At 56.1% G+C, this 57,671-nt stretch carries 49 protein-coding genes (1 of these 49 running past the window's edge); 24 read left to right on the forward strand and 25 right to left on the reverse strand.

Features of this window, described 5'->3' with window-relative positions; all coding sequences use genetic code 11:
• The first annotated feature begins 32 nt into the window (after positions 1–32).
• Entirely contained in the window at positions 33–470 is a 438-nt protein-coding gene (locus tag VHE34_RS25080; RefSeq protein ID WP_325593093.1) for a hypothetical protein, read from the forward strand.
• A gap of 32 nt (positions 471–502) precedes the next feature.
• Here VHE34_RS25080 and VHE34_RS25085 read toward each other — a convergent pair whose 3' ends face one another.
• On the reverse strand, positions 503–2,893 hold the full coding sequence (locus VHE34_RS25085; RefSeq protein WP_325593095.1) for a M1 family metallopeptidase: 2,391 nt from the start codon (positions 2,891–2,893) through the stop codon (positions 503–505).
• A 56-nt stretch (positions 2,894–2,949) separates the two neighbouring features.
• Entirely contained in the window at positions 2,950–3,531 is a 582-nt protein-coding gene (locus VHE34_RS25090) for a HupE/UreJ family protein (protein ID WP_325593096.1), read from the reverse strand.
• 95 nt (positions 3,532–3,626) lie between these two features.
• Between VHE34_RS25090 and VHE34_RS25095 the strand changes: the two genes are divergently transcribed.
• Positions 3,627–4,136, forward strand: coding sequence for a DUF6702 family protein (locus VHE34_RS25095; RefSeq protein ID WP_325593097.1), 510 nt, complete (start codon positions 3,627–3,629; stop codon positions 4,134–4,136).
• Positions 4,137–4,153: 17 nt separating this feature from the next.
• Here the strand turns inward: VHE34_RS25095 and VHE34_RS25100 are convergent, their stop codons facing one another.
• Both VHE34_RS25100 and VHE34_RS25105 read right to left on the reverse strand, forming a co-directional pair.
• Positions 4,154–5,467: a hemolysin family protein gene (locus VHE34_RS25100; protein ID WP_325593099.1), complete on the reverse strand. Its 1,314-nt coding sequence runs from the start codon at positions 5,465–5,467 to the stop codon at positions 4,154–4,156.
• Complete coding sequence (locus tag VHE34_RS25105) at positions 5,460–6,092, reverse strand: phosphatase PAP2 family protein (protein WP_325593100.1); 633 nt, start codon at positions 6,090–6,092, stop codon at positions 5,460–5,462. The genes VHE34_RS25100 and VHE34_RS25105 overlap by 8 nt, the downstream gene beginning before the upstream one ends.
• A 136-nt stretch (positions 6,093–6,228) precedes the next feature.
• Between VHE34_RS25105 and VHE34_RS25110 the strand changes: the two genes are divergently transcribed.
• Positions 6,229–8,322, forward strand: coding sequence for an LTA synthase family protein (locus VHE34_RS25110; RefSeq protein ID WP_325593102.1), 2,094 nt, complete (start codon positions 6,229–6,231; stop codon positions 8,320–8,322).
• Here the strand turns inward: VHE34_RS25110 and VHE34_RS25115 are convergent.
• Complete coding sequence (locus tag VHE34_RS25115; RefSeq protein WP_325593104.1) at positions 8,319–9,095, reverse strand: SAM-dependent methyltransferase; 777 nt, start codon at positions 9,093–9,095, stop codon at positions 8,319–8,321. The genes VHE34_RS25110 and VHE34_RS25115 overlap by 4 nt on opposite strands.
• A 52-nt stretch (positions 9,096–9,147) precedes the next feature.
• Between VHE34_RS25115 and glmM the strand changes: the two genes are divergently transcribed.
• The 3 genes from glmM to VHE34_RS25130 all read left to right on the forward strand — a co-directional run bounded on the left by glmM (position 9,148) and on the right by VHE34_RS25130 (position 13,267).
• Positions 9,148–10,533: a phosphoglucosamine mutase gene (glmM, locus tag VHE34_RS25120; RefSeq protein ID WP_325593106.1), complete on the forward strand. Its 1,386-nt coding sequence runs from the start codon at positions 9,148–9,150 to the stop codon at positions 10,531–10,533.
• Positions 10,534–10,624: 91 nt separating this feature from the next.
• Positions 10,625–11,752 (forward strand): cysteine desulfurase family protein, encoded by a 1,128-nt coding sequence (locus VHE34_RS25125; RefSeq protein ID WP_325593108.1) that lies wholly within the window; start codon positions 10,625–10,627, stop codon positions 11,750–11,752.
• Positions 11,753–11,761: 9 nt separating this feature from the next.
• Positions 11,762–13,267 (forward strand): gluconokinase, encoded by a 1,506-nt coding sequence (locus tag VHE34_RS25130; protein ID WP_325593110.1) that lies wholly within the window; start codon positions 11,762–11,764, stop codon positions 13,265–13,267.
• Between the two features lie 143 nt (positions 13,268–13,410).
• On the opposite strand, the gene VHE34_RS25135 is transcribed toward VHE34_RS25130, so the two are convergent.
• The 4 genes from VHE34_RS25135 to VHE34_RS25150 all read right to left on the reverse strand — a co-directional run bounded on the left by VHE34_RS25135 (position 13,411) and on the right by VHE34_RS25150 (position 18,991).
• Positions 13,411–14,391: a helix-turn-helix transcriptional regulator gene (locus VHE34_RS25135; protein WP_325593112.1), complete on the reverse strand. Its 981-nt coding sequence runs from the start codon at positions 14,389–14,391 to the stop codon at positions 13,411–13,413.
• Between the two features lie 279 nt (positions 14,392–14,670).
• A complete protein-coding gene (locus tag VHE34_RS25140; protein ID WP_325593114.1) occupies positions 14,671–15,600 on the reverse strand; it encodes a helix-turn-helix transcriptional regulator in 930 nt (309 codons plus the stop codon).
• Positions 15,601–15,708: 108 nt separating this feature from the next.
• Complete coding sequence (gene mutS / locus VHE34_RS25145) at positions 15,709–18,327, reverse strand: DNA mismatch repair protein MutS (RefSeq protein ID WP_325593116.1); 2,619 nt, start codon at positions 18,325–18,327, stop codon at positions 15,709–15,711.
• A gap of 100 nt (positions 18,328–18,427) precedes the next feature.
• Positions 18,428–18,991, reverse strand: a complete 564-nt coding sequence (locus VHE34_RS25150) for a M28 family peptidase (RefSeq protein WP_325593118.1) — start codon at positions 18,989–18,991, stop codon at positions 18,428–18,430.
• A 667-nt stretch (positions 18,992–19,658) separates the two neighbouring features.
• Here VHE34_RS25150 and VHE34_RS25155 point away from each other — a divergent pair.
• Genes VHE34_RS25155 through def form a run of 6 tightly spaced genes read left to right on the forward strand, consistent with a single transcriptional unit; the run spans position 19,659 to position 22,800 of the window.
• Positions 19,659–20,186 carry an RNA methyltransferase gene (locus tag VHE34_RS25155; RefSeq protein WP_325593120.1) on the forward strand — a complete coding sequence of 176 codons (528 nt, stop codon included), beginning with the start codon at positions 19,659–19,661 and terminating at the stop codon, positions 20,184–20,186.
• 1 nt (position 20,187) lies between these two features.
• Positions 20,188–21,069, forward strand: coding sequence for a UbiA-like polyprenyltransferase (locus VHE34_RS25160; protein ID WP_325593122.1), 882 nt, complete (start codon positions 20,188–20,190; stop codon positions 21,067–21,069).
• Between the two features lie 31 nt (positions 21,070–21,100).
• Positions 21,101–21,343, forward strand: a complete 243-nt coding sequence (locus VHE34_RS25165; RefSeq protein WP_325593124.1) for a DUF6364 family protein — start codon at positions 21,101–21,103, stop codon at positions 21,341–21,343.
• Entirely contained in the window at positions 21,333–21,752 is a 420-nt protein-coding gene (locus VHE34_RS25170) for a PIN domain-containing protein (RefSeq protein ID WP_325593125.1), read from the forward strand. The genes VHE34_RS25165 and VHE34_RS25170 overlap by 11 nt, the downstream gene beginning before the upstream one ends.
• A complete protein-coding gene (gene ruvX / locus VHE34_RS25175; RefSeq protein ID WP_325593127.1) occupies positions 21,752–22,165 on the forward strand; it encodes a Holliday junction resolvase RuvX in 414 nt (137 codons plus the stop codon). Before VHE34_RS25170 ends, ruvX begins: the two co-directional genes overlap by 1 nt.
• A 56-nt stretch (positions 22,166–22,221) precedes the next feature.
• A complete protein-coding gene (gene def / locus VHE34_RS25180; RefSeq protein WP_325593129.1) occupies positions 22,222–22,800 on the forward strand; it encodes a peptide deformylase in 579 nt (192 codons plus the stop codon).
• Here the strand turns inward: def and VHE34_RS25185 are convergent.
• Genes VHE34_RS25185 through VHE34_RS25195 form a run of 3 tightly spaced genes read right to left on the reverse strand, consistent with a single transcriptional unit; the run spans position 22,797 to position 25,280 of the window.
• The gene (locus VHE34_RS25185) at positions 22,797–23,879 is read right to left on the reverse strand and encodes a glycosyl hydrolase (protein WP_325593130.1); all 1,083 of its coding nucleotides are present in this window, start codon (positions 23,877–23,879) and stop codon (positions 22,797–22,799) included. The two genes, def and VHE34_RS25185, sit on opposite strands and share 4 nt — an antisense overlap.
• Before the next feature lie 50 nt (positions 23,880–23,929).
• A complete protein-coding gene (locus VHE34_RS25190) occupies positions 23,930–24,154 on the reverse strand; it encodes a MoaD/ThiS family protein (protein WP_325593131.1) in 225 nt (74 codons plus the stop codon).
• Between the two features lie 52 nt (positions 24,155–24,206).
• Positions 24,207–25,280 (reverse strand): RluA family pseudouridine synthase, encoded by a 1,074-nt coding sequence (locus VHE34_RS25195; protein WP_325593133.1) that lies wholly within the window; start codon positions 25,278–25,280, stop codon positions 24,207–24,209.
• Between the two features lie 56 nt (positions 25,281–25,336).
• Between VHE34_RS25195 and lipB the strand changes: the two genes are divergently transcribed.
• Positions 25,337–26,032 (forward strand): lipoyl(octanoyl) transferase LipB, encoded by a 696-nt coding sequence (lipB, locus tag VHE34_RS25200; protein ID WP_325593135.1) that lies wholly within the window; start codon positions 25,337–25,339, stop codon positions 26,030–26,032.
• A 13-nt stretch (positions 26,033–26,045) separates the two neighbouring features.
• Here the strand turns inward: lipB and VHE34_RS25205 are convergent, their stop codons facing one another.
• Positions 26,046–26,981, reverse strand: coding sequence for a hypothetical protein (locus tag VHE34_RS25205; protein ID WP_325593137.1), 936 nt, complete (start codon positions 26,979–26,981; stop codon positions 26,046–26,048).
• 28 nt (positions 26,982–27,009) lie between these two features.
• A complete protein-coding gene (locus tag VHE34_RS25210; RefSeq protein WP_325593139.1) occupies positions 27,010–27,876 on the reverse strand; it encodes a 1-aminocyclopropane-1-carboxylate deaminase in 867 nt (288 codons plus the stop codon).
• Between the two features lie 41 nt (positions 27,877–27,917).
• On the opposite strand from VHE34_RS25210, the gene VHE34_RS25215 reads away from it, so the two are divergent.
• Positions 27,918–28,817, forward strand: a complete 900-nt coding sequence (locus VHE34_RS25215) for a sugar phosphate nucleotidyltransferase (RefSeq protein WP_325593141.1) — start codon at positions 27,918–27,920, stop codon at positions 28,815–28,817.
• Between the two features lie 35 nt (positions 28,818–28,852).
• On the opposite strand, the gene VHE34_RS25220 is transcribed toward VHE34_RS25215, so the two are convergent.
• Together VHE34_RS25220 and VHE34_RS25225 are read right to left on the reverse strand one after the other, a co-directional pair.
• The gene (locus tag VHE34_RS25220; protein ID WP_325593143.1) at positions 28,853–29,956 is read right to left on the reverse strand and encodes a serine protease; all 1,104 of its coding nucleotides are present in this window, start codon (positions 29,954–29,956) and stop codon (positions 28,853–28,855) included.
• Between the two features lie 15 nt (positions 29,957–29,971).
• Complete coding sequence (locus VHE34_RS25225) at positions 29,972–30,538, reverse strand: sigma-70 family RNA polymerase sigma factor (RefSeq protein ID WP_325593145.1); 567 nt, start codon at positions 30,536–30,538, stop codon at positions 29,972–29,974.
• A gap of 208 nt (positions 30,539–30,746) precedes the next feature.
• On the opposite strand from VHE34_RS25225, the gene VHE34_RS25230 reads away from it, so the two are divergent.
• Positions 30,747–30,950, forward strand: coding sequence for a hypothetical protein (locus tag VHE34_RS25230; RefSeq protein ID WP_325593147.1), 204 nt, complete (start codon positions 30,747–30,749; stop codon positions 30,948–30,950).
• A gap of 88 nt (positions 30,951–31,038) precedes the next feature.
• On the opposite strand, the gene VHE34_RS25235 is transcribed toward VHE34_RS25230, so the two are convergent.
• Genes VHE34_RS25235 through VHE34_RS25245 form a run of 3 tightly spaced genes read right to left on the reverse strand, consistent with a single transcriptional unit; the run spans position 31,039 to position 33,441 of the window.
• Positions 31,039–32,292: an MFS transporter gene (locus tag VHE34_RS25235; RefSeq protein WP_325593149.1), complete on the reverse strand. Its 1,254-nt coding sequence runs from the start codon at positions 32,290–32,292 to the stop codon at positions 31,039–31,041.
• A gap of 10 nt (positions 32,293–32,302) precedes the next feature.
• Positions 32,303–32,965, reverse strand: a complete 663-nt coding sequence (locus VHE34_RS25240) for a FadR/GntR family transcriptional regulator (protein ID WP_325593151.1) — start codon at positions 32,963–32,965, stop codon at positions 32,303–32,305.
• Between the two features lie 35 nt (positions 32,966–33,000).
• Positions 33,001–33,441, reverse strand: coding sequence for a hypothetical protein (locus VHE34_RS25245; RefSeq protein ID WP_325593152.1), 441 nt, complete (start codon positions 33,439–33,441; stop codon positions 33,001–33,003).
• A gap of 79 nt (positions 33,442–33,520) precedes the next feature.
• On the opposite strand from VHE34_RS25245, the gene VHE34_RS25250 reads away from it, so the two are divergent.
• Both VHE34_RS25250 and VHE34_RS25255 read left to right on the forward strand, forming a co-directional pair.
• Positions 33,521–34,510 (forward strand): type I glyceraldehyde-3-phosphate dehydrogenase, encoded by a 990-nt coding sequence (locus VHE34_RS25250; RefSeq protein ID WP_325593154.1) that lies wholly within the window; start codon positions 33,521–33,523, stop codon positions 34,508–34,510.
• Positions 34,507–35,691 carry a DUF5009 domain-containing protein gene (locus VHE34_RS25255; RefSeq protein WP_325593156.1) on the forward strand — a complete coding sequence of 395 codons (1,185 nt, stop codon included), beginning with the start codon at positions 34,507–34,509 and terminating at the stop codon, positions 35,689–35,691. The genes VHE34_RS25250 and VHE34_RS25255 overlap by 4 nt, the downstream gene beginning before the upstream one ends.
• Before the next feature lie 15 nt (positions 35,692–35,706).
• Here VHE34_RS25255 and VHE34_RS25260 read toward each other — a convergent pair whose 3' ends face one another.
• The 6 genes from VHE34_RS25260 to VHE34_RS25285 all read right to left on the reverse strand — a co-directional run bounded on the left by VHE34_RS25260 (position 35,707) and on the right by VHE34_RS25285 (position 46,612).
• The gene (locus VHE34_RS25260; RefSeq protein ID WP_325593158.1) at positions 35,707–37,860 is read right to left on the reverse strand and encodes a glycoside hydrolase family 3 N-terminal domain-containing protein; all 2,154 of its coding nucleotides are present in this window, start codon (positions 37,858–37,860) and stop codon (positions 35,707–35,709) included.
• Positions 37,861–37,870: 10 nt separating this feature from the next.
• Complete coding sequence (locus VHE34_RS25265) at positions 37,871–39,742, reverse strand: M1 family metallopeptidase (protein WP_325593160.1); 1,872 nt, start codon at positions 39,740–39,742, stop codon at positions 37,871–37,873.
• Between the two features lie 185 nt (positions 39,743–39,927).
• Positions 39,928–42,714: a glycosyl hydrolase 115 family protein gene (locus VHE34_RS25270; RefSeq protein WP_325593162.1), complete on the reverse strand. Its 2,787-nt coding sequence runs from the start codon at positions 42,712–42,714 to the stop codon at positions 39,928–39,930.
• Between the two features lie 10 nt (positions 42,715–42,724).
• Positions 42,725–43,489: an SDR family oxidoreductase gene (locus tag VHE34_RS25275; protein WP_325593164.1), complete on the reverse strand. Its 765-nt coding sequence runs from the start codon at positions 43,487–43,489 to the stop codon at positions 42,725–42,727.
• A complete protein-coding gene (locus tag VHE34_RS25280) occupies positions 43,467–45,575 on the reverse strand; it encodes an alpha-glucuronidase family glycosyl hydrolase (RefSeq protein WP_325593166.1) in 2,109 nt (702 codons plus the stop codon). The genes VHE34_RS25275 and VHE34_RS25280 overlap by 23 nt, the downstream gene beginning before the upstream one ends.
• Positions 45,575–46,612: a LacI family DNA-binding transcriptional regulator gene (locus VHE34_RS25285; RefSeq protein WP_325593168.1), complete on the reverse strand. Its 1,038-nt coding sequence runs from the start codon at positions 46,610–46,612 to the stop codon at positions 45,575–45,577. The genes VHE34_RS25280 and VHE34_RS25285 overlap by 1 nt, the downstream gene beginning before the upstream one ends.
• Before the next feature lie 23 nt (positions 46,613–46,635).
• On the opposite strand from VHE34_RS25285, the gene VHE34_RS25290 reads away from it, so the two are divergent.
• The 7 genes from VHE34_RS25290 to VHE34_RS25320 form a co-directional block, all read left to right on the forward strand.
• Complete coding sequence (locus VHE34_RS25290; protein ID WP_325593170.1) at positions 46,636–46,962, forward strand: RagB/SusD family nutrient uptake outer membrane protein; 327 nt, start codon at positions 46,636–46,638, stop codon at positions 46,960–46,962.
• A 36-nt stretch (positions 46,963–46,998) separates the two neighbouring features.
• Positions 46,999–48,951: a sialate O-acetylesterase gene (locus tag VHE34_RS25295; RefSeq protein WP_325593172.1), complete on the forward strand. Its 1,953-nt coding sequence runs from the start codon at positions 46,999–47,001 to the stop codon at positions 48,949–48,951.
• The gene (locus VHE34_RS25300; protein WP_325593174.1) at positions 48,948–50,336 is read left to right on the forward strand and encodes a hypothetical protein; all 1,389 of its coding nucleotides are present in this window, start codon (positions 48,948–48,950) and stop codon (positions 50,334–50,336) included. The genes VHE34_RS25295 and VHE34_RS25300 overlap by 4 nt, the downstream gene beginning before the upstream one ends.
• A gap of 35 nt (positions 50,337–50,371) precedes the next feature.
• Entirely contained in the window at positions 50,372–51,844 is a 1,473-nt protein-coding gene (locus tag VHE34_RS25305; RefSeq protein WP_325593175.1) for a sialate O-acetylesterase, read from the forward strand.
• Between the two features lie 62 nt (positions 51,845–51,906).
• Positions 51,907–54,090 (forward strand): glycoside hydrolase family 3 C-terminal domain-containing protein, encoded by a 2,184-nt coding sequence (locus VHE34_RS25310; protein ID WP_325593177.1) that lies wholly within the window; start codon positions 51,907–51,909, stop codon positions 54,088–54,090.
• Between the two features lie 7 nt (positions 54,091–54,097).
• Positions 54,098–55,270: a mannonate dehydratase gene (uxuA, locus tag VHE34_RS25315; protein ID WP_325593178.1), complete on the forward strand. Its 1,173-nt coding sequence runs from the start codon at positions 54,098–54,100 to the stop codon at positions 55,268–55,270.
• A 61-nt stretch (positions 55,271–55,331) separates the two neighbouring features.
• Positions 55,332–57,671 carry the 5' portion of an ABC transporter permease gene (locus VHE34_RS25320; RefSeq protein ID WP_325593179.1) on the forward strand. It continues 138 nt past the right edge of the window, so the window shows 2,340 of its 2,478 coding nt (coding positions 1–2,340); the start codon lies at positions 55,332–55,334; its stop codon lies beyond the right edge, outside the window.

A 57,671-nucleotide genomic window follows, 5' to 3' on the forward strand; every position in this document is an offset into this window, starting at 1 on the left:
AAATCAATTTGTTCAGTATTAAATTTTGTCTTATGGGAATGGTATATGCAGAAGTAGAGTTAATCAACAGCATAGATCAGGGACTGGCCAAAAGGCATGTCATCGATGAGGAAGAGATACGCAGCATGCGTGTAAATATGCAGGTAGACAGCGGCGCCTGGATGATGCGTATCAACGAGAATGTCCAGTCTGTGCTGCAGCTGCCCTTTATCGAGCAGCGGACTTATCGGATGGCGACCGGAGTAACTGCAACACATGATGCGGTTGGTCCTGTTGAAGTGAAATTCGCCAACCGGAGGGCAATGTGCAGTGCGTTGGTGCTGCCGGGGGATAGCGAGCCGTTATTAGGGGCCATCCCGCTGGAGGAAATGGATGTGCTGATACATCCCGAACGGCAGGAACTTGTCGTGAATCCGAAACATCCGGAGCATGCAGTATTGCGATTGGGCGGTTTGCGGCCATTGAGATGAAAAAGTAAAACGGGGGCATCGCCCCCGTTTTTTTAGAATGCTTTTTTATCTTTCTGCGTCTGCTGCATGGGATTATTCGTTTGCGGAATGCTCCTCAGCAATTGCTGTTTGGCTTTGAAGACCTGGAATTTGCTTTCCGTTGTGACGGTGGGCCAGCTATTGTTGGATTCGTCGATATCGGCTGTCTCCCGGTTGGGATCTAATTTAATGCTCTCCACTTCCTTGTCCTTGATAAAGAGCTTTGTCAGGTGGTTCTCATTCTTGCGCCATACCTGGGCGGGGATGCGTTCGATCTCTTTGGTGCCATCCTTATAGGTCCATTCCAGGATGATGGGCATTACCAGTCCGCCTTTGTTGCTGAACTGCAGCTCATAGAATTGTTTCGAGCTAAGCTTTGCCCTGGCGGAATCATCCAGGGGCTGGTCATATTGAACGATATGCTGCGCATATTTTGCCGTATCGTAAGGGATGAGACCCCGGGAATATTTCCAATAGAAATCATGGAGGGAGGTATCGGCGTCAACGGCGAATTTTATATTCTTATCGTCACGGTTCCTTTCCTTGGAGACATCCGTAGGGAATTTTCCATCCGGCATGGGTTTGTCGATACTCTTCATGATGGTGGTATCTACCTTGGCTACGGGGTGCGCCAGGTCGGGTGTGAAATGTTTGACGCTGTCGATGGAGATGTCCACGGGGTCGGTGCCATAGAACCAGCCGCGCCAGAACCAGTCGAGGTTCTCCGCGCTGGCGTCATTCATGGTGCGGAAGAGGTCGGCCGGGGTGGGATGTTTGAAGGCCCAGCGTCTTGCATATTCCTTGAATGCATAGTCGAACAGTTCGCGACCCATGACGGTCTCGCGGAGGATGTTGAGGGCGGTAGCGGGTTTGGAATAGGCGTTAGGCCCGAAATTGACGATGTTCTCCGAATTGGTCATGATCGGTTCGAGCTGATCCTTGGGGAGCTTCATATAATCCACGATCGCCCAGCCCGGACCCTTGCCGCGGACGGGGAAATGGTTGTCCCAGCGCTCTTCGGTGAGGTATTCCACGAAGGAGTTGAGGCCTTCGTCCATCCAGGTCCACTGGCGCTCGTCGCTGTTGATGATCATGGGGAAGAAGTTGTGACCTACCTCGTGGATCACGACGCCCAGCATACCGTATTTGGTCGCTTCGCTATAGGTGCCGTCCTTTTCGCAGCGGCCGTAGTTGAAGCAGATCATCGGGTATTCCATCCCATTGGCTGCTTCGACGCTTTGTGCGACGGGGTAGGGGAAGGGAATGGTGAAATGGGAGTAGGTCTTGATGGTATGGGCGACGGCTTTTGTGGAAAAGCGCCGATACAGGTTGTAGGCCTCCTTGCCGTAGTAGCTCATGCACATCACTTTCTTTCCTTCGACATAGGCGGGCATGGCATCCATCACGAATTTGCGGGAAGAGCCCCAGGCGAAGTCGCGGACGTTGTCGGCTTTGAAGATCCAGGTCTTCTTTGCCTTGTTCTTCTTTACTTCGGATGCTTTTGCCTCGGCCAGGGTAACGATCTCAACCGGTTCTTTTGCGGTCTGCGCCTGCTGCCAGCGGCCAAATTGTGCGGGAGAGAGCACTTGCTGGTAGTTCTGACATTCGCCGGTGGCGCCGATGATATGATCGGCGGGGACGGTCATCTGCACCTTGAAATTACCGAAGGTGAGGGCAAATTCGCCGCGGCTGGTGAACTGGTTGTTCTGCCAGCCCTGGAAGTCGCTGTATACGCAGAGGCGGGGATACCATTGGGTCATGGTAAAGAGATAGTTGCCGTCTTCGGGGAAGTATTCGTAACCGCCGCGGCCGCCGGACTTCATGCGATCGGAGATATGATAGTTCCAGTCGATCTTGAAGATGAACTTTTGCCCGGGCTTCAGAACTTCGGGCAGCTCGATCCGCATCATGGTCTTGTTGATCATGTAATGCAGGGGCTTGTTCAGTGCGTCGGTGATCTTGACGATATTGTCGCCGTAGTCATTGGCGTCTTTTGCCGTCGCCAGGCGTCCGAGCATCTGGTCGCTGACGATCTTCGGCATGCTGCTGCCGTCCTGGTAGTTGGCATTGTTCTTCGAGCTGTGCTCGTTCTCGTCCAGCTGCAACCAGAGATAGGTGAGTTCGTTGGGGGAGTTGTTGAAATAGGTGATGGTTTCCGAGCCGGTGAGCCATTGCTTGTCCTCGTCGAGGGAGCAGGTGATGTCGTAGTCGGCCCGTTGCTGCCAGTATTTCGGTCCGGGCGCCCCGCTGGCCGTCCGGTATTCGTTTGGCGTCGGGAGGATGGTCCCCAGCGCTTCGAATTTATTGCCGTGGTTGGAAGTGGGATTGTTGTGGATATCCTGCGCCTGGACCGTTACGGCGGTGCAGAACCCAATCCCCAACATAATAAGCAGTTTGTTCTTCATGTGTGTATGTGTTTTTAGTTACATGCTTCCTTGTCGGACCGCTTCGCCCGCCGATCTCAGGGCCAGCGATCGACGGCCATTTTCAGGGAGGCGAGCAGCACCAATGCCGATACCCCCCTTACCCACCAAATCCTGTGCATCTTCATCGCCTGCACGAAAATAAAGGAAATCAGCAGGATCGCAGCGACAACCACCAGTTGGGCGGCTTCGATGCCCAGGTTGAAGGCCAGCAGGGGCAGGACCAGGTCGTCTTTTCCAACGAGGCTGACCAGGGTGCTGGCGAAGGCCAGGCCGTGGATGAGCCCGAAGAAAAGAGCGAAGAAATAGATCAGGGGCAAAGGGGACGGGTGTTCGACGCGGTCTTTCCGTTGCACCAGGTTGTTGAGGGCGGTTGCGACGATGGTCAGCGGGATCAGGAACTCGATCCAGCGGGTGGCGAAGTGGACGAGTCCCAGGGCGCTAAGGGCCAGGGTGACGGAGTGCCCGATAGTAAAGGCGGTGACGAGGACGATCACTTTTCTCCAGTCCTTCATGAGATAGCGGAGGCAGAGGGCTGCTACGAACAGGATATGGTCCAGCGCTTCCGGGTTGAGGATGTGCTCGATGCCGATCTGGAAGTAGAGTTTGAAGTCTTGCATCTTAATTCTGGCCTTCGGCCGAAGGGCCTCCGGCCCTTTGTGCTGGAAATTGTAAAATTATTCAGACTTTTGTACCAGCGAAATTTACTTTTTGAATGGTAACAACATTATATAAATGGTTTAGTCTGGCATTACTGGGGGTATTTTTGACTGGGGCGGCCAGACCGCATCCCCTGTATATCAGCGTCACGGAGCTGAAACATAACCCCAAGGATAAAATACTGGAGGTCAGCTGCAAGATGTTCACGAATGACCTGGAAACTGCGTTGGAGAAGATGGCGAAGACGCATGTCGATCTGTCTGCGGCGAAGGACAAGGCGGCTTCGGACAAGCTGATCGAGGAGTATGTGGAGCGTCATTTGCGGCTGAGGTTGGACGGAAAGCCTGCCGTGCTGCATTTTGTTGGCAGCGAAAAGGAGAATGACGGTACGTGGAGCTATTTCCAGGTGAACGATGTACCCGCGGTGAAACGGATCGATGTTGTCAATGACCTGCTATACGACAGTTTCAACCAGCAGATCGGGATCGTCCATGTGACGGTTGGAGGCCAGCGGAAGAGCACGCGGTTGGATTATCCGGATGCCAATGCGAGCTTTGAGTTCTAGCGGATGGTGCCGGCGGGCTAGTTCTCTTCCTCTTCTTCCTCATATTCTTTTTGCATTTCCTCCGACAGGGTCACCAGGACCTTGTCGATCCGGGCGGCATCCATGTCGACGATCTCGAAGGTAAAGCCGCGCCATTCCAGTCTTTCGCCGGCGCCGGGGATGTGTTCGAGCTCGCTCAGGATGAACCCTGCGAGGGTGTCGAAGTCATCGCCGCCTTCGGTCAGCCAGTCCGCCTTGTGGAAATGGGCCAGGAAGTCATAGAAGGGGATCTGGCCGTCGATCAGATACCCGCCATCGGGCCGTTCTTTTATTTCATAGTCGGGAACGTCCGGCTGTGCGATGTCGCCGATGATGGCTTCGAGGATATCGTTGAGCGTGATCAGCCCGAGCAGGCTGCCGTATTCATCGACGATGAAGCAGCAATGGATCTTGGACTGTTTGAACTTCTCCAGCACCATATAGGCGGTATTGTTCTCGGGCACGAAGAGGGCCTGGGTCATGATGTCCTTGAAGGGGACGTTGTCGTCGGTGACATAGAGATCCTTGATGGAAACTACGCCTTTGATGTTGTCGATCTCGCCGTCGCAGATGGGATAGACGGAGTGCGGTTCCCGGATGATCTTCTCCTTGATCGTCTCTTCGTTCTCTTGCAAGTCGAACCAGATGATGTCGCTTCGATGCGTCATCAGGGAGGTGATATTGCGGTCACCGAGGTGGAAGACCCGTTCGATGATCTCTTGTTCGGCTTCTTCGATGGCGCCCTGTTCGGTGCCCTCGTTGATGATCGCTTTTATTTCGTCTTCCGTGACGGCGCTGTCTTCGGAGGGTTTGATCTGGAAGAAACGGAAGAACAGGTTACTGGTATGATTGAGCAGCCAGACAATGGGATGGGTGACCAGGCTGAGGGTGCGCACGGGTCTTGCCACGAGCCGGGCGATCTGTTCGGCCCGAAGCAGGCCGATGCGTTTGGGGATCAGCTCGCCGAAACAGATGGACAGCAGGGTGACACAGACCAGGATCACGCCGGTGGAGATATTGGCGGCATAGTGGCGGAGGAAGGGGATCTTTTCCAGGTAGGGCTGCAGGTCGGCGCTGAACTTCTCCCCGGAATAGAAACCGGTGAGGATCGCCACGAGGGTGATGCCGATTTGCGCGGTAGAAAGGAATAGTTCCGGTTTTTCCGCCAGTTTGAGTGCGGCACGGGCTTTTTCGTCACCGTTATCGGCCAGGTTCTCCAGGCGGGTCTTTCGGGCAGACACGAGCGCGATCTCCGCCATGACGAATAACCCGTTGAGGAAGATCAGGAACAGTAAGATGATCAGCTCAAGCATGGGATGGGGTATTGGATGTTAAGTTAAGGGTGCCGCCCTGGTATCTGAACACGCGGCTGGTGAACCAGCCGATGAGCAGGCCGAGTCCGGCGCCGCAGGTGACATCCAGCGGGTAGTGGACACCGACATAGACCTGGGCATAAGAGATCAGGAAAGCCCAGACGAATACGAGTCTCCACCAGGGACTTGTATGTTTTAAGGTGCGATAGATGAACATGGCCATCGCAAAATGGTTACAGGCGTGCGAGGAGGTGAAGCTGGAGCTGGACGGGCAGTAGTTGGCCAGGAACCGGATCGAATCCGCCCAGGCGGGGTTATTGCAGGGTCGGAGCCGGAAGACCAGGTGGTCTTTGATGAGACTGCTGCTGATGAGATCACTGATGATCACCGTCATGATGAAATAAGCGGACCAGAGCCAGCCTTTCTTGCGAAAATTGAGGGTTGCGAATACCAGGAGAAAAAGATAGAACGGATACCATAGTTCCTGCTCCCGCATAAAGAGGAACAGAAGGTCCAGGAAGGGGGCCGTCCAGACCTGATTGATACGGGAAAAAAGCCAGTAGTCACCCTGTAAGATCGTATGCAAAAAAACCAGATGATGAGGGCCCGCGTCGAGTAAAATCATGGTTTGATTTAATTGATCTAATTTTATGCCCATTTACTAAAAACCGGGCATGAACAACAGATCGGCGACAAATTTACCAAATATACCAAAAACGGTGCGTTTGGTTTTTTCAACGGGCATTATTTTTTTATTGATCATGAGCTTGTTACGTCTTGCCTTATTCCTCGGTTTTAGCAGGCAGGGCCATTCTTTCATGGGGGTATTCTCTTCCTTTCTGCTGGGCGTGCGGTTCGATCTCCGTTATGTAGGTATCCTGGAGCTGTTGATCCTTTTGACGGGTTGGCTGGCGGGCCCGGCCTTTTTTCGGCGGAAGGCCGGCAGGAGGTGGGTATTGGGATTGACGGGTACGGCTGCGTTTCTCCTTGTTTTTTTCTATTCGGTCGATTTTGCGCATTACAGTTATTTGTCGCAGCGGCTGAATGCGAGTGTCCTGAATTACCTGGCCGATGCGGAAATTTCGACGACGATGGTCTGGCAGACCTATCCCGTATTCCGCATCCTGTTGTTGCTGGTGGCCGGGACCTGGGGCATGTACCGGATCGTGCGGTGGGTGTACGGTCGGATCGCCCGGCGGGAAGGGCCTGTGATGGCGCGGCAGGATGGTCAGGCGGGCGAGCGGACGGCTGGGGTTGCGATGGGGTTGGGGGAAGGCGATCGGGCGGCGGAGACGGCGGCGAAGGTTGTAGGGGGGGCGAGAGAGAAACGAATCCGTGCCGGGTGGTATGTGGGATGTTTCCTACTGTTGGGTCTGGCTGTTTTTGGCCGGGTGGGACAGTATCCGCTGCGGTGGAGCGATGCGTTTGGACTGGGGAGCGATTACCAGGCCAATCTCGCGCTAAATCCGTTCCAGTCGTTCTTTAGCAGCCTTCGCTACCGGCATAGCGCATATGATGCCGCGAGAGTGAGGGAGGCGGTGCCCGTGCTTGCCCCTTTCTTCGGGTGGGACAGTGTGCTGCCGGCGAAGAAGGCCGGACTGCCTGCCGGGATTTTCGATCGAAGGGTGTCCCCGAGGGCCGGCGCCCTTTCTTCGAAGCCCAATGTCGTCGTCGTCATCTGTGAGTCGTTCAGCGCGTATAAGAGCAGCATGTGGGGAAACCCGCTGAATACGACCCCGTTTTTCGGCCAAATGTGCCAAAAGGGGATCTTTTTTGACCGTTGTTTCACTCCCAGCTATGGGACGGCGCGGGGAGTCTGGGCTGTTATCACCGGGATCCCGGACGTCGCGCCTGCTACGACGACGTCCAGCCGAAATCCCCAGGCCGTCGATCAGCATACGATCATCAGCGATTTCGAGGGATATGACAAATACTATTTCCTTGGCGGCAGTACGAGCTGGGCGAATATCCGCGGATTACTCACCGACAATATCCCCGGTCTGCGGCTGTATGAGCAACAGGACTACAGCGCTCCCAAGGTGGATGTCTGGGGGATCAGCGACAAGAACTTATTCCTTGAAGCCAACAAGGTGCTGAAAAAGGAGCGGAAGCCCTTTTTTGCGGTGATCCAGACGGCGGACAATCACCGGCCCTATACCATTCCGGTCGAGGATCGCAAGGCTTTTCAGCCGCTGACCCTGTCCCGGGAGGACCTTCGGCGCGGCGGATTTGAAAGCAACGAAGAAATGAACGCCTTCCGATATACGGATTTTGTGTATCGGACCTTTATCGAAGCCGCATCCATGGAGGGGTATTTTGACAATACCATCTTCCTATTCGTCGGCGATCATGGTATCCCCGGCGATGCCTCCACGCTGTTTCCACGCGCCTGGACCGATCAGCGGCTGACGGCGGAGCATGTTCCGTTGTTGATCTATGCGCCGAAGCTGCTTTCGCCGGCGCGGATCGGCGGGGAGTGTTCGCAGTTGGATGTCCTGCCGACACTGGCGGGGCTTTGCGGGCTGACCTATCACAATACGACATTGGGCAGGGACCTGCTCGATCCGGCCCGGTTGCGGGGAAAGGAGCTGGCCTTTATCTACGATCCGGACCAGTTCTACATCGGGGTGGTCCGCGGAGATTATTTTTACCGGCGGCAGCTGAAGACGGGTAAGGAGGAGATGGTGTCCGTTGTGGGGAACGATCCCCCGCCGGCCGCGGTGTTGCAAGGGCCGGTAAAGGACGAATTATCGCGGCTTTCGGAGGCGATGTATGAGGCCTCGCGGTATATGCTGCTGAAGAACAAAAAGGGGGCAGGCTCCGGGGCTTCGGCGCCGGGATCAGGCGGCCATTAGGGCTTTTTTTCTGCTACGAGGATCAGGCGGGGGCTGGTTTCTATATCAAAGGGCTCCAACTGGTAGTTGCCGTAGTGCCGGGTAATATGGAGACCGTTCGGTTCAAGAAGAGACCGGAAGTCTTCCGGGCCGAGTACTGCAACGCGTTCGGTGTACTCCAGCGGCTGCGGTAGTTTTGCTTCGCTGATCAATATTTTCTTGAAGAAATGTTTTCCATCGCACCACCGTGTGATGGTATAGGTGACCCCGTCGATGATCTTTACTTCGCCGGGGACGAGACGTTTTTGTGCCCAATGGACGTTGAGATAATCCAGCAGGAAGATGCCAGCCGGCCGAAGTGCGACGCTGACCATGTGGATGGTGTTGAAGTTCTCGCGTTGCGTCGCGAAATAACCGAAACTGGTGAAGAAGTTAAAAGCATATTCGAAGCAGTTGGCGCAGAGCAGCTGGCGCATGTCGTGCTCGTAGAAGTGGAGATGGTCGTTCTCGAATTGTTTGGCGAAGGCGATGCTTCCCCGGGCCAGGTCGATGCCGGTGACATCGTAGCCGTGGGCGGCGAGCATGCGGGCGTGGCGGCCCCTGCCGCAGGCGACGTCGAGCAGGCGGGAGCCCGGTGGAGGTTGCAATCGGGCGAGCAGGCGGGCGATGAACTCCGCGGCTTCGGCTTCGTTGTGCTGAAAATAGAGTTGATGGTAGTAGGGGGAATCGAACCACTCCCTGAACCAGTCCTGGGATGTTGTTTGGGGGGTAGGGGAGTGTGCTATCGTTTGCATAGCCGTTGCTTTTGGTAAAATTAACCTTATTTTTGTGGGCAAATAGTAGTCTGTGGCATTGATCAAAAGCATCTCCGGTATCAGGGGGACGATCGGGGGGAAACCAGGTGAAAATCTCACTCCGTTGGACATTGTAAAGTTCACCGCTGCTTTTGGCAGCCGGATCCTGCAGAACAATAAGGGGAAGAAGATCGTGATCGGGCGGGACGGCCGGGTCAGCGGCGAAATGGTCAGCGCCCTGGTGGTGAATACCTTGTTGGGATTGGGGCTGGACGTGATCGACCTGGGGCTGTCCACGACGCCGACGGTGGAGCTGGCTGTGCCCGGAGAGAAGGCTGCGGGAGGGATCATCCTGACGGCCAGTCATAATCCCAAGGAATGGAACGCGCTGAAATTGCTCAACAGCAGCGGGGAGTTCATCAATTCGGAGGAGGGAAAGGCCGTGCTCGACAGGGCCCAGAAGGAGGATTTTCTATTTGCGCCGGTCGATAAGCTGGGAACGTATACGCTTTCGGATGCCTGGCTGCAGAAACATATCGACGCTGTCGTCAAGTATCCGCTGGTGGATGTCGCCGCTATCCGGCAGAAGAAGTTCAGGATCGTGGTGGATACCATCAATTCCACGGGCGCCCTGTTCATCCCGCCGTTGCTGAGGGCGCTTGGGGTGGCGGAGGTGACGCTGATCAATGAAGAGATCAACGGAAAGTTTGCGCATAACCCGGAGCCGTTACCGGAGAACCTGGTCGGGCTTAGCGCGCAGGTGCAGAAATCGAAGGCGGATCTGGGGATCGCCACCGATCCGGATGTGGACCGGCTTTGTTTTGTCAATGAGGACGGCAGCATGTTCGGGGAGGAGTATACTCTTGTTGCGGTGGCCGACTATGTGCTGAGCCGGCGGCCGGGAAATACGGTGAGCAATATGAGCAGCACGAAGGCGTTGAAGGAGATCACGATCAGCCGGGGCGGGGAGTATTTCCCTTCGGCCGTGGGGGAAGTGAATGTGGTGAATACGATGAAGGCCGTCAGTGCGGTCATTGGCGGCGAAGGAAATGGCGGGATCATCGTTCCGGACCTGCACTATGGCCGGGACGCCCTGATCGGGATCGGGCTTTTCCTCAGTGCCCTTGCGCAGTCCAGGGGCGGGTTGAAGTCCTTCCGGGGCAAGTATCCGGACTATTTCATTTCCAAGAACAAGATAGAGTTACGCACGGGGATCGATGTGCCGGCCGTGCTGGAAAAGATCCGTAAGAAATACAAGAACCATCCCGTCAATACGGACGATGGGTTGAAGATCGAGTTCGATAACGATTGGGTCCATTTGCGGAGTAGCAATACCGAGCCTATCATCCGCATCTATGCGGAGAGCAGCTTCGAGACGACGGCGAATAATATCGCGCTCCGGCTCATGCAGGATATCAAGGAGTTCAGTGCGCCTTGAGTCCAATGAAAGGGACCGGATGTACATCCGGTCAGGGCGTTTGTAATGCCGGGCAGGGGATTTATAAAATTGAATTACCTTTACGCCCGCTATGGAACGAATCTACTTTGACAACGCGGCCACCACCACCCTGGACCCGCAGGTGCTGGAAGCGATGATGCCCTACCTTACCGAGAAGTTCGGCAATCCCTCTTCGATCTATTCTTATGGCCGGGAGTCCCGGCTGGCTATCGAGAACAGCCGTAAGTCGGTGGCGAAGATACTCAATGCGCATCCGGCCGAGATCTTCTTTACCTCGGGGGGCACCGAGAGTTCCAATACTGCGATCACGGCGGCCGTTCGGGACCTGGGTTGCACCCATATCATTACGTCTTCGTTAGAGCATCATGCCACGATGCACACGGTGGAGCACCTGCACAAGCGGGGTGAGGCTTCGCTCAGCTATGTCAACCTGCTGCCGAACGGGCATATCGACCTCGAGGACCTGGAGCAGAAATTGGCCGCAAGTGCAGAAAAGACCGTCGTTACGCTGATGCATGCGAACAATGAGATTGGCAATATTCTCGATATTCATGCCGTCGGGGAGCTGTGCAAGCTTTACGGCGCCATTTTCCATTCCGACACGGTCCAGACGGTGGGGCATTTCCCGTTCGATCTCCGGAACACCCCCGTGCATTTCATAACAGGGGCGGGTCATAAATTCCATGGACCGAAGGGCGTAGGGCTGTTGTACATCAACGAGAATGTACGGATAAACCCTTATATCCACGGTGGGTCGCAGGAGCGGAACATGCGGGCCGGGACGGAGAATGTTTATGGCGTTGTAGGATTTGCCAGGGCGTTGGAGCTTGCCACGGCGGGCTATGAAGCCGACAGCGCGTATATAAAGGGGTTGAAGGTGTATATGATGGAGCAGCTGAAGAAACAGCTGAAGGGCATCTCCTTCAATGGCGATCCGCTGGGACGCAGTCTCTACACTGTGCTGAGCGTTTCGTTCCCCAAGACGGAAAAGTCCGAGATGTTGCTCTTCAATCTCGATATTCATCATATCTGCGCCTCGGGCGGCAGCGCGTGCACCAGTGGAGTCGAGCAGGGTTCGCACGTCATCCGGGCGATCAACAATAACCCCAACCAGGTCACCGTCCGGTTCTCTTTCTGCAAGCACAATACGAAGGAGGAGATCGACGTGGTAGTCAAACAACTTAAGGACCTGATATAATTTCTTTTGATGAGGGTTGTCATCGGTATCGATATCGGCACGACAAACACGAAGGCTGTATCCTTTACGGACGGCGGCATGGTGCTTGGGGTTGCCAATGCGTCGTATCCCGTGTATACGGATGCGGCGGGGCGTCACGAGCTGGATCCCGACCAGCTTCTGGCGGCGGTTGTGTCTTCGTTACGGGAGGTGGTCGCGAAGCTGGCAGCGGCGGGGCTGTCGGGCCGGGCGGTAAAGGGAACGGGGCTTGTGGGGATCAGTTTCAGCTGCGCCATGCACAGTCTTATTGCCGTGGATGCCGATGGGCATCCGCTGACCCGGGCGATGACCTGGGCCGATACGCGAAGCGAATCCTATGCGCAGGCTTTGAAGGGCAGCGAGGTGGGAAGACGCATTTATGCGGCTACGGGGACGCCGATCCATGCCATGTCGCCGTTGTGCAAATTACTTTGGATGAGGGATGAGCAGCCGCTGGTGTTTGAACGGGCGGCGCGGTTCATTTCCGTGAAGGAATATATCTGGCGGCGGCTTTTCGGAAAATATGTTGTGGATCATTCCCTGGCTTCGGCGACGGGCCTGTTCGATATCCGGCGCAAGGCCTGGAATCCCGACTCGCTGCTGTTGGCGGGTATCGATGCGGGGCGATTGTCGGAGTTGGTTCCTTGTACCTATTGGGAGGCGGGGCTTTTGCCTGGTTGGGCGTCATTGGGACTGCCGGCCGATCTGCCTTTTGTCATCGGCAGCAGCGACGGTTGCCTGGCGAACCTGGGAACCGGAGCGGTGAGGCGTGGTGATACGGCGCTGACGATCGGCACGAGCGGGGCGATACGGATGACCACGTCGACACCCGAGACCGATCCGCGGGAGCGGATCTTCAGCTATGTGCTGGCCGATGGTTATTATGTTTGCGGCGGGGCGACCAATAACGGCGGCAATGTCCTGCAATGGTATTCCGAGCAGGTGCTGGGTCGCCGGGGGGCAGATGCCACCGAGGTGGAGCGATTGGTGGCGGAGGCCGATACGGTTGTTGCGGGTTGCGAGGGGCTTGTCTTTCTGCCTTATCTCCTGGGTGAGCGGGCGCCTGTCTGGGATGCCCATGCAAAGGGTGTTTTCTTCGGCGTCCGATCGATCCATGACCAGCGATATTTTTTGCGCGCTATTCTTGAAGGGGTCAGTTACTCGCTGCGCCAGATCGGCGCCTCGCTTGAGGAGACCATTGGGCCGATAGACCGGATCTATGCCAGCGGCGGATTCTCAAAAAGTCCTATCTGGTTGCAGCTGATGGCCGATATCTTCCAGAAGAAGGTAGTGGTCACGGGTTCGGCGGATGCGTCGGCTGTTGGAGCGGCGCAGCTGGGATTTTATGCCTTGGGTGTGCTGCCGGGACTGGATGCGGCGGCCTCGCTGGTGAAGGTGGAGTCCGTCTATGAGCCGGATGCGGGCCGGGCGGCGGTGTATGAGCACAATTACGGCGTATTCACGGAGCTGTATAGCCGATTGAAGGATCTGATGTGAAAAGCGGAGCGGGAGATGCACAGGTGCATCTCCCGTTTTGCTATGAATAGGATGATTGGACCAAAAACGGGCTTGATTCGAATTCTAAAAATAATCGTTGTCAAAACGATTTAGTAGCGCTAAAAGGCAGATTTATACCTCTATTAGCGTCCTTTTACGAGGTCCCTCGGTAAAATTCCAAACTCTTTACGGAATGCTTTTGCGAAGTGGCTCAGGTTGCTGAAACCGATCTCGCTGCCGGCCTGCTTGATGCTGCACTGACCGGTCAACAGCAGGTCCTTTGCTCTTTGCAGGCGGCTCTTGTTGTAATAGTCATAGAGTGTGTGGCCGTATACCTGCTTGAAGAGATTCTTCAGCTTGCTGGTGCTCATGAACACTTCCTGTGCCAGTGACTCCAGCGAGGGGAAGCCTTCGAGGCGGCTGCTGAGGATCTGCTCGACATGCTGCATACTTTCCAGATCGTTCTTCTTTACGGTACGGGGCAGCGCTGCCTGTTCCTGCCGAAGGAAGGAGTGCAGGAATTTTTCCATTAGGTGGATGATGCCGGACAGGCGACGGATGGGCATCAATACATCGTTGTCTTTCAGCTCGAACAGCTCTTTTAGCATGGTCCGGTGAGAGAGGTTGATGAACAAGGGATTGTCGCTGATGCTGTTCTCGCGGGCGAACACTGCCAGCTTGTTAAAGAGGTCTGCCGGCAGATATTGCTGAGCCAGATCATGGGAACAGAAGATGAGCAATCTCCTTACCGTGGAGCCGGCAGCCATACGGATGAAGGCGCTGTCGCGGGCGTCGGTGAGGAAGATGTCGTTACGGAAGGGACGTTTATCGCTGACGATCTGTTGACGGTGACCGACGAGCAGTTCTTTTTGCACTTCCACAAGGTTGAAGGAGATGACGAACCCGGGGGCACCGCTCTCGCGATGCAGTTCCAGGTCGCTGTCGAGCTTGAAGTTCATGACAGCGTACGAGAGGTGCGAATTAATGTTGTGCGCTTGAATGGTTCCAGAGCCAAGCTGAGCGGGAAGGATCAGAGTCCGGTCGCTGACCGTGGTGTTGAGCCGGGACGCAAAACCGGCCAACCACTGCTCAAAATCCTCCAATTGAAAAGAGTACATTACCATATTCACCTGTTTTAGACACGTTTACACAATTCATTCTCAATGGCATTAGTCGCGGTGGGTAGGGTTGCGCGGGGATTTAATTCAACCGGACCTTTGGTCCGGTGGTGGCGCCTATGATGGGCCTTCGGCCAGCGGACCCGTGGTCTGCTTTAAGGCCGCAAAATTACGACATAATCTTTACCCGGACAGGCTATAAACTTCCTTTTAATAGCTGTAAAGGCTATTTAACAGAACTTTCGGGAGTCTTTAGGGACTATTACTTAGTGAATTTTAAGCCTGTTATTTATTCTTAAGAACTTCCTTGGGTAAAATGCCAAATTCTTTTTTGAAGGCCTTCGCAAAATTGCTGAGGTTGGAGAAGCCGATGTTGGTGCCCACCTCCTTGACGGAGAAGTCACCGGTGCGCAACATTTCACGGGCTTGTTCGAGCCGGTTCCGGTTGTAGAACTCATAGAGCTTCATGCCGTAGATCTGTTTGAAGCGGGTCTTCAGCTTGGTGGAGCTCATCATGGCCGTCCTGGAGAGAGATTCGATGGAGGGGAATTTGCTGAGCTGGGTGTCGCTGAGGATCTGTACGACGCTTTTCAGCGCGTCGAGGTCTTTTTCCTTTCCTTTTATCCAGGCTTTGCCATCGGGAAGGGAGTAGCTGGCTTTGGTGAGAAAAGAGCTGAGGAATTTCTCTGCCAGCAAGAGGATACGGTTATGGAGGATGAGCCGGGTGAGAACGGATTTCGGATCGACGGAATGGATGTCGTCGATGATGGACCGGTATTCAAAGGGCACTGGCGTACGAGAAGGGGGCACGCAGTGGCTGTCGGTAAAGCGGAAGAGATCGCCGAGAATGTCTTTGCGTACATGCCGGTGGAGGAATTCGTCGGGAAAGAAGAGGCCGATGCGTTTGACGAGCGTATTCTTCGGGAAGTCGACCTCCTGCCGGCGTGCGGTCGAGGAGAGAAAGGGGGCGGGGTTAAAGAACAGGCAAAGGCCCCTGGGGGCGGACTCGCGGCGGAAGAGGAAGAGGTCGTCCTTCAGGGTGAAGTTCATGATGACATAGGAAAAGCCGGCCGGGAGGTGGGCGGCATGGATCATGCCTTCGCCGAGGTGTTCGGGGAATTCCAGGCAATTCCCTTTTACAGGTAGTTGGAGGTGGGTGCTGAATTCGGTTAGCCAGTGACGCAGGTCATGCAGCTGATACGAAAATTGGATCATATCAGGAAAATAGTAAACGAACCGATTCCTAACATTTTCAGGGACATAGAGTGATGGCCAGAGGATAAAGCCTTTTTGCAAGCGGATGGAAAGAGCCACTGGCCGGGCCTAATGGAGCATGCCTTTGATCTCCTGGAGTTTCAGGAGCGCCTCGACGGGAGTGAGGCGATTGATGTCGGTGTCCTGCAGGAGTTGCCGGATGCGATCAAAGGTCTCGGTGTGGGCATCGAAGATGGAGAGCTGGAGTTTTGGGGCGCTGACCTTCTTAAGGCGTTCTTCGATGGAGGCGCCGACGGGTTTGTCTTCCAACTGCCGAAGGATCTCTTCGGCCCGCTGGATGAGGGCGGAAGGCATGCCGGCCATTTTGGCGACGTGGATACCGAAGCTGTGCGTGCTGCCGCCGGGAGCGAGCTTTCGGAGGAAGACTACTTTGTTGCCGACCTCCTTGTTGGTGATGTGGTAATTGCGGATGCGGGGCATCTTGAATTCCAGCTCGTTGAGTTCATGATAATGCGTTGCGAACAGCGTTTTTGGGGTGTCGGGGGAATTGTGCAGGTATTCGGCGATACTCCAGGCGATGGAGATACCGTCATAGGTGCTTGTTCCCCGGCCGATCTCGTCGAGGAGGATGAGGCTGGCGTCGGAAATATTGTTGATGATGCTGGCTGTTTCGTTCATCTCCACCATGAAAGTCGATTCGCCGCCGCTGAGATTGTCGGAGGCGCCTACGCGGGTGAAGATCCTGTCGGTGAGGGGGATCTGCGCTGAATCGCAGGGTACGAAGCTGCCCATATGCGCCATCAGGGTAATGAGGGCTGTCTGTCGCAGGAGGGCGCTTTTACCGCTCATGTTCGGGCCGGTGAGGATGATGATCTGCTGGGTTGCCGGATCGAGCAGGATGTCGTTGGCGATATAGGCTTCGCCGGCCGGCAGCTGTCTTTCGATGACGGGATGGCGGCTTGCTTTGAGGTCCAGCTCCCTACTGTCGTGCAGGACCGGCTTCTTATAATTGTATTGCAGGGCGTTGCCGGCAAAGCAAAGCAGGCAATCGAGCTCGGCCAGGCGGTGGCTGTTGGCCTGCATCGGGGCGATGGACTCCTGCAGGAAGGCCACCAGCTGTTCGTAGAGGCCGCTTTCGAGGTCGTGAATCTTCTCGTCGGCGCCGGCGATCTTCTCTTCGTACACTTTCAGTTCAGGGGTGACATAGCGTTCGGCATTGGCGAGCGTCTGTTTGCGCATCCATTCTTTCGGGACGCGATCCTTATGGGTATTGGTGACTTCGAGATAATAGCCGAAGACATTGTTGTACGAGACCTTCAGGGAACTGATGCCGGTGTTCTTCGCTTCCTTGTCCTGTAGCTGCTGGAGGTAGTTCCTGCTGTCCTCGGCGATATTGCGCAGCTCATCGAGTTGATCGTTTATGCCTTCGCGGATCACGCCGCCCTTGGCTGCGACGGCGGGGGGATTGTCGGCGATGGTGGAGAGGATGCGATCGTGAAGGACGGGGCAGGGGTCCAGCTGTTGGATGGTATCCCGGATCCAGCCTTCGGGGCAGCCGATGGCGGCATCCTTTATCCTGGCGATATGTTCCAATCCACGGGCCAATTGGAGGATCTCGCGGGGACCGATCCGGCGGGTGGGGATCTTGCTGACGATTCTTTCGATGTCCCCGCAATGATGGACATGTCCCACGAGCGTGTTGCGCAGGTCGGGATGCGTTATCAGGTATTCCACTGTGTCGAGGCGTTCGCGGATGCGCCTGGCGTCTTTCAGCGGCATGAGGAGCCAGCGTTTGAGCAGGCGGGCGCCCATGGGAGAGACGGTGTTGTTCAGTACTTTCAGGAGGCTTTGGCCCTGTTCGTCACCGGCAGGTCCGAGCAGTTCGAGGTTACGGATGGTGAACTTGTCCATCCAGAGATAGTCGTCACGGTCGATGCGCTGGATGCTGGCAATATGTTGGAGGCGTGTGTTCTCGGTCTCTTTGAGATAGTAGATGACGGCGCCGGCGGCGATGATGCCTGCGGGCATGTCATCCACGCCAAATCCCTTGAGAGACCGGGTCTCGAAATGCTTCAGGAGCGTGTCCGTTGCGTAGGACGACTCGAAGAGCCAGCTGTCCAGTGTATAGGTGTGGAATCTGCCGCCGAAGATCTCTTTGAAATGTTTCTGGAAGCTGCGTTGGAAGATGATCTCGGCGGGCCGCATCGCCTGCAGCAGCTTGTCCACGTATTCGGTGCTGCCTTCGGCAACGAGGAACTCCCCGGTGGAGATGTCCAATAAGGAGAGGCCGATGGCGGCATCGGTCGCCGGCCAGCCGTCGGGGAAGTAGATGCCCGCGAGGAAGTTATTGTTATTTCCGTCGAGCAGTTTGTCATGGGTGGCGATGCCCGGCGTGACCATTTCGGTGACTCCTCTTTTTACGATGCCTTTTACGGATTTTGGGTCTTCCAGCTGGTCGCAGACGGCGACGCGATGGCCGGCCTTTACGAGTTTGTGGAGATAGGTGTCGAGTGCGTGATGCGGGAAGCCGGCGAGCTCTGAGGATGCGGCGGCCCCGTTGTTGCGTTTTGTGAGGGTGATGCCGAGCACTTTGGAGGCGACGATGGCGTCTTCGCCAAAGGTCTCGTAGAAGTCACCGACCCGGAATAGCAGGATAGCATCGGGGTATCGTTGTTTGATCGCCCGGTGTTGTTGCATGAGGGGGGTATCGGTGCCGTTCTTTGCCATTATGGTCCCTGGTGGGGGAACAAATGTAACAGAAAGCCCCGACAAATGGGTTGCCGTGGCTTTCTGGTGGGGATAAGTTGTTGATTCAGGCGTTGTGGGATCAGAAGCCGCCGCGGCCGGCAGGACGCGGCTTTGGCAGTTCTTTGCGGGGCAGTTTTTCGTCGCGTTGGGCGGTATTGTAAACGAAGGCTGCGACGATGGTGGCGATTTGTTTGAGGTCGTCCTCGCGGAGGTGTGCGTAGGAGTCCATGTTGGTGTGATGGGTGCGTGTGTTGTATTCAATCTCGTCCTGGATGAACTGGAAGCCGGGCAGACCGACGGCGTCGAAGGACTGGTGATCGGTGCCGCCGGTGTTGCTGATGGTGACGGTCGTGGCGCCGAGGTCATGGAAGGGTTCCAACCATTTGGTGAAGATGGGGCGGCAGGCTTCGTTGCCTTGCAGGTAGATGCCGCGAACCTTGCCCGTGCCGTTGTCGATGTTGAAATAACCGGCAAATTTCTCATGAGCGGGCAGCAGCTGCATGGTGGCCGGATCGGCAAAGGTCTTCTTCACATATCCCCGGCTTCCGAGCAGGCCTTCTTCCTCGCCGCTCCATAGGGCGATGCGGATGGTGCGGCGGGGTTGGATGCCGAGGGTCTTGAGGATGCGGACGACTTCCATCATCACCGTACAACCGGCGGCGCAGTTCGGCAGTATCGACGGGCTTCATTACGACCTTCGACATCGAGTCCAGCTGTTGGTCGGTCCAGCGGTCGGCGTCAGGTCGGAAGCTTTGCCGATAGACATCGTTTATCTCAGGGATGAGGATCTTGCCGGCGAGTTGGCCTTTGTATTTTTCGAGGCTCGCGGAGTCGGTGGCGCTGATGAGGAGGACGGACGCCGACTTTGGGCCTTCGGTGCCTGCGCACCAGGCTTTTGGAAAGGCGATCAGGGGCTTATAGTAGGGGGCGGTCATGGCCAGATAGGACTTTTGGAGTTCCCAGCCCTTGCCGAACTCGCCCCAGGGATCGAGCGTTGCGCCTGTGAGGCCCCAATCGGTGAGCTGTTGTTTTGCCCAGTTGGCGGCCCGCATAAAGCCGGGGGAGGCGGTGAGGCGGTTGCCGCTGGCATCGGTGAGGTGGAAGGCGATGTCCATTACGTGGGAGTGGTTGAGTCCTTCTTCGCGGATCTTCTGGATGGTAGTCTGGTCTACCTTCTCTTCCTGGGCCGTGACGCCGGCAGAACGGAGCATCAGGCCGGTGAATGTCAAGGCAGCAATCCATGCCGGGGTGCGGATGGAGGTTGGTTTTCTCATGAGCGGTTTTTTGTTTAAAGGTAGTTACCTTTGCGGATGCGCAAACTGGGGATGGATGAACTGAACCGAAAATCGGTGAATGCCTTCCGGGAATCGGAAAAGACGCCAATTGTGGTCGTGCTGGACAATATCCGGAGCATGCACAATGTCGGGAGTGTGTTCCGGACGGCCGATGCCTTTCTGATCGAGGCCATCTATCTCTGTGGGTATACGCCGCAACCGCCCCACCGGGATATCCATAAGACGGCGCTGGGTGCGACCGAGACGGTGAAGTGGAGCTATTTTGCTTCGGCGTCGGAGGCGGTTCGGGAGTTGCAGGGGCGGGGATACCGGGTGTTTGCGGTGGAGCAGACGGAGGGGAGTGTTCCTTTGCCGGAGTTCTCTGCGCGTTTTTCGGGGCCGTTGGCGGTGGTATTCGGCAATGAGGTGAGTGGGGTCAATGATGAGGCACTGGCTTTGTGCAACGGGGGGATCGAGATCCCGCAGTGGGGGATGAAACATTCGTTGAATATTTCTATTGCGGCGGGGATCGTGTTGTGGGAGATGGTCCGCACAAAAAAATAATATGAGTAAGGTAAAGAGCTATTTGAGTTTGATCCGGTTCTCGCATACCATTTTTGCGATGCCGTTTGCGATGATCGGGTTTGCCTTGGGCGCCTTTAGCCCCCACGCTCATTTGCGACCCCTTTGGATGCTTTTTCTGCTCGTCATCGGATGCATGATCTTTGCGCGTAGTGCGGCGATGGCGTTCAACCGTTGGCTGGACGTGGAGTTCGATGCGAAGAATCCACGTACGGCTATCCGGGAGATACCCAGGGGGATCATCTCGAAGAGCAGCGCCATGCGGTTCGTGATCGTCAGCTGTATGGCGTTTGTGGTTTGTACCTGGTTTATTAATCCCCTCTGTTTTTGGCTGTCGTTCGTGGCGTTGGCGGTGGTGTTGGGATATAGTTATACCAAGCGGTTCACTCCCTTTTGCCACCTGGTGCTTGGGCTGGGGTTATCGCTGGCGCCGATCGGGGCGTACCTGGCGGTGACCGGGCGGTTTGCGGTATTGCCGATCCTGTTCTCTTTTACGGTGATCTTTTGGGTCAGCGGGTTCGATATCATTTATGCGTTACAGGATGAGGAGTTCGACAAGTCGCTGCAGTTGTACTCCATGCCGAGCTGGCTTGGAAAGGCCAAGGCGCTGCGGGTATCGGAGGGGCTGCACCTGTTGAGCACGGCCTGTGTGGTAACGGCGGGTTGGTACGGAGGGTTTGGCCTCTGGTATTGGGCCGGGGTGGCCGTCTTTATGGGAATGCTTGTGTATCAACATCTTCTGGTGAAACCGAACGATCTTAGCCGGGTCAATCTCGCTTTTATGACCGCCAATGGAATTGCGAGCGTGGTGTTTGCGGTTTTTGTGATCGCGGATCTTTTTTTGGGGGGTATGCGCATCTTTTAGAAAATGCGTATATTTGGTTAATTTTGCAAAGATGAAAGAGCGCTTAAATCTTACTATCGATGGTGACCTTTTAAATTCCATGAAGACATATGCCTCCAAAAAGCAGATGAGCGTTTCGGAATTGGTGGAGGGGTATTTCCGGACGGTGACGAAGCCGGTGAAAAAAAAGAATATCCTGGAGTTGATGCGGGAGTTGCCGAAGCCTGTCAATAATTACGAGGGAGATATTACGGAGATGTATTATAAAGAGAGGGCTTCGAAGTATGGCTTTTAAGGTGCTGCTGGATGTCAATATTCTCCTTGATTTTGTCCTGCAACGCGAGGAATACGAAAGGGCCTATACACTGATCGAGTGGGCGACAATCGGCAGGATACAGGCTTTTATAGCAGCTTCGACCCTGCATACGGCTATATATCCTATAGAAAAGGAATTTGGTAGTGGGCAGACGAAGAATATCTTACTAACCCTGATCAGCGATATCCGTGTAATCGACATTGGGCAGGATATTACGGTCAGCGCGTTGCATTCTCCAATTTCGAATATCCAACATGCTTTGCAGTATTATACGGCGCTGCATCACCGGCTGGATTATGTGATAACCAGGAACCGGGATCTGATCCAATCGGCCATTCCTATTTTGCCGGCTTGTACTCCGGAAGAATTCATAAAAAGCAATTCCTGATGGCACGGATCATGGCGATAGATTATGGGCTCAAGCGTACCGGGATCGCGGTTACCGATCCGCTGCAGATCATCGCCACAGGGCTGACGACGGTGGAGTCACCGAAGCTGATCGCGTTCCTGAAGGAGTATTTCAAGACGGAGGTGGTGGAGCTGATACTTATCGGCGAGCCGAAGAACTGGGATGACAGCGACACACATGGGACTCAGCCGGCGCGGGAGGCGATGGCAAGGTTGAAGAAGGAGTTTCCCTCGATCCCGGTCCAGGCAGTGGATGAGCGGTTCACTTCGAAGCTTGCTTCACGGGCGATGGTGGAGATGGGAATGAAGAAGAAACAACGGCAGAACAAGGCTTTGGTGGACGAGATCGCGGCGACGATCCTGCTGCAGGAGTGGCTGGGACGAGTCCAGTGATCTTTTGGGGCTATGATCTTTTTGGACGATAATTTTTATATTAAACGTTTATTGATATGATCTTACCAATTGTGGCATACGGAACGCCTATACTTCGGGTGGTCAGCAAAGACATTACGCCTGACTATCCCGAGTTGCCCAAGTTGATCGAGGATATGTGGGAGACGATGTACTCGAGCAATGGGGTTGGGCTGGCCGCGCCGCAGATCAACCGGGACATCCGGCTTTTCGTCGTGGATTCGCAGCAAATATTCAACAACCTGGAAGAGGAAGAGAAGGACAAGTATCCCGATGGCCCGGGGATAAAGCAGGTGTTCATCAATGCGCATATCAAGGAGTTGAACGGCGAGGAGTGGGCGTACAATGAGGGTTGCCTGAGCATACCGAAGATCAGGGAAGATATTTTTCGCAGCGAGGAGGTGACAATGGAGTACGTGGATGAGAATTTCGAGTCGCGTGTATCCACCTTCAACGGGATCTCTGCGCGGATCATACTGCATGAGTACGATCATATCGAGGGAAAGCTCTTCATCGACTATCTGAAGCCGCTGAAGCGAAAGCTTTTGAAGGGCAAGCTGGATGATATTACCAAGGGTAAGATCAATGTGGATTACAAGATGAGTTTTCCGCGTTAGCCGGTGAACTGGACCGAATAGATCATCGGCAAATAATTGTTCAGGGTCTGCCAGCTATCGCCACGATCGGGCGAGAAGAAGAGATTTCCGGTCGTGGTGCCGAAGGCAAGCGCGTCCCCCGAGGTAGCCAGCGCGTGACGATAAACGATGTCGAAGCAATTCTCCTGTGGCAGTCCCTTTCTGCATTCCTTCCAATGCTTTCCCCCGTCGTCCGTGCGGCAGATACAGAGTGCGCCTTTGATCGCCGTGCGGACCATATCGCTATCTGCGGGGGCTACCCAGGCCTGATGCGGATCGTCATCTGCGACGGCGATGGCGAAGCCAAAACGCGCGGGTCCCTCTGGTTGGCTTATTTCTTCCCAGGTTTGGGCTCCGTTGGTGGAGCGGAAGATGCCGACGTGGTTCTGTTGCCAGAGGATATCGGGATCGGTCGGCGCCGCCACGAGGATGTGGGGATCGTGGCCCACCTCGGCTTCGGGGTCGGGCAGCCATTCGGCTCTCATGCCTTTATTCCTGACGGCCCAGCTGCTTCCGCCGTCGATAGTTTCGAATACTCCTGCACAGCTGATCCCGATGTAAATATGGTCTTCATTGCGGGGGTCTACCAGGATGGAATGAATGCCTGGTTGGTCCCGTCCGCCGCCGAACCAACCTGTCTTCCGGGTTGGATGCTGCCAAAGGGATTCGACCAACCGGAAGTTATTTCCTCCGTCTTCGCTCATGAACAGGCCTCCGGGATCCGTGCCCAGCCAGATCTTCGATCCGGATCGCGTGCCACCATGGGCCATCGACCAGATATAACGGGTGGTGGCCGGTGTCCCATCCTTTACCTCTTCTCCTTCGGGGTATGCGGGAGCCGGTATTTCTTCCCAATTGGCGCCACGGTCGGCCGACCGGTGTAGCTTGACACCCCAGTGGCCATGATCGAGACAGGCCCACCAGGTGCCGTTCCTGGGGTCGGAATAGGCGACGGAGACGGGTTGTCCTTCGAAGGAGAGGTTTTCGACCTCCCAGCAGCGGCCGTTGGAATGGTAGGCGATGAGACCCTTGCGGGTCCCGAGAAGGAGGGTGGGTTGCATATCGTTAGGTTTTGTAGCCTATGTTTGACATCGGGACGAGCCGCCGATCGTTATCCGCCGGACAGGGCCTGCATGATGTAGATCTCGCACTGGTCGGGGAATGGATCGCTAAGGGTAGTCCGGTCTTTTATCATTACGCCGTCGATGAAAATATTCACGTGTTTGCGCAGGCTGCCCTGTTCGTCGAGGATATAGCTTCGGACGCCGGGATAGCGAGTCTCCATTTCGCCAAGGATATCGGTGAGGGTGGCGCCGCCGGCGGAGGTGTCCTGCAAGCCTGGAAAGAACCTTTTTAACGCGTATGTGAATTTTATCGTGGGCATTTGACTAGCGGCGGATCAGGTTGTTACTGGTATAGGCCCGCCACCTGGCGATCACTTCTCTCATATCTTCGGGAAGCTCGCTTTCGAAAAGCATATCCTTTCCCGTTGCCGGGTGTACGAAGCCGATGGTCTTGGCATGCAGGGCATGCCGCGGGCAGATGGCGAAACAGTTATCGACGAATTGCCGGTATTTGCTGAAGACGGTGCCTTTTACGATCTTATCGCCGCCGTAAGTCTCGTCGTTGAAGAGCGGATGGCCGATGTGCTGCATATGCACGCGGATCTGGTGGGTGCGGCCCGTTTCCAGCACACATTGTACGAGGGTGACGTAGCCAAAACGTTCCAATACTTTATAGTGGGTGATCGCTTCCTTGCCATGATCGCCTTCGGGATAGGCGTCGAAGAGTTTGCGAAAGCGGAGGTGGCGGCCGACGTGTGCGACGATGGTGCCGTTGTCTTCCACGAGGTCGCCCCACACCAGGGCCATATACTGGCGTCTGACGGTGTGGTCAAAGAATTGTTTTGCGAGGCTGCGGACGGCTTTTTCCGTTTTTGCCAGCACCATGAGTCCGCTGGTGTTCTTATCGATGCGATGCACCAGGCCGAAGCGGGGCAGGGATTGTTCGGTGATGGTGCTGTTCTTTTGCAGGAGGTACCATGCGACCCCATTGATCAGGGTACCGGTATAGTTGCCGCTGGCCGGATGGACGACGAGGCCAGGGGGTTTATTGATGATCATCACTTCCTCGTCCTCGTAATGGATATTGAGGGGCATCTTTTCGGGAATGATCTCTTCGCCATGGGCCTCTTTGTCCGAATAGCAAACGATCTCGTCGAGGGGCCGGATCTTGTAGTTGGCGGCTACCGGTTTGTTATTGACCAGCACCATGCCGGCGGTGAGGGCTTTTTGGATCTTGTTGCGGGAGGCGTTCTCGATCCGCTGGACCAGGAATTTGTCGATGCGCATTGGTTCCTGCCCCTTATCTATTTTGAGATTCAGGCGTTCATACAGCTCCTCCGAGCTGTCGGCGGACGGGACCTCGTCCAACTGGCTATCGTCTTCAGGACCGGGATGCATAGAGGACATTTGGGCAAAGGTACGATGTTCGGGTGGTTTGCGTAACTTTGCGGCGCATGGAAACAGTCATCTTCGAAGACCTGGGCCGGATGGACTACCAGCGGGCCTGGGACTACCAGGAGCAGTTGTTGAAAGAGAACGTCCGGCTAAAGACGGAGGCGCGCGCCGACAATGGCTTGGCGCCGACGACGCACCGGCTTTTGTTTGTCGAACATCCCCCGGTATATACGCTTGGCAAGAGCGGGCATATGGAAAATGTGCTGCTGGATGACGCTGCGATGGAGGAGAAGGGCGCCCACTTTTTTCGCACCAATCGGGGTGGGGACATCACCTTTCACGGTCCGGGGCAGCTCGTCGGCTACCCGATCCTGGATCTCGAGCGGTTTCGCACCGACCTGGGGTGGTATCTGCGGAGCCTGGAAGAGGTGGGAATCCGGGTCTTGGCCGACTATGGCATTGTGGGAGATCGTTCGCCCGGGGAAACGGGTATCTGGATCGATCCGGGGGTGAAGGGCCGGGAGCGCAAGATCTGTGCGCTGGGCGTCCGGTGCAGCCGGTGGATCACGATGCATGGCTTTGCGCTGAATGTCAATACCGATCTGTCGTGGTTCGGCAATATCATTCCCTGCGGCATTGCGGATAAGCAGGTGACCTCATTGGAGAAGGAGCTTGGCAGGCCCGTCGATGTAGAAGTAGTAAAAGAACGATGGAAGTGCCGGTTCGAGGATGTGTTCGACGCGAGGCTCGGCTGACGCTGTCGCGATGTTAGAATTCTTTTGGGATAAAGAATTTGTTCTTTTCTTTCAGCTGGTCGCCGTCATACAATTCGAAGCGAAACCAGCCCGAGTGACGGAAGTTCGTTTTGTCGACCGTAAGGCTGGGATCCCTGATCTCCGAGAGTTCGAACAGCAGCTTATCGTCCTGATCGAAGAATTTCACGGCATAGTGTCTTTTTGGCGCCTCGGGAAGGTTGACCTGGATATTGCCGTATTTACCCGTATAAATATATTGTGACGCCCGGTAGACCTCTTTGGCGACAAAAGGTTTTATCATCAGCGTATCGCCGTCGATAAAGACGAGCGTATCTTTTGTCTTTCGCAGGAGGGAATCGCGGAAGCTTTGGATCCTTGTGCCGGATATCTGTCCAAGGAGCGTATCGCCTTTCCGGACATAGACTGTGTTCGATAGGGTCAGCCCGGGGAGGCTGTGAATTGCTGTTGGGGTTCTGATCTTCGATCGTTCGAAGGCGGAGGCGGGTGGCACTATGAGGAGGCGGTTGTTGGCCCGGAGGACCGGCTCTTCGGCTTCTTCCTCTTTTTGTGCGACTTGAGTGACCTGTTTGACGGCGGGTGTCCCTTCGGATTGTGAATGGGGACGGTGCGAAGCAGTGAAGATGTATTTTCCGTTGTCCAGGACGATGAAGAGCCGGTAATAGAAATTCGGATGGACGGCGTTGTTGTCCATTGCGCCGTTCTCGGGGAGGCGGGGATCGGGTACTGTGAGCAGGGTGGTAAAATTCCTGAGGCTGTCAGCCGAGCGTTGGATGCTGATCTGAGTTACTACAGGGTACTTGTTATGCCAGCTGATGAGGATCCTGCCCGGACCCCGGGCCGCGGCCGAGAACCGGGGCAACGTGTCCTGGGCCCGGAGGATGGTGGTCAGAAGAAGGAAGAGGATGACAGGGCCTGCGGAGCGATGCATAGGTGGGATGAAAATACAAAATCCGGGCCTAAAATTGCAATTTTCCAATGGCCAATGAGCGATTGCCTTGCAGTCCGCCGCTGTGGATGATCAATAGACGGGATTGGGCGGGGAAGAATTCCCGGCGGATGCTTTGAGTGAGGGCATAGAAAAGTTTCCCGGTGTACACGATGTCGGTGGGGATGGAGGTCTCACGATAGAACCGGTTCATGAAATCGAGGAGTGTTTGCGGATGCCGGGCATAGCCTCCGAAATGATATTGAGGAAGCAGGATCGTGTTGGGGCCTTGCAGGGGCGAGATATCGAAGCCTTTCAGGACCGGCACCCCGACGATGACCTGATGCGGGGCGGCGGCGCGGAGCAGCCCCTGAAAGGTGGTGCCTGTGCCGATGGCGCAGGCAATATGCGTATAGGCAGCGGTATCGGAGATGCGGAGGATCGCCTCGCTGCCCGTGATGCCCGGGAGGCCGCCGCCGCCTTCCGGAATGATGTATGCTCCGGGATAGCGGTGCATTAATTCCCCCAGGAAGCCGGGGTCTTCTTTTTGCAGGTAACGTTGCCGGGAAATAAATTCCAACTGCATGCCGTAGGCTGCTGCTTCTTCCAGCGTGGCGGATGGGGCAGCGGGTCTTTCGCCCCTGATGATGCCGATCGCGGCGATGCCGGCTTGTTGGGCTGCGTATGCGGTGGCGACGAGATGATTGGACCAGGGGCCGCCGAAAGTGAGGATCGGTTTGCCCGGTGTGGTGAGGGCGAGATGTTCTTTCAGTTTGAACCATTTGTTACCGGAGACGACGGGATGTAATTTATCCAGGCGCATGACATCCACGGGCAGGGGCCGGATAGCGTCATCGGGCCAATGCAAACGTTCGATCAGGGATGATGGATGATTCACCTTTATGCTTTATTTTCGTGTCCAAATATAAAAATAGTATAATGCAACCTACGCTATTGATCTTAGCCGCCGGCATGGCCTCCCGTTATGGGAGTATGAAACAGATACAGGGTTTTGGTCCCAACGGAGAAACGATCATGGACTATTCCATTTATGATGCGATCCGCGCCGGGTTCACAAAAGTAGTATTCATTATCCGGAAAGATTTTGCAGAAGACTTCAAGAATATCTTTGAGCCGAAGCTGAAGGGAAAGATCGCGATCGACTATGTTTACCAGGACCTGCGCAGTTTCACGGGGGATTATCCTGTTCCGGCGGACCGGACCAAACCCTGGGGAACGGCCCATGCCGTCCTTTGTGCGAGGGATGCGATCAGGGAGCCTTTTGCGGTGATCAATGCGGATGATTTTTATGGCCGGGATGCCTTTGAGAAGGCCTATGGCTTCCTTACGAAACAGGTGAATGCCAGCACTTATTGCATCATCGGGTATGAGCTGGCCAAGACCTTGTCCGACAATGGGACGGTGAGCCGGGGGGTCTGCGAGGTGGATGCCTCGGATAACCTGATCTCGATTGCCGAGCGCACGAAGATATATGAGGAGAATGGAAAGATCACTTATGAGGAGAACGACAAGAAGTTCGAAGTTCCTTTCGATTCCAAGGTATCGATGAATTTCTGGGGTTTCGATCCGTCGGTGTTTGGGTATACGGAGAAGATGTTCCACGCCTTTTTGCGGGAGCAGGGGACGAATCCGAAGGCGGAGTTCTTTATCCCGATCATCGGGGATAAGTTCATCAAGAATGGGGATGGGAAGATCAAGGTGATACCGACAGGGGCGAAATGGTTTGGGGTGACGTATAAGGAGGATGCGCCGGAGGTGCAGGCGAGCTTGAATGCGTTGATCGATAAGGGGGAATATCCGAAGAGTCTTTGGCGCTAGCTGATAAAAAAGGCCCGCGTCGCGGGCCTTTTTTATCAGTTGGACTTCACTATGAAGATATAGTCGCGGAGTCGTTTGATCTGGGTTTTGCGATCCATTCCTTTGATGACGGAATTGGTGGGTATTCTGAGGGTGCTCAGGGTGGTGTCCGTCTTTTGGAGCGTGCTGTCGGTCCGCATGGAATCGAGGGCACTGTAGATGTTCTTGGAGCGGACGGCAAAGACCATGCCTTCGGCGTTTGCCTGGCTGGAGGTAACGATGCCGATCACTTCGCCGTCGTTGTTGAGAACGGGAGTACCGCTGTTGCCGGGGTTGGCGGCGATGGTCAGCTGGAAGGCGGTGGTATCACCCTGGAAGCCAGTCTCCGCGCTGAGGTATCCTTTTCCATATACGATGGTGGGGCGGGGATAGCCGAGGGTGAAGAGATCGTCGCCGAGATCGGCGCCCGTCTTGCTGATGCCATAGGGCAGGCCGTTAAAGGGATGATAGGCCGTGTCCTCGATCTTGAGCAGGGCGAGGTCGGCCTGCCGGTCGAGCTGGATGATGCGGGCCTGGTATTCGCCGAGGGTATTTTGCACGGCTACGACCGTGGCATTCTTTACGATATGGGCATTCGTGAGCAGATAGCCTTTGCCATCGACCAGGAAGCCCGTGCCGCCACGGTTAAATATGGTGTTGTTTTGGGCTTCCACGGAATTGAGCTTGTTGATGACATTGTTAACGATATGCTGCTGGTTGGTCAACTGGCGGCTCAGGAGATCGATCTTGGCCTGGCTGACCTTTGGTGTCACCAGCGAGAAAAGCCCGCTGATAAAGAGCGCTGTGATGCCGGCGATGGACGCGGCGACGAAGACGGTGCGTTTGTATTTATTCCACAGGGTGATCACTTTGGCGGTTGGGGTGGGTTGTTCGATCTCACCGCTACGGGTCAACTGTTCGTATACGTCCGAGAGCTGGTTCTTCAACCGGCGGTTTTCGCCGTATTCATCGAGTTGGTTGAGAAAGGCCGCATGTTCGACCACGCGTTGGTCGACTTCCGGATTTGTTTCCCGGATATGTTCGAAGAACAGCTTTTCCTCGGGGAGCATTTCCCCCCGGAGATAGCGTTCGATGGCGTCTAATAGGGTGGTGTCTTGCATCTTACTCACTTTATTTTATTCTTTCGAGTCTTTTTTACTGTTAAAGATCTTTTTCAATCGCATCAGGCATTTGTACTTCTGGTTCTTGGCGTTGTCGGCATTTGTGTAGCCGAAATCCGCGGCTATGTCCACCATGCTTTTCTTTTGCAGGTAGTAGGCCTCGAGCAAGCTTTTGCAGGGTTCGCCGAGGTTCTTCAGGGATTTTTCCATCACCAGGAAGTCCTTGTTGCGCTGTTCGTGCCGCTCAACGTCTTCCTCTACGGGTACGGTCTCTTCGAGATTGTCCACTTCGGGTGAGAATCTCTGCTGCTGGTTGAGGCGTTTGAGCCAGAGCCGGCGGCATACGGAATAGAGGTAGGTCTTCAGTTGACTGTTCAATTCGAAAGAGCCGGACCTGGCTTTTTCGAACAAGACGATCATGGCTTCCTGGAAGATGTCGCGGGCATCGTCGGGGAAGCCGTTGTTATTGAGGATCAAAGACTGCACCATATTAAAGTGCTGTTTATAGATTGCTTCGATGGCCTTGCGGTCGTTGTGTGCCAGTCCTTCGATTAATTTCTGTTCGTTGGTCTCGGTCCTCACGCTTGTGCTATGTTTAATACCCAAATTAACCATTCGTAACCCAAAGGAAGGGCAAAAAATTCAAAAAAAGCATTTTTGTCCCTCAAAAACCATCTACTATGTATTGTGAAAATAAATATGTAAAAAACGTTGATTATTGAGGGTTACTTTTTATTACTACGGGTATTAACCCCGAAACCATTCAATTAACGCAAAATCAAAAAATCAAATGAAAAAGTTCTTTTTTGTAGCCGCTATCGCCGCTTTCGCCGCTTGTAACAACTCCGGTTCTGAATCCAAACCCGTTGATTCCACTGCAGTTAAGGCTGACAGCACCAAGATGTCTGCTGATTCTTCCAAGATGGCAACTGACAGCACGAAGATGTCTGCTGACAGCACCAAGATGGCTGCCGATACGACCAAGAAGAAGTAAATCTTTATATGGCAAGCAATCGTTAGAGGCCGCCCTGGTTACAGGGTGGCCTTGACGTTTTTGAGCTTTTTGGGGCTTGATGCGCGCATCAGGCTTTTTTGCTTTTTGGCGTGGTATCGGGCAGGAACCCGGTGAGCAGTCCGAGCAGGGGCAGGAAGGAGCAGAGGTGGAAGACGTGCTGGATGCCGGTGCGGTCGGCGAGGCGGCCGAGGACGGCGGCGCCGATGCCGCCCATGCCGAAGGCGAGGCCGAAGAACAGGCCGGCGATGAGGCCGACCTTACCGGGAACCAGTTCCTGGGCATATACGAGGATGGCGGAGAAGGCCGAAGCCAGGATAAGACCTATGAAGACGGAAAGTACGGCGGTGAAGAACAGGCTGGCATAGGGGAGCAGGAGGGTGAAGGGAGCGACCCCGAGGATCGAGAACCAGATGACGTATTTGCGGCCGAAGCGATCCCCGATGGGACCACCGATCATTGTACCGGCTGCCACGGCGAAGAGGAAGATGAAAAGCAGGATCTGGGCGTGCTGATCGGAGACGTGGAACTTGTCGATGAGGAAGAACATGTAGTAGCTGCTCATGCTGGCCATGTAGAAATATTTGGAGAAGATGAGCACGAGCAGAATGGAAAGGGACGTGGCGACCCGTCCTTTGGACAGGCCGGGGTCGGATTCGTAGATGATCGAAACGGCTTTTTTACGTCGCATCGTCAGGTTGCGGCGGTACCAGCGGCCGGTGTTCAGCAGCACGCCGATGGCGATGAGTGCGAAGACTCCGAACCAGATGATATTCGACTGGCCATAGGGAGAGACGATCCGGGCTGCCAGCAGGGGGCCGAGGGAGGCGCCGGCGTTGCCGCCCAGTTGGAAGATGGATTGGGCCAGGCCGCGTTTTCCGCCGGAGGCCAGGTAGGCCAGGCGGGAGGCTTCGGGGTGGAAGATGGAGCTTCCCACGCCGACGAGGGACACGGCTACGAGCACGAGGGGGAAGCTGCCGGCCCGTGAGAGCAGAAGCAGGCCTGCGAGTGTGAAGCACATGCCGGCGGCGAGCGAATAGGGTTGCGGCCGTTTGTCCGTATAGAGTCCGACGAAGGGTTGCAGGAGAGAGGCGGTGAGCTGGAAGCAGAAGGTGATCAGGCCGAGCTGGCTGAAGTTCAGGCTAAGTGATCGTTTGAGCAGTGGATAGGTGGAGGGGATCAGCGACTGCATGGTATCGTTCAGCAGATGTGAGAAGCTGATGGCGAGGAGGATCGAAAATACGGTCTTTTGCACGACGGCGCCGGCTTGTTCATTGGTGTTGATGGTGGCCGATGGCGGCGATGAGGTCAATGTGTTGGACATGGTTTGTACATTAATGCGTGGCGATCTTTTCCGCGTATTGCCAGGCTTTTTTCGGGTCCTGGTCAATAATGGCTTGCAGCAGCTGTTCGTGGAGTTGCTGGGATTCGATAAATTTTTGGGTCGTCAGGTGGGTCTGATGAAAATGGCGGGTCATCTGTTCGGCTACGGTGCGGTAAAGGTCGGCAAGGATATCGTTTCGGGAAGCTACGGCGATGGCGATGTGGAACTGGATATCGCTGCGGATGGCGCCTTCGATATCGCGGGTCATTGCCGCCGTGTTCCGCTCGTCCAGCAGGGCTTTCATTTTCGTGATGTCCTTTCGGGTGCGGAGAAGGGCGGCTTTCTCGGCGATCTTTATCTCGAGGAGTTGTCTTACCTCGTCGAGATCGGCTGCAGAGGCGCGGCGGAGCCGTTGCGGAAGCGGTTCGGCGATGCCCCGTTGTGCTTCCACCATCGTTCCCGATCCCTGGCGTACGGTGAGCAGGCCGGTGTTGGCCAGGATGCGTACGGCTTCGCGAATCGTGCTGCGGCCTACGCCGAATTCGGCCATCAGCTCCGGTTCGGAGGGCAGCTTGTCGCCGGGCTTATACACGCCAAGGGAAAGCTGCTGTTGAAGCCGGCCGACGACGGCGTCGGCGAGGGAGTGCCGCGGAAGGGGAGAATTCTTTTTCATCCTATCATCTGATGACTTTGCAAAGGTAGGGACTTTTACCGATAGTCATTATACAATGTCCGGAATATTTCGGAGACATAGGATTGGCCGGCGGAGAGTTGTTGGAAGGCATTGCCGATCTCGTCGGCGGATTCGTATTTATGCACGTATGCATCGATGCCGGTCTCCTTCATCTTTTCGATGATGATCGGTTCGTACACGTTGGAATAAATCATAATGTGGCTGGATGGGAATCTCTGCTTCAGCTCTGCGGCGGGAAGCAGGAGGCTTCCGGGTCGGGTCTCGTCGCCGGAACCCAATACGATGAGGTACCAGGGTACTTTTTCGAAGGCGGGCGCCGAAAGAGCGGTGAAGACGCTGTCGGTGTGCCCGGCCCGGATGTCGGGATGGATGTAGCGGAACACTTGCTGGAGTCCGATGGAGAGAAGGGGGATCTCGTCGATCACGAGGATATGGGCCGGAGTTGGGATGGACATATACAAATTTCGGATAAAAAGCCCGAAGCAATGGTATGTGTTTACCTGTATATTTGTTCCTCAATAGTATCATGAAGCCATGCGTATAGCTATCAATGGAATGGGACGGATCGGCAGATTGCTTGCCAGGAAGCTGTTGTTATCGGAGGGTATCGAGCTTGTCGCCGTCAATGACATTATGGAGCCGGAAAATCTTGCGTATCTGTTGCGATATGACTCGATTTACGGAACTTTACCGGAGCGGGTATCCTATGCCGATGGTCGGCTGTCCTTTGGGAGCAGGAGCATCGCGGCATTTCGGGTGGACGATCCGCTGAAGCTGCCCTGGGCGGAATTGGGTGTGGATGTTGTGCTGGAGTGTTCGGGCCGGTTCACAAAAAGCGAGGCGGCTGCGATGCATCTGACCGCTGGAGCGAAGCGGGTGCTTTTATCGACGACGGGGTCGCCGGATATACCGCTGTTGATCTATGGATTCAACCAGCATGCGTTGACGAAGGAAAGCAAGATCATTTCGCCGGGCGGTTGCATGACGAATTGTTCGACGCATATCCTATATTTATTGAACTCGATCGGGATCGAATCGGCGCAGGTGAACATCCTGCATTCCTATACTTCGAGACAGGAGTTGGTGGATGCTCCGCACAAGCAGTTCCGCCGGGGCCGGGCGGCGGCCGAGTCCATCATCCCGGTGGAGATCGACCTGGCCCAGTCGCTGGAACGGCTGATGCCGGGGCTGAAGGACAGGATCGGCACGGTGTCGACGCGGGTGCCTGTGGCCAACGGCGCCATGGCCGATTTCACGGTACAGCTGAGCAGGGCTGCGAAGGCGCGCGAGGTCAACGCATTGTTCGCCCATGCGGCGCGGCACGAATATGACGGGGTGCTGGATTATACCGAGGAGGCTATCGTGTCGCTGGATATCAAAGGGGACACGCATTCCTGTGTGGTGGACGGCACCCTTACGTCCATCGTTGGGAGGCAGCTGAAGCTGATCGCCTGGTTTGACAACGAGTACGGTTATACGAGCCGCATAATCGACTGGCTATACTACTGGAAAAAACTGCTATGACAAAAATAACCCGCCGCCTTGCTTCCATCGACGCCTTCCGGGCGATAACGATGCTGCTGATGATCTTTGTGAACGACCTGGAGTTAGACTTCCATGTACCGGTATGGCTCGAGCACGCCAAGGAGGGGGAGGACCGGCTGGGTCTTGCAGACACCGTTTTTCCTGCTTTTCTTTTTATCGTTGGGTTGTCGATCCCGCTTGCGATAAAGGCCGGTCATGAGCGGGGGGCGACGCGGATGGAGACTTTCTGGCATATCCTGCGCCGGAGCTTTGCCTTGCTGGTGATGGGTTTTTTCCTGGTCAACTATGAAGAGTTTACGAAGGGGCCCGCGCTGGTGTCGAGGTTCGGCTTCCTGCTTATCATCACCGTGGCTTTCTTCTTTGTCTGGCTGGTTTATCCCCGGGAATGGTCCGCGCCGAAGAAATGGTTCTTCCGGGGGATCGGGATCGCGGCGCTGATCTTCATGGCGGTGATCTATAAGGGTGGGACTCCCGATGAGCCCATGGGGTTGCGCATGTATTGGTGGGGCATCCTTGGATTGATCGGCTGGTGCTATCTTACCTGCGGCCTGCTTTATTTCCTTATCGGGGACCGGATCCCATTGTTATCGATCGTCTTTATGTATTTCCTGGCCTATTCGATCCTCGTTCATACGGTTGGCGGGGCAATGCTTCATTATATGTCGCTTGGCGGCAGCGGAGGGCTTTCCGCCTTCACCATGGCGGGTGTGGTGACGACCGTCTATTACCAGCGGATGACGCAAAAAGGGATGGCCTCCGAGGGGTTGACGATGCTGGCCGCGGTGGCGCCGGCGCTGATCGTGGCCGGATTTATCGTAAGGCCGATCGGCGGGATCGCGAAGCTGGGGGTTACCCCGTCCTGGATACTCATCTGTACGGGGATCAGTATCGGCTGCGTGGCGATACTGGGGTATATCGTCGATCAAAAGGACCGGCAAAACTGGTACCGGTTGATCCGGCCCGCGGGTACGATCACGCTCACCTGTTATCTTCTTCCGGACATCCACTATGCGATCATCAAGCTGCTGGGTGAGAAAGCGCAGCTGCCCGAGGCGATCCGCAGTGGTTGGATCGGGGTGGGCAAATCATTTGTCTTTGCCTTCCTGATCGTGTTGCTGACCGGGGTGCTGGAGAAGAAGAAGATAAAATTGTCTGTTTGATCTGCGATTTCCGTTCTAACGAACGCTGAATGTCGCCGTGAGCTTTTCGTCTCTCGAGTGACTTCCCAGGATGAGTTTGTAATCTCCTTTGTACAGCTTCCATTTACCGGCGGCGAGGTCCCATTTCTGCAATTCGCTCATGGGGATGGCGAGGGAGAGCGTTTGTGCTTGGCCGGCCGGTACGGATATCCTGTGGAAGGCTTTTAATTCTCTAACCGGCATCCGGTCCCCATTGGGGTATTGGATGTACGCCTGCACGACCTCATCGCCATCGAAATTGCCCGTATTGCTCACTGTCAGTGAAAAGGAAAGGGTGTCTTTGGCTGTGATGTTTTGCCGAGGCGGTTTCTGCCAGGCGTAGGAAAAGCTCGTATAGCTGAGTCCGAAGCCGAAGGGGTATTGGACGGGACCGCCGTAATAGCGATAGGTGCGGCCTTTGAGGCTATAATCCTGATAGTCCGGCAGATCGCCAAGGGACCGGTAGAAGGTGACCGGCAGGTGGCCTGAGGGGGAGATCTTGCCGAAGATGATATCGGCCAGGGCGTTGCCGCCCTGTTCGCCGGGGTACCAGGCCAGCAGGATCGCGTCGGCATAGGGCAGGATCGGGGTGAGATCGACTGCGCTGCCGGCCGTGACGACCACGACCAGCGGTTTGTCATGGATCGCTTTCCGCAACGCTTTTATATAGGCGATATGGGCGGAGGGCAGGCTGAGGTCTGTGCGATCGCCGCCATGGGGCGCCAGGAAGGCATCGCCTTCTTCCCCTTCCATGACGGGCGTGAGGCCGATAACGGCGATGGTCGCCTGGCAATTCGAGGCTGCCCAGGTTCCGCCGAAATGGATACTGTCTTTATAGTCGCAACCCTGATCATATTCGACATGGACGGCGGGGCCTGCTGCGGTGGTCAGGCCTTCGAGGAAGGTGACCATCGGGGAGGAGACTCCGTGGTAGTTGCCGGCGAGGGCGTCAAAGGAAAAAGCGTTGGGGCCGACGATGATCAACGAGGCGAGGGAGTCCTTGCGAAAGGGGAGGACGCCGCGGTCGTTCTTGAGCAGGACCATGCCTTCGGCGGCGAGGCGTCGGGCCAGGGCGATATGTCCGGCGGTATGGACGCTATCTGCGCCATAGTTGCTGAAGGGAACTGCGGCCTTTTCGTCGAAGAAGCCCAGCTTCAGCTGGGTACGGATCAACGGGGCAAGAGCCGAGTCCACCTGCTGTTTGGTGAGGAGGCCGGCATCCACCGCTTTTATGACGTCTTGTTGGAGCACATTGGAGCAATCCAGGTTCACACCGGCCTTTATTGCCGCGGCGGCCGTTTCCATAGGACCAGGGAGTACTTTGTGTCGCGTGAAGATATCGTCGAGGGCTCCGCAGTCCGTGACCACGTGGCCTTTGAAATGCCATTCTTCGTGCAGGATGCGGTGGAGGAGCGTCGGGCCTGTGCAGCAGGGCTCGCCATTGACGCGGTTATAGGCGCACATGATGGATTCGACGCCGGAATCCACGAGTCGTTTGAAGGAGTAGAGATAGGTTTCCCGGAGATCTTTTTCGTCTACGATCGCATCGAAGGTGTGGCGATTGGCTTCGGGGCCGCTGTGAACGGCGAAATGTTTTGCGCATGCCGAGGCCTTTAGATAGCGGGCGTCATCGCCCTGGATACCTTTTATAAAAGCGGTGCCCATGGTGGCGGTCAGGTAGGGGTCTTCGCCATAGGTCTCCTGGCCGCGGCCCCAGCGCGGGTCGCGGAAGATGTTGATGTTGGGCGACCAGAAGGTGAGGCCCATATATTGTTCCCGTCTGCCGGCGGCGGTGGAGAGATTGTATTTTGCGCGGGCTTCGGTGGAGATGGATCCGGCGGCTTCCCGCAGGAGGCGATCGTCGAAGGTTGCCGCCATGCCGATGGCCTGGGGGAAGACCGTGGCTTCGCCCGCACGGGCGACTCCATGAAGCGCTTCGTTCCACCAATTGTAAGCGGGGATCGACAGGCGGTCTACGGCCTTGCTGCGATAGCCCAGCAGGGAAACCTTTTCTTCGAGGGTGAGGCGGGAGAGGAGGTCATTCACGCGTTCGGCCTGCGGGAGGGACGCGTTGCGGAAAGGGAGTGTTTGGGCGATGGCGCCGGAGGAAAGCAACAGCGATACGAGGAGGATGCGGGTGCTGACGGGCATGGTTTGATTATTAATTAGCGGTCCATTTATTATTCGACGCGTCGGCGTCGACGTAGATGCCGTTGTCGACCTGGATCGACCGGAGGGTTTTGCCGGCATTGGGCAGGGCGATCGTCGTCTTCGATTGATCGGTGCGCCAGACGGCGGGGGTCTGGTGTACCCTTGCGGTTGTGCCGTCGGCATAGGTGATGACCAGGTCGAAGGGGATTGCGAATCCGCCGATGTTGCGGATGAGGATGCTGTTGCCCTCTACCTTGTCGATGGCGAGATCAAGATAATTATAAGTAAAGAACCAGTTGTTCCAAAACCAATTCAGGTTTTGACCGGAGGCATCGTTGAAGGAATAAAAGAAATCCCACGGGATGGGATGTTTTCCATGCCAGCGATCCATATAGGTGTGGAGGCATTTTTTGAACAGATCATCGCCGAGCAGGTCTTTTACCGCGAGATAGGCGAGGGAGGGTTTGCCGTAGGCATTGTTGCCATAGGCGCTGCCGGTCAACGCGTCGGTGGGAGTGATGATGGGGAGATCTTCGGTGAAGGATGGATCGTAGGTGTAGCCGTTGACCCGGAATTGTTTGTAGAAGCCTTCCGCTCTTTCCTTGCCGAGATCCGATCGGCCGATGAGGAGCTCGAAAGTGGTGGCCCAGCCTTCGTCCATGTAGGCGAACCGGGATTCGTTGATGCCCATATAGAAGGGGAACCAGCTGTGTGCGATCTCGTGTTCGGCTACGAAGCGGGAGAAGACCGTATCGGGGGTGGTATTGTCGTTCACCATCATCGGGTATTCCATATCTGCGAAGCCCTGGACGATGGTCGTCTTTGGGAAAGGGTAGGGAACTCCGGGGTAGTTATGGGAAAGCCAATCGAGGGCATGGCGGCCAAACTCCACCATATAATGGAAGTCGTTTGCCTTTTCGTTATACGCCGATTGCACCCCCGACCTACGGCCGGTGGCGTCATCAACGACAACGCTCGACGCATCCCAGGCGTAGTGATTGCTGAGGGCGCAGGCCACGTCGGTAATATCGTTGGCCTTCCATATCCAGGTGTTGGTAGTGTTCTGCGGGGTCACTTTTCCGGCTGCGATCTCTTGCGGCGTTGCGATGGAGATGATCTTATCGGTGGTGGCGGAGCCGGTCAGGCGCTTTGCGTAGGCCGGGGTCAGGACTTCGTCGGGGTTTTGCAGATCGCCGGTGGCCCAGACGATATAGTTGGCCGGCACTTTTACTTTCAGGATATAGTCGTTGAAGTCATTGTAAAACTCCTGCATATCATTAAAGTCGATATGATCCCAGCCGGCGTAGTCGTCATAAACGGCTACGCGGGGATAGGCATATGCGAGGAAATACGTTGTGGAGTCCAGCATTCCTTCGCGGCCGCTTTCGAGGGAGATCTCGTAGTGCCAGTCGATGTTGAGCCGGACCGAATCGTGGGGAAGGAGGGGGGCGGCCAGGCGGATCTGTTTCCACGTGCGGTCGGCCGCGGAGTTTTTCCAGGTGTTTGCCTGGCCGTTCTCGGCATAGCTGTCGATGATGACGCCGGTGCTAAGGTACTCGGGGCTTGCCGCGCTCATGCGGGCGGCGCCCGGCCGGTGGATATTGACCGTCAGCCGGAAGGTCAGCGTTTTCAGCGTATCGGGGCTGTTGTTGGTATAGACGATGGTCTCCGAGCCGCGGATCGTCCGGTCTGGCGGGTTTGCGGAAAGGGTGATGTCATAGCGGCCTTTGTTCTGCCAATAATGGTTGCCGGGGCGGCCGTCGGGGGAACGGGTACCATTCTTATAAGCTTCTTTTATGTCCCGGGGGGTATAGAGGGGTTGGCTCTGCAGCGTATTGGTTACAAGTACGGCAAGCAGAAAACAAAGCAGGGGTCGTTGCATACAGCGTATGATTTTTGCGACCCGAAGGTAGGGAAAACAGGGCAATAGGAACACTAATGCCGTGACAAGCAATCGTTTTGAATGGTTATGAGGCAGTGACGCAAGGAATCTTCAATAAATATAGGGAATTCTCTTTAAAAGTGCACTACTTCATAAAAAGCCTTCCAGGTTGTCCGTTAGCTTTGTCAGTCTAGTTTTGGTGATTCGGGTGGGCCGAGATAGGATGGTTTTTCGCCGCCGGCATCGATGACCAGTTTTTGCAGGACCGGACCGGGATCGACGAGGAAGAATTTCAGCGTGTGTTCGCCGCGGCGGCTGAGTGTGTGCGTGGATGTCGCGATCCGGATATTGTCTGCTACCATTTTGTCCCAGGCGCCGTGGGCTTCGTTGCCGGTGCTGCAGTCGATGACCTGGGGATTCCCGTCGTCGAATGCGATGGCATAGTGGATGGGTTTCCTGTTGAATTCAAGGAGGGGAGAGAGGTACACGTTGACCTTTACCGTGCCCGTATCGGAAAGCCATACCGTGTATTCGAGGTGCGGACTGTTGCCGGTGGGAGTGATCGCCCTGGCAGTGACAGGTGCGGCCTGGACGGCGGAGCCGGTACGGCCGAGGTCGGGAATCGTCTGCCATCGGATGGTCTTGTTGCCGACTGCCTTGTTGTAATGGTCGGCGGCAATGGATACACACCCGCCTGTCTCGATAAAACCTTTGAAATCGCCGGGGGGGCGGATCCCTGTGTTCTCGAGGAGGATCGGTATTTTGACGGCTGTGCCGTTGGGGCCGGTAACGGTGATGCTGCTTTGTTTGGTCCCTGCGGGGACCTGCGGCCAGTCGATGCCGAACCAGATGCGTTGTTCGTCGGTGACTGTGTGGTTGGCGCGACCAATCTTTATCCAGGGATCGGCGGCGGTGAGGGTGTAGGTGAAGGGATGGGTAGTGCGATTATAGATATCCAGGTAGTGATTGCGGCGATCATAGGGGTTGAAGACGGAGTCCTCGACGGCGATGCCCCAGGGCGATCCCGATATGGCCGCGGTATCGATCGTTTTGGTGGCGGGCATGCTATTGTGGCGGGGTTCCTGCCAGCCGGTGTAACCGATATGCGTCTGATCCATCATGTGGGACCATTTCCCGGCGGCGATGTTTCGATTGTAGGTTGACGATAATATCGAGTCCTTCAGGAACAGCAGTTTTGCCTGGGTGGCCAGATCGTTTGTCGCGATGCGGCCCTGGGCGGCATAGAGCCGGTTGCGGGCCACGGCATAATAGAGCTCATTCAGATTGGCGCTTGCCTGGACGGGATAGAGCACCAGCTCGAAATAAGCGTCCTGGTACTCTTTTGGTAATTGCCGGCCCAGGACCGCGGCCTTTTCCGAGAGGAGCTTGTAATCGGTGACCGCGGTCTCTGCCTCTCGGTAGTCCGACAGGCTATAGGTGTCGGGAGACAGCAACTCGGGTTTGCGGCGGCCGTTGAATTTGGCGTAGAGGGCGAGGATCCCGGCGATCTCGCCGGCGTGGGTGGGACCGAACTGCGCGGCTGCCCATTGCCGCGTGTAGGCGGCGATGGTGTCGGCGGGAATGGCATCGGGGTCCCAGGCATAGTCGAGGAAGAAGGTGATCGGGAGCTCCAGGGGTTTTATATCACCGACGTTGACGATCCAGATGCGGTCATCGCCGTATGCTTTTGCCAGGTTCAACTCTTCCCATACACGGGGCAGGGGATTGGTGTTGATCCATTTGTAGTTTCGGGGACCGCCGACATAGTCGAAATGATAATAGAGGCCATAACCGCCGGGCCTTGGTTTTTCGCCCAGGACAGGAAGTTTGCGGATGTTCCCCCAGTTGTCGTCGCAGAGCAGGAGTGTAATATCATCGGGAACGCGCATGCCTTTATCGTAGTAGGCCTGCACTTCCTTATAGAGAGCCCAGGATTGAGGCGTAGCTTCGGCGGGTTTGCCGGTGACCTTTTGGATGATGCTCCGTTGGTCGCTGACGATGTTTTCGAGGAGGGAGATGTTGGCTCCTTCCGTCATGGGCATATCGCCGTCCCCGCGCATGCCTACGGTGACGATGCTTTCGTGGTGGTCCATGTGTTCGATGCCTTTTGTCCAGAAGCTGTCGAGGACGGCGGCGTTCTTCGTGTAGTCCCAGGGGCCGGAGCCATAGCGTTTCCATTCCTGCTGGGCGCGCAGCATGGGTTCGTGGTGGCTGGTGCCCATGACGATGCCGTATTGCGAGGCCAGGACGGGGTTGAGCGTATCGTCGTCGTTAAAGGCGTTGCCCCACATGGCAGGCCAGAGATAGTTGGCCTTCAGGCGGAGCAGCAGTTCGAAGACATGGTCGTAGAAAAAATGATTGAAGCCGCCGAATTTCTCGCGGGCCCAGCCGCTGAGGGCGGGAGCTTCGTCGTTGATGAAGAAACCGCGGTATTTCACCGACGGACCGTCGGTGGTGGTGATGCCTCGGGGATAGAAGAGTTCGTTGCGATGGGGTACTGGGACATCGGCCCAGTAGTACCACGGTGAGACGCCCATCCGGCGGGAGAGATCGACCACGCCGTAGGCCGTCCCTCTGCGGTCGCTGCCGGCGATGACAAGGGCTTCGCCGATGGTGGGAGTCGGATTACGGAGGGTCACCCGGGTGTAGGCTTCCCATTTGCCGGTTTGTTTGGAGGAGAGGCGGTTCTGTTTCAGCAGTTGTTGGATCAGGGTCGAATGGTCCCTGCTGCCGATGATCACGAGGCGGGCGATAGGGGCGTCCGGCAGGGTGGTGATGATGGGCGGTTTGACGCCGGTGATGCGTTCGATATCGTCCTGCAGGAGTTCGGCGGATTTTTTTACCAGCCAATGGTCCTGTGCGTCGACGTAGATAGGCGTGGCTCCGTCCTGCTGTGAGACAAGGGGAAATTCCTGCTGGGCGGCGGCCCGGATCGTGATCGCCGAAAGAAGGATAAGGAAGATTCGTGTCATACGATTGATTTTAGAAACCGATAGAATTACCGCCGTCGATGGGCAGTACGACGCCGGTGATATATTTGGCCTGTGGGGAGGCGAGGAAAAGCGCGGCGTCGCCGATATCGGCGGGTTCGCCGAGGCGGCCCAGGGGGGTGCGGGCAAAGACCTTTTGTTTTCTTTCCGCGTCACCATTCAGGGCTTTCGCGGACATATCGGTCGCGATGAAGCCGGGGGCGATACAGTTGACGAGGATCCCCATGGGGGAGAGCTCGACCGCCATGGCCTTTGTCATTCCTTCGATGGCCGATTTGGAAGCCGTGTAGGCGATGACCTTGGGAATGCCGTATTGCGCCGCCATGGAGCTGATGTTGATGATATTTCCCTGTCCCTGCGGGATCATGATGCGGACCACTTCGCGGCTGATCGCGAATACCGAGTGGAGGTTGGTATGTACAATCCGTTCGAACTCCTCGTCGGTCACGTCGGCGAATTCCTTTTTCATGTTGATACCGGCGTTGTTCACGAGGATATCGATGCGGCCGTATTGCGCGGCGATCCGGGCGATGAGGGCGGGGATGGATGCGAGGTCGTTGAGATCCTGGGCGATGGCGTGGCAGAGAGGGCCGAGCTTTTCTTTGGCGACCCTGAGCTTTTCGGGGTCGCGGCCGATGATGACCGTTTGGATACCGGCCTGTACGAATTTCCCGGTGATGGCCAGGCCGATGCCGGAGGCGCCGCCGGTGACGATTGCGATACGTTGTGCGGGATTACTGATTTGTTCCTGGGGCATAGTCAATTTTGTGTTGCTGGTAATATTCGAGGGTATGGTCGGGTCGTTCCGCCGTTTCGGGCAAGGGTTGGCGGGAGAAGGTCTGGAAGTAGAGCAGGCAGGCGTTGCGCCATTCCACTGCATTTTTCTCCTGGATGGCCAGGCGCATGTCCACCTGCTGCCATCTTTCCGGGTCGATGGCCGGTCGGAGGGCGTTCCAGCGCCGTTGCATCCATCGGACCGAGTCGACGCCGGCGTAGTACTTCCGGCAGAGCTCCGCCCAAAGGGTGCGGCCGGTGTGCATCCGGTGGTTCCATGATACGTGGTGCCACCAGAGGAGCCATTGGTCGGGGCATGCGTTGGAGTCGGCCCATTGGGAGCGGGCGCCGGGGGCGTATTGTTCCAGCGCGTTACTGCCCGTTGGGGTTCGGTCGAAGCCGACACCTGCGGTGTCCGCTTTGTGATAGTAAACAGGATTCCAGTCGGCTCTTTTGGCGTTTGCCAGCCAGGGACCGGGCCCATAGTGGTGTTCATAGGCCATGATATGATGGAGGCCCAGCGGTGTCATATAATTTACGGCTATTTCTCTTGACGCCATCATCATTTCTTTTATACTATCGACAACTTTTGGATCGTTGGTGAAGGTTTGCCTGATCCATTCGGTGGCGATGGCCGCGGAATACGGGGCGGCTTTGCCGCCGGTTTCCCAGGCGAGGCGGCCGAAGGCGTACCAGTTGGCCTGGGCAAAGATATGGCCGCACCAGTTGCGGTCGTTGCCTATGTTGGCCACGCCGGCCATGCCGCGGATCGTTGTCGAAACGGGGGTGGTTGTTTGCGGTACGCCGGTGGATCCGGAAGGCCATGGTTGATGCGTATCCGCGTCGAGGCATTCCTCGAAGAGGGGTGCGAGATAGACCAGGTGGCTGGAGAAGCCGAGATATTCCTGGGTGAGCTGTACTTCGAGCAGGAGGGGCGTATCGGGCATGGCGCCAAAGAGCGGATGGAAGGGTTCGCGGGGCTGGAAGTCGATCGGGCCGTTCTTTACCTGCAGGAGTACATTCTTGTGGAACTTCCCGTCGAGGGGTTTGAATTCCGTATACGCCTGGCGGGCGCGATCCTCCGGGGTTTCGTTGCTATAGACGAAGGCCCGCCAGATGACGATGCCGCGGTGCGGTTCGAGCGCTTCGGCGAGCATATTGGCGCCGTCGGCGTGGGTGCGGCCGTAGTTCTGTGGGCCGGGCTGCCCTTCGGAGTTGGCTTTGACGAGGAAACCACCGAAATCGGGGATATAGCGATAGATCTCGTCGGCTTTCTTTCGCCACCATTCGCGGACGGCGGGATCGAGGGGATCGGCTGTATGGAGGCCGCCGATGTCCATCGGGCTGCTGAAGCGCACGGAAAGATAGACCCGGATGCCGTAAGGACGGAAGATGTCCGCGAGGGATGCCGCCTTTTCGAGCCAATCGGGGGTGAGGATATAGGGGCTGGCGTTGACATTGTTGAGGACCGTGCCGTTGATGCCGATTGAGGCATTGGCGCGGGCATAGTCGGTATAGCGTTGATCCTTATACGTGGGGAGGGTGAACCAGTCCCAGAGCGAGAGGCCGGCATAGCCGCGTTCGACGCGGCGATTGAGATTGTCCCAGTGGTCGAGGATGCGGTAGGGGAGCGTAGGGTTGCTGGTGATATCGAGGTGATCGATCGGTTGTTGGGTTTGCAGCAGCCGTAGAAAGTGAAAGATCCCGTAGAGGATGCCTTTTTCAGTCGAGGCGGTGAGGACGATATCTTTTTGAGCCGTGCGGAGGGTAAAGCCTTCGGGGCTGCGGTCTTTTTGATCTTCGAGGCGGACTATAAATGTGTTGCCGGACCCCGAGGACCGGGGAGTTTGACCAAGGAGCCCCTGGAGACCGGTCAGCAGTTCCTGCCTGGCGGCTGCCAGCATGGGGGTATTGGCGGGGAAGGCGATCGCGTTCAGGGCGCTGCGATATTGTTGCAGCAGCGTTTTATTGCCGATGAGGTCGTATCGTAGCCATAGCCGGTAGCCATCCTCGGCCTGCAGGGCGTTGAGCAAAAGGAGGAAGAGCCCGAGCAAGACGGTATTTTTCATTAGGTGTTGGATTTCCTGCCGTTGGAGGAATCGCGGATGACGAGTTCCGAGCGTAATATGATGGTGTTGGTGGACAGGCTGCCGGCGGAGCCATTGAGATTGGCGATCAGGTTGCGTGTGGCCACCTGGCCCATTTCATAGCCGGGATAGTTTATCGTAGTAAGATTGGGTTCGATGACGGTGGCGACCGGGTCGTTGTTAAAGCCGACGAAGGCAATGTCTTCGGGGATACGAACACCCATTTGCTTCAGTGCGATCATGCAGCCGACGGCGCAGTTGTCGTTGGCGACGAATACGGCATCGGGCAGGGGCTGCATCTGGCGGATCAGGGCGGCGGCGTCCGCGCCTGCTTCCTGGCTGAGGTTGCCGACGATGACATGGTCTTCGCGAAAGCGGATACGCTGATCGGCGAGGGCCTGTTTGTAACCCTGGAGGCGATCGACATAGACATTTCGTTTTTGGGAGGCCGTGATATGGACAATGCGGCGGCGGCCCTGGCTGATCAGGTGGGTCGTGGCTTCGTATGCGGCCTTCAAATTATTGATCTGTATACAGATGCTGTCGGGCTGGTCGGCGGTACGGTCGAAGAATACGAGGGGGATCCTCTTCTTTATAAAGGGTTCGAAATGGGTCATCGACTCGGTATCGTAGGCAAGGGAAACCAGGAGGCCGTCGACCCGGTTGTTAAAGAGCGTGGCTGCGTTGGCCTTTTCCTTTTCCTGGGATTCGGATGACTGGCTGATAATGAGGTTATAGCCTTCGCTGGTGGCGATGTTCTCCATGCCGGCGATGACGGCGGACATAAAACTACTATTGATACGGGGGATGATGACGCCGATGGTATTGGTACGTTGGGTCCGGAGGTTGCGCGCAAAGTTGTTAGAGCGATAGCCCATTTCCAGGGCCAGGTCGGCGATGCGTTTCTTCGTCTTTTTGCTGACTACCGGATCGTCCTTCAAGGCGCGGCTAACCGTGGCGATGGAGATATTCAGCTTACGGGCGAGATCATAAATGGTGACTTCTTTCTCGCGGTTCATACAATCGTTTACATGCTGGTTATATGGATAAAAATAAGATTTTTTTTGAAAAAAAATGCAATCGGTTACATTTTACAATAAATTGCTTTACTTTTCTGTTTGCTCCAGCCGCCGGGGCGCAGGTGACGCTGGACTTTATCCTGGATGAGCGGTCGCGGGAGTTGTTTGGAGAAGGCCTGCGCAGGCGGGACCTGGTGCGGACTGGTTCGCTGCTGAATCGCGTGCAGAAATGGAACCTTGTCGAAGCGGGCGCCCATATGCAACCCTATATGGTATTGCGGCCGATACCGCAGCAGGAGATCGACGCAGTGACGCAGGGGCCGAAGTTCCCACAGAATCCGGGTTATTGAAAAAGGTCGATAGCGTAAATAGAAAAATGAGCAGTTATGTTTGGTCATAGATTCATAATGAGAGGCGCATCGTTAAGTGCGCTTCTCTGTTTTCATGTCTGCTGTACGTCGGGTCAGATCCGGCTGCCGAAGCTGATCGGTGATGGGATGGTGCTGCAAAGGGACAAGCTGATCAGCATTTGGGGCTGGGCTTCGAAGGGGGAGCGGGTAATTCTGTCTTTCAACGGGAAAAGCTATCGGTCGGCCGCCGGGCAGGACGGGAAGTGGATGTTGCGGTTGCCGGCGATGGCGGCGGGAGGCCCTTATACCATGGAGATCCGTGGAAAGAATCGAATCGTGCTGCGTGATATCCTCTTCGGGGATGTCTGGCTTTGTTCGGGTCAATCCAATATGGTGCATCAGATGAAATTGCACGGCGTGCGTTATTCCAATGAGATCGCCGCTGCGCATTATCCTGAAATACGGCAATTCTGGGTACCGACTTTGACCGATCTGCAGGGGCCGAGGGAGGATCTGCCGGCGGGGTCGTGGAAGCCGGCCAACCCTGAAGATGTGCTGGAGTTTTCCGCTGTGGCTTATTTCTTTGCCAAGGAGCTGTATCAGAAATATCATGTGCCGATCGGCATTCTCAATGCGAGTGTTGGCGGAACACCTATCGAGGCATGGACGAGCGAGGCGGGACTAAGCCATTTTCCGGATCTGGTGAAAACCGTTGAAAAGAACAAGGACACGGCTTACATCAACGGTCTCAACCGGAAGAGAGCGGGTGAACGGCCGGATGGCCCTTCGCCGGCGGATAAGGGATTGACGGGACCCGAGCTGTGGTACAGTCCTGCCTATGTTCCCAGGGGCTGGCGGCCGATCGGCGTTCCCGGGTATTGGGAGGACCAGGGATTGAGGAACCTTGACGGCGTCGTTTGGTACCGGAGGGAGGTAGAGGTGCCGGCATCCGTGACCAACGGGCCGGCAAAGGTCTTTATGGGCAGGATCGTGGATGCCGATGCGATGTACATCAATGGGAAGCAGGTGGGCTATACGACTTACCAGTATCCGCAGCGGAGATATGCGGTGCCTTCGGGCCTGCTCAGGCCGGGAAGGAATCTCTTCGTCATCCGGGTAACCAATTCGGCTGGAAAGGGGGGATTCGTTCCGGATAAACCTTATTGTCTCATTGCCGGCGGGGATACTGTCGATCTGAAAGGCAACTGGGAATATAAGGTCGGTTCGGTATTTGTCCCGCTTCACCGGGTGGGAGCGGGCCCCGCTTTCTCCGCGCAAAATGCGCCCGCGGCATTGTACAATGCCATGATCGCTCCGCTTGTCCCCTATGCGATCAAGGGATTTGCCTGGTACCAGGGAGAGACAAATACCCACAATGCCGGCGAGTATACCCAACTGCAGCCGGCGATGATCGCCGACTGGCGCAGCCAATGGAAAGAGGGGGACCTTCCGTTCCTGTATGTTCAGCTGCCGGGATTTGGCGACTATGATTATCTACCGGCTGAAAGCAGTTGGGCGGAACTCCGGCAGGCGCAATTGCAATCCTTGTCTGTTCCCCGTACGGGAATGGTTGTGGCGATCGACCTGGGAGAATGGAACGACCTTCATCCCGACCGGAAAAAGCCGGTAGGCGACCGGCTCGCGTTGGCCGCCGAGAAGATCGCGTATGGCGACAGCATCGTTTATTCGGGACCCATCGTGCAATCGGCTATGTTCTGGGAGGGAAAAGTGACTCTTTCCTTTGTACACACAGGAAGCGGGTTGATCACCAATGACGGGGAAGAGCCGCGGGAGTTCGCCGTCGCCGGCGCCGACAAGAAATTCGTGTGGGCCCAGGCGAAGATAGAGGGCGACAAGGTCGTAGTGTGGAGCGAGGAGATAAAAGAGCCCAGGTATGTCCGTTATGCGTGGGCAGATGACCCGGTGGACCCCAATCTCTATAACAAGGAGGGGCTACCTGCATCGCCATTTGAAAAATCAGAAGAATGAAAAAGATCATTTTTTATGGGTTGGCGATGCTGTTTGCGCAAAGGGCGCTGTCCCAGGATACGGTAGTTTACGGAAAATCCTATCCGATGCCCAGGATCTTTACTGCGCAACAGGACCATGACGAGATGACGCGACAATTGGGGATCACTGCATTGAGACCCGGACCGAGCGGTGATGTCAATGCACCCAACCATGCGAATTATGAAGAGGCGAATGCCAATCCCTGTCCTCTGTTACCCGATCCACTGAGGTTCAACGATGGGAAGCAAGTTACGAACCCAGAGACGTGGTGGCGCCGGCGTCGTCCTGAGATCGTGGCAGATCTTGAACGGGAAGTCTATGGGCGGCTGCCTGCTCATCTTCCAAAGGTGAGCTGGAGCGTTACTGCTACCGATCGGAAGTCCGTTGGTGCTATTCCTGTTATTACGAAAGAACTAGTCGGTCATGTGGACAACAGTGACTATCCGGTGATCGATGTCAACATCAAAATGGTCCTGGTCGTGCCGGAGAATGTCAAGGGGCCGGTACCCGTGCTGATGATGTTTGGCAGGCCGAGGCCGCCGGCACAGGCTTCTCGGCCGACGGAGCTGTCGCCGACGGAGGAGCTGCTGGGCGCCGGTTGGGGATATGTTACGATCGATCCGAGCAGCATACAGGCGGACAATGGGGCTGGATTGACCAGGGGGATCATCGGGTTGGTGAACAAGGGACAGCCGCGCAAACCGGAAGACTGGGGGGCGCTTCGTGCCTGGGCCTGGGGTGCGGCGCGCGGCCTGGATTACCTGGAAACGGATTCGATGGTGGACGCAAAGAAGGTGGGGATCGAGGGTGTATCGAGATATGGGAAGGCGGCGTTGGTCACCCTGGCATTCGAGCCTCGATTCGCTGCGGGATTGATCGGAAGCTCCGGCAAGGGTGGAGCGACCCTTTTGCGCCGGAACTATGGCGAAGCGGTGGAAAGCCTCACTGGCGGCGAATATTACTGGATGGCGGGGAACTTTATGAAATACGGCGCTTCGGCGGCAGGCTTTGGCGCGAAGACCGGCTGTGACCTTGATGTGGACTCTCACGAGCTGATCGCCCTTTGCGCGCCGAGGCTCACTTTCATCAGCTATGGCATTCCTGAAAAGGGGGATGCACACTGGTTGGATCATGAGGGAAGCTATATGGCGACTGTGGCGGCGCAGCCGGTGTTCCGGCTGTTGGGGGCGAAGGGGCTTGGTGTATCAGATGACTATCGAAGCGAGAAGATGCCGCCCGTGAATGCGGGTCTGTTGGAGGGGAAGCTTGCCTGGCGGCAGCATGATGGTGGGCATACCGATGCGCCGAACATCAAATTCTTTGTCGGCTGGGCGGACAAGAATTTCGGGCGTAGCGCTAAATAGTGAAATTTCCGATATTGCGTTCAAATCGGTTTCGCATGAGCGCAAAGTGGATCTCAGGCCGGGGGGCGATCGGTGGATGGCTGGCCTTGTTTTTTTTGCTAACGGCATCGGGGGCGATGGCGCAGATCCGGGTGCCGAGGTTGGTGAGTGATGGGATGGTGCTTCAGCGGGATCTGCCGCTACGCATCTGGGGTTTTGCTTCACCGGGGGAGAAGGTCACGGTTAAATTTGCGGGGGAGACTTCCAGCGGAGTAGCCGGCGACGATGGGAAATGGGTGGTCCATCTCGGACCGAAGAAGGCGGGGGGACCGTTTTCGATGGACATCAACGGCATCAATCATATCTGGCTGAAGAATATAATGGTCGGGGAGGTGTGGGTTTTGTCGGGCCAGAATGGGATGGCGATGCCGATGTCGGCCGTGCAGGATAAGTACTCCGAGGTGATTGCAAAGGCCGGCGATGTCCCGATCCGGCAGTTTGCGGTGCCGATGCGGTATGATTTCAAGGGGCCGCGGGACAACGCTCCGCCGGGAGCGCATTGGGAAGCGGCGAGTCCTGCTTCTGTACTATCTTTTTCGGCTCTCGGTTATTTTTTTGCAAGGGCCTTGTATGACGTATACCATGTACCGGTAGGGTTGATCAATGTCTGTGCGCCGGATGCGCCTGCGGAGGCCTGGCTCAGCCGGGATGCGTTGCGGCTGTTTCCCGACTATGCCGCGATGGCTGCCCGTTATGCAGACAGCAGTTACAAAGAGGGTACGGGGCCTGCGGATCCGATGGCTACCGGTGGGCTTTTCAATGGGATGATCGCGCCGGTCTGCACGCAGACGGTGAGGGGCATCATCTGGTATGGCGGTGAAGCCAACCTGGCCAAGCCGGGGGAATATGCGTCGTTGCTGCCGTTGCTGGTCAATGACTGGCGGCGGAGCTGGGATGAAGGGGCGATGCCATTTCTCATCGTGCAGGCGCCGGCGCATGGCCCGGCGAAGGCGGAGGTGGGCGAGAGTCGTTGGGCCGAGCTACGCGAATCCCAGCGGACGACATCGAGCCTGCCGGGAATGGGGTTGGTCGTGTCGGCCGACCTCGGAGATGTGGGTGACGTTCCGGGTCAGAACCGGGAAGAACTGGCGAGGCGGTTGGTGTTGTCGGCCGGGGATGTCGCCTACGAAAAGAAGGATATTATCGCTTCCGGGCCGATGTATCATTCGATGAAGGTTCATGGGGACCGGGTCCATATCAACTTCAGCGATGTCAATACGGGACTGATCGTCAAAGGCGGCGGCGAGCTGAAGGGTTTTACGGTGGCGGGGGAGGACGGGCATTTTGTGACGGCGAAGGCCAGCATCGAGGGGAAGTCGGTCGTGGTTTGGAGCGAGCAGGTGCCGCACCCGGTGGCGGTGCGCTATGGGTGGGCGGATAATCCGGCCGGCGCCAATCTATATAACCGGGATGTTCTTTTTAAGGATGGGCTTCCGGCGCCGCCTTTCGAAGGGAGAGTAAAACGCTAAAATTGTAATCGGTTGCATTGTCAACTATTTTCGCTATTTTAGCTGCAAATAGCAGCTCTGCCATGCAAAAACTCCTTTTCGCCTCAACACTTGCTTTTGGAATCCTGACTGGCGCCGAAGCGCAGCAGGAGCCCTTTCTCAATCCTTCTTTATCCATCGATGCGCGGGTGCAGGATCTGATCGGCCGGATGACGCCGGAGGAAAAGATCTACCAGATGATGAACAATTCCCCCGCGATCAAACGGTTACACGTACCCGAATATGACTGGTGGAATGAAGCCTTGCATGGGGTTGCGCGGAGCGGGATCGCGACCATCTTTCCGCAGCCGATCGGGATGGCTGCCACATTCGACGATGCCCTGGTGCACCAGGTGGCCGATGCCATTTCCGATGAGGCGAGGGCGATGTACAATGCGGCGGTCAAAAAAGATTACCGGCCAAGGTTTGCGGGGTTGACCTTTTGGACGCCGAATATCAATATCTTTCGCGACCCGCGCTGGGGACGGGGAGAGGAGACCTATGGTGAAGATCCTTATCTGACGGCGAGGATGGGGGTGGCGCTGGTGACAGGGTTCCAGGGAAGTGATCCGCGTTATCTGAAGGTGGCTGCCTGCGCCAAACACTACGCGGTGCACAGCGGGCCCGAGCGGCTCAGGCATCAGTTTGACGCCGAGGTGTCGAAGAAAGATCTTTGGGAGACCTATCTGCCGGCGTTCCATGCGCTGGTGAATGCGAAGGTGGAGGCTGTGATGTGCGCCTATAACCGGACCGATGGAGAGGCCTGTTGCGCGAATACCTACCTGCTCGAAGACGTCTTGCGCAAACAATGGGGGTTCAAGGGGCATATCGTCTCGGATTGCGACGCCATCGCCGATATTTACGAAGGTCACAAGCTGGTCAACAGCAAGATGGGGGCTGCGGCCCTTGCGTTGCAACGCGGGGTCAACCTGAACTGCGGGGATACCTATCTTGCCCTTGGCGATGCGCTGAAACAGGGGCTGGTCACGCAAAAGCTGATGGACAGTTCGCTGGCGGTGTTATTGCGGACGCGGTTCAAGCTGGGACTTTTTGACCCGGCGGGGTCGAATCCTTATGACCGGATCCCCGAGTCGGTGATCAATAGTCCCGAGCACCGGGCGCTTTCCCGGAAGGTGGCGGAGAAATCCATTGTGTTGCTGAAGAATGACGGAGCGTTGCCCTTGTCCACAGGGTTGAAGAAATATTATGTTACCGGTCCGAACGCGGCCGCCGTCGACGTTTTGCTGGGAAATTATTATGGGGTCAATCCGCAGCTCGTGACCTTTCTCGAGGGGCTTGCCGCGCAGGTGCAGCCGGGCAGCCAGATGACCTACCGGCAGGGGGTGTTGCTCGATCGGCCCAATGTGAACCCGATAGACTGGGCCAGCGGCGAGTCTGGTACGGCCGATGCGACGATTGCCGTGCTGGGTATCTCCAGTCTGCTGGAAGGGGAGGAGGGAGAGTCATTGGCGTCGCCCTTCGCGGGGGACCGGCTCGATTACAATCTTCCTGCCGCGCAGATCGACTATCTCCGTAAGCTGAAGAAGAACACCAGACATCCCCTCATCGCCGTCGTTACCGGCGGCAGTCCGATGAATCTTGCCGAGGTGCAGGAGATCGCCGACGCGGTGTTGTTGGTATGGTACCCCGGCGAGGAAGGGGGGAATGCGCTGGCCGATATTATTTTCGGCAAGGTCTCGCCCTCGGGTAAGCTGCCGGTGACCTTTCCCCGGAGTTTTGAGCAGTTGCCGGCTTATGAGGACTATTCGATGAAGGGGCGGACTTATCGGTATATGATTGCCGAGCCGTTGTATCCCTTTGGGTTTGGGCTTTCTTATACTCAATTTGCCTACAGCGATCTGCGGGTGTCGAAGGACCGCGTGCACAAAGATGAGTCCGTGACGGTTGGGGTAACCCTTACCAATACCGGAAAAATGGCGTCGGACGAAGTGGCGGAGCTGTATCTTACCCATGAGGGTGCAAACGATTCCGAGCCTTTATTCGCGCTGAAAGGATTCGAGCGTGTATCTTTGGCTCCAGGCGCTTCGAAAAAGCTTAGTTTTGTCCTGACCGCCGAACAGTTGTCGCTGGTGGATGCGAATGGGAAATCTTTCGTTCCTGCCGGGAAGGTCAGGATCAGTGTGGGTGGGAGTCTGCCCACGGCACGCAGTGTCGCGCTGGGAGCGGGACAAGGAGTAAATACCGAAATAGAAATCTTGTCGAAATAATCAGATTATGCTACGACCTTTTTTGATGGAAGAGACGATGCGGTGGTATGGGCCAAAAGATCCGGTTAGTCTTTGGGATATCCGGCAGGCGGGGTGTACCGGTGTGGTGACCGCCTTGCATCATGTGCCGGTCGGCGAGATCTGGACGGTGGAGGAGATAAAGAAGCGGAAGGCCGAGGTGGAGAATGCCGGGATGCGCTGGACGGTGATCGAGAGCCTGCCCGTGCATGAGGATATCAAGAAACAGACCGGCGACTTTCAAAAATACATCCTCCATTACCAGGAGAGCCTGCGGAATGTCGCGAAATGCGGGATCGAGGTGGTGACCTACAATTTCATGCCGATCCTGGACTGGATGCGGACGGATATTTCGTATGAGATGCCCGATCGCAGCCTGGCGCTGCGATTCGAGAAGGCGGCGTTCGTCGCCTTCGATCTTTTCCTGTTGAAGCGGCCGGGTGCTGCGGCCGATTATACGGCCGAGGAGATCAGGAAAGCGGAAGTAAGGCTGGGCACGATGACCGCGTCTGAGAAGGAAACGCTATACCGCAATACGCTGCTGGGGTTGCCGGGCAGCGAGGAGCGATTCACGGAGGAGCAGATACTGGCTGCCTTGAAAACCTACGAGGGGATCGACGCCGTGAAGCTGAAGCAGCATTTATTTTATTTTTTGCGGCAGGTGGTGCCGGTGGCGGAGGTGGAGGGGCTGAAGATGGCCATCCATCCCGACGATCCGCCATATCCTATATTGGGGCTGCCGCGGATCGTCAGTACCGAGCGGGATGCCCGGGAGCTGCTGGACTGCGCGCCTTCGCCGGCCAATGGGCTTTGTTTCTGTACGGGCAGCTATGGCGTGCGAGCGGACAACGATCTTCCGGGGATGGTTCGCCGGTTGGGGGATCAGATCCATTTTATCCATTTGCGGAGCACGAAGCGGGATGCGGAAGGCAATTTCTTCGAGGCCGATCACCTGGGCGGCGACGTCGATATGGTCGCGGTGATCCGCGAATTGCTGGCGGTTCAGGAGCGGCGGGGGATCTCGCTGCCGATGCGGCCCGACCATGGGCACCAGATGCTGGACGATCTTAAGAAGACCACTTACCCGGGATATAGCGCTATCGGGCGGTTGCGGGGGCTGGCGGAGTTGCGGGGCGTGCAGGTGGCGTTGAGCCAGGTGTGACCGGTATATTCGTCGATTGATAAATGCGGGGTTTTCGGTACCTTACTGAAAACCTTGCCCCATGTTCGGCTCTTTCTGGAAGACGGCCTGGCGGAATATCGTTCGCCACCCGGCGTTTGCTCTCATCAATGTCCTTGGGTTAGCCCTTGGCATTTGTTTCTGTTTGGTTATTTTCCTTGTTGTACGGTATGAGTTTTCTTTTGACCGGTTTCATCCGGGCGGGGAACGCACGTATCTTATCGGGCGCAGGCACGGGACTGGGCCCAATGCCGGTGATACGATCAACGAAAGCAAGGTTGTAACCGCCTTGCCTGAAGGAATTCGTCGGGAGGTATCGGGTGTAGAGGCTGTGACGGGTTTTTTCGATTTCGACCGCGGGCATCCGTTCAAGGTTCCCAATGCCCGAAGCCGATCCGGCTTTACCGATGTAACGCCGTCGGATAATAGCCCCTGGGGGGACGTGTTGGTGGCAGATGCCAGTTATTTTTCACTCTTTCATTATCAATGGCTGGCCGGGACCCCGGCCATTTTACAGAAACCATTCCAGGTGGTGTTGTCGGCCAGCCGGGCACGACAGTATTACGGGGATTTGCCCAATGCGGAGATAATGGGAAAGCAATTGATCCTCGATGATACGGTGACCTTTACTGTGGGCGGTGTCGTGAAAGACTGGACGGAGCGATCCGATCTTGTCTCGAATGTGTTCTTGTCCGAGAGCACGATGGAGGTCACGGGGTACAAGAAGCGGTATGCCCTTGGAAAATGGTACAGCCGTGTTCCCAGCGCCGATGTCTGGACCTTTCTCCGGCTTTCGCCCGGGACGGATGTCGGTAGGGTGCTGGAACAGCTGCAGACTATTGCCAAGGCGAATATGTCTTTTTTCACGAAGCAGCAATTGTCGATGCTGCCATTGATGGATCTGCATTTTTCTGTCGATTATCCACGGAGTCCGATCCGCAAGGTGCACCGGCCGACACTTTATGGGGTGGTGGCGCTTGCCCTCTTTATCCTGTTATTGGCGGTGATCAATTTCATCAATCTGTCGACCGCGCAGTCGATCCGGCGATCGAGAGAGGTGGGGATACGGAAAGTGTTGGGGAGCGGCCGTGCGGCGCTGGCATCGCAATTTCTGCTGGAGACCTTTATCGTTGTCGGATTTGCACTGATGCTGGCCACGGCGCTGGTACCTGTGATGTTGCGGGTGTTTAGCGATTACATTCCGGAAGGAGTCAAGTTTGTTCTTGACGGTACGGCAGTGTTTTTCCTGTTGGGTATATGGGTGGTGACTACTTTGCTGGCGGGATTTTATCCGGCGCGGGTGTTGTCGGGTTACCGGCCGGTGATCAGCCTGCGGGGCGCGGCGGAGTACCAGGGTAATTCCGCGTGGAACCTGCGGCGGGGGCTGATCATTTTTCAGTTTACGGTTTCCCTGGGCTTTATCATTTGTACGTTAGTGGTGGGCCGGCAGGTGAGCTATATGCTGAATACGGACTATGGAATAAAAAGGGATGCGGTCCTTTTGCTCAATACCAATTGGAATGACAGCCTGAGTAAGCTGGCGGTGTTGCAGAACAAATTGGCGGGCTTGCCGCGGGTCGCCGGGGTGGTCCGGCAGTCGGGGCCGCCGTTTAACGATTGGGGGTTTAGTCGTCGGAACTGGGCTGCCGGGGCGGGCGACTCGTTAATGTTGGTAGAGATGAATGAATGCGACGAAAGCTTTATCCCATTTTACGGGATACGGATCGTTGCCGGGCGGAATTTGCGGCATACGGACAGCTTGCAGGAGTTGGTGATCAATGAGTCGGCGACAAGGTATTTTGGCTTTGCGAGTCCCGAAAAGGCGGTGGGCCAATTTCTGTATTACCCGAACAATGACAATAAGAATAAGAGGACAGCGGTGCCGATTGCTGGAGTCGTGGCTGATTTTCATACGGCTTCTTTCCAGGAAGCGATCCGGCCGGTGGTGATGGGGAATGTGCCGCAAGAAGAAAGATGGCTTGGAATCCGGTTGGCCGTGGGGGGCCGTGGCGCGGAGGGGTTGAAAAAAGGGATGGACGACGTACTGCGGGTCTTTAAAAGCGTTTACCCGGGCCGGGAGGCGGATTATGGTTTTATGGACGAGGTAATTGCTTCTTTTTATGCAGAGGAACAGAAGTTGTCGAGACTGGTATGCAGCGCAATGATCGTGACCGTTTTCATTTCCTGTATGGGGCTGTTCGGGGTCGCGTTGTTTGCCGTGGAGAAGCGGACGCGGGAGGTGAGCATCCGGAAGGTGCTTGGGGCGAGCGTCCGGCAGATCGTTGTGCTGTTGTGCAGGGATTTTATCGCACTGGTGGTGTTGGCGATGGTGATCGCGACACCGATTGCCTGGTGGTATATGCACCGGTGGCTGGACGGGTTC

This window comes from Puia sp. (genome assembly GCF_035546395.1).
In the GTDB taxonomy this organism is placed as follows: domain Bacteria; phylum Bacteroidota; class Bacteroidia; order Chitinophagales; family Chitinophagaceae; genus Puia.

Bases quoted from the DNA above. Each gene is read 5' to 3' on its own strand.
- VHE34_RS25080 (WP_325593093.1), top strand. From the start codon at position 33: ATGGGAATGGTATATGCAGAAGTAGAGTTAATCAACAGCATAGATCAG.
- VHE34_RS25085 (WP_325593095.1), bottom strand. From the start codon at position 2,893: ATGAAGAACAAACTGCTTATTATGTTGGGGATTGGGTTCTGCACCGCC.
- VHE34_RS25090 (WP_325593096.1), bottom strand. From the start codon at position 3,531: ATGCAAGACTTCAAACTCTACTTCCAGATCGGCATCGAGCACATCCTC.
- VHE34_RS25095 (WP_325593097.1), top strand. From the start codon at position 3,627: ATGGTAACAACATTATATAAATGGTTTAGTCTGGCATTACTGGGGGTA.
- VHE34_RS25100 (WP_325593099.1), bottom strand. From the start codon at position 5,467: ATGCTTGAGCTGATCATCTTACTGTTCCTGATCTTCCTCAACGGGTTA.
- VHE34_RS25105 (WP_325593100.1), bottom strand. From the start codon at position 6,092: ATGATTTTACTCGACGCGGGCCCTCATCATCTGGTTTTTTTGCATACG.
- VHE34_RS25110 (WP_325593102.1), top strand. From the start codon at position 6,229: ATGAGCTTGTTACGTCTTGCCTTATTCCTCGGTTTTAGCAGGCAGGGC.
- VHE34_RS25115 (WP_325593104.1), bottom strand. From the start codon at position 9,095: ATGCAAACGATAGCACACTCCCCTACCCCCCAAACAACATCCCAGGAC.
- VHE34_RS25125 (WP_325593108.1), top strand. From the start codon at position 10,625: ATGGAACGAATCTACTTTGACAACGCGGCCACCACCACCCTGGACCCG.
- VHE34_RS25130 (WP_325593110.1), top strand. From the start codon at position 11,762: ATGAGGGTTGTCATCGGTATCGATATCGGCACGACAAACACGAAGGCT.
- VHE34_RS25135 (WP_325593112.1), bottom strand. From the start codon at position 14,391: ATGGTAATGTACTCTTTTCAATTGGAGGATTTTGAGCAGTGGTTGGCC.
- VHE34_RS25140 (WP_325593114.1), bottom strand. From the start codon at position 15,600: ATGATCCAATTTTCGTATCAGCTGCATGACCTGCGTCACTGGCTAACC.
- mutS (WP_325593116.1), bottom strand. From the start codon at position 18,327: ATGGCAAAGAACGGCACCGATACCCCCCTCATGCAACAACACCGGGCG.
- VHE34_RS25150 (WP_325593118.1), bottom strand. From the start codon at position 18,991: ATGATGGAAGTCGTCCGCATCCTCAAGACCCTCGGCATCCAACCCCGC.
- VHE34_RS25155 (WP_325593120.1), top strand. From the start codon at position 19,659: ATGCGCAAACTGGGGATGGATGAACTGAACCGAAAATCGGTGAATGCC.
- VHE34_RS25160 (WP_325593122.1), top strand. From the start codon at position 20,188: ATGAGTAAGGTAAAGAGCTATTTGAGTTTGATCCGGTTCTCGCATACC.
- VHE34_RS25165 (WP_325593124.1), top strand. From the start codon at position 21,101: ATGAAAGAGCGCTTAAATCTTACTATCGATGGTGACCTTTTAAATTCC.
- VHE34_RS25170 (WP_325593125.1), top strand. From the start codon at position 21,333: ATGGCTTTTAAGGTGCTGCTGGATGTCAATATTCTCCTTGATTTTGTC.
- ruvX (WP_325593127.1), top strand. From the start codon at position 21,752: ATGGCACGGATCATGGCGATAGATTATGGGCTCAAGCGTACCGGGATC.
- def (WP_325593129.1), top strand. From the start codon at position 22,222: ATGATCTTACCAATTGTGGCATACGGAACGCCTATACTTCGGGTGGTC.
- VHE34_RS25185 (WP_325593130.1), bottom strand. From the start codon at position 23,879: ATGCAACCCACCCTCCTTCTCGGGACCCGCAAGGGTCTCATCGCCTAC.
- VHE34_RS25195 (WP_325593133.1), bottom strand. From the start codon at position 25,280: ATGCATCCCGGTCCTGAAGACGATAGCCAGTTGGACGAGGTCCCGTCC.
- lipB (WP_325593135.1), top strand. From the start codon at position 25,337: ATGGAAACAGTCATCTTCGAAGACCTGGGCCGGATGGACTACCAGCGG.
- VHE34_RS25205 (WP_325593137.1), bottom strand. From the start codon at position 26,981: ATGCATCGCTCCGCAGGCCCTGTCATCCTCTTCCTTCTTCTGACCACC.
- VHE34_RS25215 (WP_325593141.1), top strand. From the start codon at position 27,918: ATGCAACCTACGCTATTGATCTTAGCCGCCGGCATGGCCTCCCGTTAT.
- VHE34_RS25220 (WP_325593143.1), bottom strand. From the start codon at position 29,956: ATGCAAGACACCACCCTATTAGACGCCATCGAACGCTATCTCCGGGGG.
- VHE34_RS25230 (WP_325593147.1), top strand. From the start codon at position 30,747: ATGAAAAAGTTCTTTTTTGTAGCCGCTATCGCCGCTTTCGCCGCTTGT.
- VHE34_RS25235 (WP_325593149.1), bottom strand. From the start codon at position 32,292: ATGTCCAACACATTGACCTCATCGCCGCCATCGGCCACCATCAACACC.
- VHE34_RS25240 (WP_325593151.1), bottom strand. From the start codon at position 32,965: ATGAAAAAGAATTCTCCCCTTCCGCGGCACTCCCTCGCCGACGCCGTC.
- VHE34_RS25245 (WP_325593152.1), bottom strand. From the start codon at position 33,441: ATGTCCATCCCAACTCCGGCCCATATCCTCGTGATCGACGAGATCCCC.
- VHE34_RS25250 (WP_325593154.1), top strand. From the start codon at position 33,521: ATGCGTATAGCTATCAATGGAATGGGACGGATCGGCAGATTGCTTGCC.
- VHE34_RS25255 (WP_325593156.1), top strand. From the start codon at position 34,507: ATGACAAAAATAACCCGCCGCCTTGCTTCCATCGACGCCTTCCGGGCG.
- VHE34_RS25260 (WP_325593158.1), bottom strand. From the start codon at position 37,860: ATGCCCGTCAGCACCCGCATCCTCCTCGTATCGCTGTTGCTTTCCTCC.
- VHE34_RS25265 (WP_325593160.1), bottom strand. From the start codon at position 39,742: ATGCAACGACCCCTGCTTTGTTTTCTGCTTGCCGTACTTGTAACCAAT.
- VHE34_RS25270 (WP_325593162.1), bottom strand. From the start codon at position 42,714: ATGACACGAATCTTCCTTATCCTTCTTTCGGCGATCACGATCCGGGCC.
- VHE34_RS25275 (WP_325593164.1), bottom strand. From the start codon at position 43,489: ATGCCCCAGGAACAAATCAGTAATCCCGCACAACGTATCGCAATCGTC.
- VHE34_RS25280 (WP_325593166.1), bottom strand. From the start codon at position 45,575: ATGAAAAATACCGTCTTGCTCGGGCTCTTCCTCCTTTTGCTCAACGCC.
- VHE34_RS25285 (WP_325593168.1), bottom strand. From the start codon at position 46,612: ATGAACCGCGAGAAAGAAGTCACCATTTATGATCTCGCCCGTAAGCTG.
- VHE34_RS25290 (WP_325593170.1), top strand. From the start codon at position 46,636: ATGGATAAAAATAAGATTTTTTTTGAAAAAAAATGCAATCGGTTACAT.
- VHE34_RS25295 (WP_325593172.1), top strand. From the start codon at position 46,999: ATGTTTGGTCATAGATTCATAATGAGAGGCGCATCGTTAAGTGCGCTT.
- VHE34_RS25300 (WP_325593174.1), top strand. From the start codon at position 48,948: ATGAAAAAGATCATTTTTTATGGGTTGGCGATGCTGTTTGCGCAAAGG.
- VHE34_RS25305 (WP_325593175.1), top strand. From the start codon at position 50,372: ATGAGCGCAAAGTGGATCTCAGGCCGGGGGGCGATCGGTGGATGGCTG.
- VHE34_RS25310 (WP_325593177.1), top strand. From the start codon at position 51,907: ATGCAAAAACTCCTTTTCGCCTCAACACTTGCTTTTGGAATCCTGACT.
- uxuA (WP_325593178.1), top strand. From the start codon at position 54,098: ATGCTACGACCTTTTTTGATGGAAGAGACGATGCGGTGGTATGGGCCA.